The 57,018-nt window shown below is 70.7% G+C and carries 53 protein-coding genes, 2 tRNA genes and 1 pseudogene (1 of these 56 only partly in view); 34 read left to right on the plus strand and 22 right to left on the minus strand.

All coding sequences use genetic code 11. From position 1 onward, the window contains the following. Together AWQ68_RS43495 and AWQ68_RS09790 are read right to left on the minus strand one after the other, a co-directional pair. The coding region (locus AWQ68_RS43495) for a trypsin-like serine peptidase (protein ID WP_066938057.1) at positions 1-1,193 on the minus strand (1,193 nt) is incomplete at its 3' end. A gap of 350 nt (positions 1,194-1,543) precedes the next feature. Further along, positions 1,544-2,068 (minus strand): MarR family winged helix-turn-helix transcriptional regulator, encoded by a 525-nt coding sequence (locus AWQ68_RS09790; protein ID WP_066938059.1) that lies wholly within the window; start codon positions 2,066-2,068, stop codon positions 1,544-1,546. Positions 2,069-2,147: 79 nt separating this feature from the next. Between AWQ68_RS09790 and AWQ68_RS09795 the strand changes: the two genes are divergently transcribed. Continuing rightward, positions 2,148-2,918: a trans-aconitate 2-methyltransferase gene (locus AWQ68_RS09795; RefSeq protein WP_218006826.1), complete on the plus strand. Its 771-nt coding sequence runs from the start codon at positions 2,148-2,150 to the stop codon at positions 2,916-2,918. Positions 2,919-3,023: 105 nt separating this feature from the next. Here the strand turns inward: AWQ68_RS09795 and AWQ68_RS09800 are convergent, their stop codons facing one another. Next, entirely contained in the window at positions 3,024-4,061 is a 1,038-nt protein-coding gene (locus tag AWQ68_RS09800) for a TetR/AcrR family transcriptional regulator (RefSeq protein ID WP_084463858.1), read from the minus strand. Positions 4,062-4,215: 154 nt separating this feature from the next. Continuing rightward, complete coding sequence (locus AWQ68_RS09805; protein ID WP_066938065.1) at positions 4,216-5,154, minus strand: acyl-CoA desaturase; 939 nt, start codon at positions 5,152-5,154, stop codon at positions 4,216-4,218. 313 nt (positions 5,155-5,467) lie between these two features. Between AWQ68_RS09805 and AWQ68_RS09810 the strand changes: the two genes are divergently transcribed. The 6 genes from AWQ68_RS09810 to pth all read left to right on the plus strand — a co-directional run bounded on the left by AWQ68_RS09810 (position 5,468) and on the right by pth (position 11,025). Next, entirely contained in the window at positions 5,468-6,355 is an 888-nt protein-coding gene (locus tag AWQ68_RS09810; RefSeq protein ID WP_066938067.1) for a hypothetical protein, read from the plus strand. A gap of 42 nt (positions 6,356-6,397) precedes the next feature. After that, positions 6,398-6,470 (plus strand) — tRNA-Gln (locus AWQ68_RS09815). Positions 6,471-6,969: 499 nt separating this feature from the next. Then, positions 6,970-8,418, plus strand: coding sequence for a bifunctional UDP-N-acetylglucosamine diphosphorylase/glucosamine-1-phosphate N-acetyltransferase GlmU (gene glmU, locus AWQ68_RS09820; RefSeq protein WP_066938070.1), 1,449 nt, complete (start codon positions 6,970-6,972; stop codon positions 8,416-8,418). 197 nt (positions 8,419-8,615) lie between these two features. After that, positions 8,616-9,593: a ribose-phosphate diphosphokinase gene (locus AWQ68_RS09825; protein WP_066938681.1), complete on the plus strand. Its 978-nt coding sequence runs from the start codon at positions 8,616-8,618 to the stop codon at positions 9,591-9,593. Positions 9,594-9,740: 147 nt separating this feature from the next. Continuing rightward, a complete protein-coding gene (locus tag AWQ68_RS09830; protein WP_066938072.1) occupies positions 9,741-10,352 on the plus strand; it encodes a 50S ribosomal protein L25/general stress protein Ctc in 612 nt (203 codons plus the stop codon). Between the two features lie 70 nt (positions 10,353-10,422). Beyond that, positions 10,423-11,025, plus strand: a complete 603-nt coding sequence (pth, locus tag AWQ68_RS09835; protein WP_066938075.1) for an aminoacyl-tRNA hydrolase — start codon at positions 10,423-10,425, stop codon at positions 11,023-11,025. On the opposite strand, the gene AWQ68_RS09840 is transcribed toward pth, so the two are convergent. Beyond that, the gene (locus AWQ68_RS09840) at positions 11,009-11,623 is read right to left on the minus strand and encodes a 3'-5' exonuclease family protein (RefSeq protein ID WP_066938078.1); all 615 of its coding nucleotides are present in this window, start codon (positions 11,621-11,623) and stop codon (positions 11,009-11,011) included. The two genes, pth and AWQ68_RS09840, sit on opposite strands and share 17 nt — an antisense overlap. Before the next feature lie 64 nt (positions 11,624-11,687). On the opposite strand from AWQ68_RS09840, the gene AWQ68_RS09845 reads away from it, so the two are divergent. The 7 genes from AWQ68_RS09845 (at position 11,688) to AWQ68_RS09875 (ending at position 18,947) form a co-directional block, all read left to right on the plus strand. Beyond that, positions 11,688-13,193, plus strand: a complete 1,506-nt coding sequence (locus AWQ68_RS09845) for a sugar transferase (RefSeq protein ID WP_084463824.1) — start codon at positions 11,688-11,690, stop codon at positions 13,191-13,193. Beyond that, entirely contained in the window at positions 13,194-13,955 is a 762-nt protein-coding gene (locus AWQ68_RS09850; protein ID WP_066938080.1) for a 3'(2'),5'-bisphosphate nucleotidase CysQ, read from the plus strand. A 19-nt stretch (positions 13,956-13,974) separates the two neighbouring features. Further along, positions 13,975-14,889 (plus strand): sulfate adenylyltransferase subunit CysD, encoded by a 915-nt coding sequence (cysD, locus tag AWQ68_RS09855; RefSeq protein ID WP_066938083.1) that lies wholly within the window; start codon positions 13,975-13,977, stop codon positions 14,887-14,889. After that, complete coding sequence (cysN, locus tag AWQ68_RS09860) at positions 14,889-16,151, plus strand: sulfate adenylyltransferase subunit CysN (protein WP_066938085.1); 1,263 nt, start codon at positions 14,889-14,891, stop codon at positions 16,149-16,151. The genes cysD and cysN overlap by 1 nt, the downstream gene beginning before the upstream one ends. Before the next feature lie 80 nt (positions 16,152-16,231). Continuing rightward, the gene (locus tag AWQ68_RS09865) at positions 16,232-17,185 is read left to right on the plus strand and encodes a sulfotransferase family protein (protein ID WP_245655832.1); all 954 of its coding nucleotides are present in this window, start codon (positions 16,232-16,234) and stop codon (positions 17,183-17,185) included. Further along, on the plus strand, positions 17,182-18,099 hold the full coding sequence (locus AWQ68_RS09870) for a glycosyltransferase family 2 protein (RefSeq protein WP_066938088.1): 918 nt from the start codon (positions 17,182-17,184) through the stop codon (positions 18,097-18,099). The genes AWQ68_RS09865 and AWQ68_RS09870 overlap by 4 nt, the downstream gene beginning before the upstream one ends. Further along, the gene (locus AWQ68_RS09875) at positions 18,099-18,947 is read left to right on the plus strand and encodes a WecB/TagA/CpsF family glycosyltransferase (RefSeq protein ID WP_245655833.1); all 849 of its coding nucleotides are present in this window, start codon (positions 18,099-18,101) and stop codon (positions 18,945-18,947) included. The genes AWQ68_RS09870 and AWQ68_RS09875 overlap by 1 nt, the downstream gene beginning before the upstream one ends. Here AWQ68_RS09875 and AWQ68_RS09880 read toward each other — a convergent pair. From AWQ68_RS09880 to AWQ68_RS46105, 7 genes and pseudogenes are all read right to left on the minus strand, one after another. Beyond that, entirely contained in the window at positions 18,895-19,833 is a 939-nt protein-coding gene (locus AWQ68_RS09880; RefSeq protein ID WP_066938093.1) for a sulfotransferase, read from the minus strand. The two genes, AWQ68_RS09875 and AWQ68_RS09880, sit on opposite strands and share 53 nt — an antisense overlap. Beyond that, a complete protein-coding gene (locus tag AWQ68_RS09885) occupies positions 19,830-21,116 on the minus strand; it encodes a lipopolysaccharide biosynthesis protein (RefSeq protein ID WP_066938096.1) in 1,287 nt (428 codons plus the stop codon). Before AWQ68_RS09885 ends, AWQ68_RS09880 begins: the two co-directional genes overlap by 4 nt. Further along, positions 21,113-21,994, minus strand: coding sequence for a sulfotransferase domain-containing protein (locus tag AWQ68_RS09890; protein WP_066938098.1), 882 nt, complete (start codon positions 21,992-21,994; stop codon positions 21,113-21,115). Before AWQ68_RS09890 ends, AWQ68_RS09885 begins: the two co-directional genes overlap by 4 nt. Then, positions 21,991-22,938, minus strand: a complete 948-nt coding sequence (locus tag AWQ68_RS09895; protein WP_066938101.1) for a hypothetical protein — start codon at positions 22,936-22,938, stop codon at positions 21,991-21,993. The genes AWQ68_RS09890 and AWQ68_RS09895 overlap by 4 nt, the downstream gene beginning before the upstream one ends. Beyond that, positions 22,931-24,229 (minus strand): O-antigen ligase family protein, encoded by a 1,299-nt coding sequence (locus AWQ68_RS09900; protein WP_066938104.1) that lies wholly within the window; start codon positions 24,227-24,229, stop codon positions 22,931-22,933. Before AWQ68_RS09900 ends, AWQ68_RS09895 begins: the two co-directional genes overlap by 8 nt. Beyond that, a complete protein-coding gene (locus AWQ68_RS09905; protein ID WP_066938106.1) occupies positions 24,226-25,122 on the minus strand; it encodes a hypothetical protein in 897 nt (298 codons plus the stop codon). The genes AWQ68_RS09900 and AWQ68_RS09905 overlap by 4 nt, the downstream gene beginning before the upstream one ends. Positions 25,123-25,200: 78 nt before the next feature. Beyond that, a pseudogene (locus AWQ68_RS46105) lies at positions 25,201-25,443 on the minus strand (Wzz/FepE/Etk N-terminal domain-containing protein); the annotation flags it as partial. A 188-nt stretch (positions 25,444-25,631) separates the two neighbouring features. Between AWQ68_RS46105 and AWQ68_RS09910 the strand changes: the two are divergent. Continuing rightward, positions 25,632-26,672: a glycoside hydrolase family 26 protein gene (locus tag AWQ68_RS09910; protein WP_066938109.1), complete on the plus strand. Its 1,041-nt coding sequence runs from the start codon at positions 25,632-25,634 to the stop codon at positions 26,670-26,672. On the opposite strand, the gene AWQ68_RS09915 is transcribed toward AWQ68_RS09910, so the two are convergent. From AWQ68_RS09915 to AWQ68_RS09925, 3 genes are all read right to left on the minus strand, one after another. Then, entirely contained in the window at positions 26,644-27,546 is a 903-nt protein-coding gene (locus AWQ68_RS09915; protein WP_066938111.1) for a sulfite exporter TauE/SafE family protein, read from the minus strand. The genes AWQ68_RS09910 and AWQ68_RS09915 overlap by 29 nt on opposite strands. Before the next feature lie 36 nt (positions 27,547-27,582). After that, positions 27,583-28,809, minus strand: a complete 1,227-nt coding sequence (gene cysC / locus AWQ68_RS09920) for an adenylyl-sulfate kinase (RefSeq protein WP_066938114.1) — start codon at positions 28,807-28,809, stop codon at positions 27,583-27,585. A gap of 172 nt (positions 28,810-28,981) precedes the next feature. Beyond that, the gene (locus tag AWQ68_RS09925; protein ID WP_066938117.1) at positions 28,982-29,728 is read right to left on the minus strand and encodes a class I SAM-dependent methyltransferase; all 747 of its coding nucleotides are present in this window, start codon (positions 29,726-29,728) and stop codon (positions 28,982-28,984) included. Between the two features lie 155 nt (positions 29,729-29,883). Here AWQ68_RS09925 and mfd point away from each other — a divergent pair, with 155 nt between their 5' ends. The 12 genes from mfd to AWQ68_RS09985 all read left to right on the plus strand — a co-directional run bounded on the left by mfd (position 29,884) and on the right by AWQ68_RS09985 (position 42,610). Continuing rightward, positions 29,884-33,369: a transcription-repair coupling factor gene (mfd, locus tag AWQ68_RS09930; RefSeq protein ID WP_066938690.1), complete on the plus strand. Its 3,486-nt coding sequence runs from the start codon at positions 29,884-29,886 to the stop codon at positions 33,367-33,369. A 76-nt stretch (positions 33,370-33,445) separates the two neighbouring features. Further along, a complete protein-coding gene (locus AWQ68_RS09935; protein ID WP_066938120.1) occupies positions 33,446-34,060 on the plus strand; it encodes a hypothetical protein in 615 nt (204 codons plus the stop codon). Positions 34,061-34,076: 16 nt separating this feature from the next. Beyond that, on the plus strand, positions 34,077-35,066 hold the full coding sequence (locus AWQ68_RS09940; protein ID WP_066938124.1) for a nucleoside triphosphate pyrophosphohydrolase: 990 nt from the start codon (positions 34,077-34,079) through the stop codon (positions 35,064-35,066). Between the two features lie 55 nt (positions 35,067-35,121). After that, entirely contained in the window at positions 35,122-36,402 is a 1,281-nt protein-coding gene (gene eno, locus AWQ68_RS09945; RefSeq protein ID WP_066938126.1) for a phosphopyruvate hydratase, read from the plus strand. 123 nt (positions 36,403-36,525) lie between these two features. Beyond that, positions 36,526-36,924, plus strand: coding sequence for an FtsB family cell division protein (locus tag AWQ68_RS09950; protein ID WP_084463827.1), 399 nt, complete (start codon positions 36,526-36,528; stop codon positions 36,922-36,924). Between the two features lie 13 nt (positions 36,925-36,937). Beyond that, on the plus strand, positions 36,938-37,453 hold the full coding sequence (locus AWQ68_RS09955) for a DUF501 domain-containing protein (protein ID WP_084463828.1): 516 nt from the start codon (positions 36,938-36,940) through the stop codon (positions 37,451-37,453). After that, positions 37,450-38,421 carry a Ppx/GppA phosphatase family protein gene (locus AWQ68_RS09960; RefSeq protein ID WP_066938135.1) on the plus strand — a complete coding sequence of 324 codons (972 nt, stop codon included), beginning with the start codon at positions 37,450-37,452 and terminating at the stop codon, positions 38,419-38,421. Before AWQ68_RS09955 ends, AWQ68_RS09960 begins: the two co-directional genes overlap by 4 nt. A 215-nt stretch (positions 38,422-38,636) precedes the next feature. Beyond that, positions 38,637-38,966: a PadR family transcriptional regulator gene (locus AWQ68_RS09965; RefSeq protein WP_066938138.1), complete on the plus strand. Its 330-nt coding sequence runs from the start codon at positions 38,637-38,639 to the stop codon at positions 38,964-38,966. Next, positions 38,963-40,039 (plus strand): HAAS signaling domain-containing protein, encoded by a 1,077-nt coding sequence (locus AWQ68_RS09970; RefSeq protein WP_157545088.1) that lies wholly within the window; start codon positions 38,963-38,965, stop codon positions 40,037-40,039. Before AWQ68_RS09965 ends, AWQ68_RS09970 begins: the two co-directional genes overlap by 4 nt. Before the next feature lie 49 nt (positions 40,040-40,088). After that, positions 40,089-40,883, plus strand: coding sequence for a uracil-DNA glycosylase (locus AWQ68_RS09975; protein ID WP_066938143.1), 795 nt, complete (start codon positions 40,089-40,091; stop codon positions 40,881-40,883). A 151-nt stretch (positions 40,884-41,034) separates the two neighbouring features. Then, complete coding sequence (locus AWQ68_RS09980) at positions 41,035-42,405, plus strand: NAD(P)/FAD-dependent oxidoreductase (RefSeq protein ID WP_066938146.1); 1,371 nt, start codon at positions 41,035-41,037, stop codon at positions 42,403-42,405. A 132-nt stretch (positions 42,406-42,537) separates the two neighbouring features. After that, positions 42,538-42,610 (plus strand) — tRNA-Leu (locus AWQ68_RS09985). Between the two features lie 63 nt (positions 42,611-42,673). On the opposite strand, the gene AWQ68_RS09990 is transcribed toward AWQ68_RS09985, so the two are convergent. Both AWQ68_RS09990 and AWQ68_RS09995 read right to left on the minus strand, forming a co-directional pair. Then, on the minus strand, positions 42,674-43,294 hold the full coding sequence (locus tag AWQ68_RS09990) for a pentapeptide repeat-containing protein (RefSeq protein ID WP_066938149.1): 621 nt from the start codon (positions 43,292-43,294) through the stop codon (positions 42,674-42,676). Between the two features lie 97 nt (positions 43,295-43,391). Then, positions 43,392-43,865: a GreA/GreB family elongation factor gene (locus AWQ68_RS09995; protein WP_066938151.1), complete on the minus strand. Its 474-nt coding sequence runs from the start codon at positions 43,863-43,865 to the stop codon at positions 43,392-43,394. A 147-nt stretch (positions 43,866-44,012) separates the two neighbouring features. On the opposite strand from AWQ68_RS09995, the gene AWQ68_RS10000 reads away from it, so the two are divergent. From AWQ68_RS10000 to AWQ68_RS10020, 5 genes are all read left to right on the plus strand, one after another. Then, on the plus strand, positions 44,013-45,548 hold the full coding sequence (locus AWQ68_RS10000; protein ID WP_066938154.1) for a PucR family transcriptional regulator: 1,536 nt from the start codon (positions 44,013-44,015) through the stop codon (positions 45,546-45,548). Positions 45,549-45,693: 145 nt separating this feature from the next. Further along, complete coding sequence (locus tag AWQ68_RS10005; protein WP_066938692.1) at positions 45,694-46,896, plus strand: NAD(P)/FAD-dependent oxidoreductase; 1,203 nt, start codon at positions 45,694-45,696, stop codon at positions 46,894-46,896. Positions 46,897-47,054: 158 nt separating this feature from the next. Further along, a complete protein-coding gene (locus AWQ68_RS10010; protein WP_066938157.1) occupies positions 47,055-47,843 on the plus strand; it encodes a Bax inhibitor-1/YccA family protein in 789 nt (262 codons plus the stop codon). Positions 47,844-47,951: 108 nt separating this feature from the next. Continuing rightward, positions 47,952-48,179 carry a DUF4287 domain-containing protein gene (locus tag AWQ68_RS10015; RefSeq protein WP_066938695.1) on the plus strand — a complete coding sequence of 76 codons (228 nt, stop codon included), beginning with the start codon at positions 47,952-47,954 and terminating at the stop codon, positions 48,177-48,179. A 49-nt stretch (positions 48,180-48,228) separates the two neighbouring features. Further along, positions 48,229-48,639 (plus strand): PPOX class F420-dependent oxidoreductase, encoded by a 411-nt coding sequence (locus AWQ68_RS10020; protein WP_066938159.1) that lies wholly within the window; start codon positions 48,229-48,231, stop codon positions 48,637-48,639. A 3-nt stretch (positions 48,640-48,642) separates the two neighbouring features. On the opposite strand, the gene AWQ68_RS10025 is transcribed toward AWQ68_RS10020, so the two are convergent. The 3 genes from AWQ68_RS10025 to AWQ68_RS10035 form a co-directional block, all read right to left on the minus strand. Beyond that, entirely contained in the window at positions 48,643-49,860 is a 1,218-nt protein-coding gene (locus tag AWQ68_RS10025) for an acetyl-CoA C-acetyltransferase (protein ID WP_066938161.1), read from the minus strand. Between the two features lie 93 nt (positions 49,861-49,953). After that, positions 49,954-51,315, minus strand: a complete 1,362-nt coding sequence (locus AWQ68_RS10030) for an outer membrane protein assembly factor BamB family protein (RefSeq protein WP_066938164.1) — start codon at positions 51,313-51,315, stop codon at positions 49,954-49,956. Between the two features lie 47 nt (positions 51,316-51,362). Further along, positions 51,363-52,340, minus strand: coding sequence for an SGNH/GDSL hydrolase family protein (locus tag AWQ68_RS10035; RefSeq protein WP_245655835.1), 978 nt, complete (start codon positions 52,338-52,340; stop codon positions 51,363-51,365). Between the two features lie 121 nt (positions 52,341-52,461). Between AWQ68_RS10035 and AWQ68_RS10040 the strand changes: the two genes are divergently transcribed. Both AWQ68_RS10040 and AWQ68_RS10045 read left to right on the plus strand, forming a co-directional pair. Further along, a complete protein-coding gene (locus AWQ68_RS10040; protein WP_066938166.1) occupies positions 52,462-53,832 on the plus strand; it encodes a cystathionine beta-synthase in 1,371 nt (456 codons plus the stop codon). 83 nt (positions 53,833-53,915) lie between these two features. Continuing rightward, positions 53,916-55,055, plus strand: coding sequence for a cystathionine gamma-synthase (locus AWQ68_RS10045; RefSeq protein WP_066938169.1), 1,140 nt, complete (start codon positions 53,916-53,918; stop codon positions 55,053-55,055). Positions 55,056-55,059: 4 nt separating this feature from the next. Here AWQ68_RS10045 and AWQ68_RS10050 read toward each other — a convergent pair whose 3' ends face one another. Both AWQ68_RS10050 and AWQ68_RS10055 read right to left on the minus strand, forming a co-directional pair. After that, on the minus strand, positions 55,060-55,494 hold the full coding sequence (locus AWQ68_RS10050) for a hypothetical protein (RefSeq protein ID WP_066938171.1): 435 nt from the start codon (positions 55,492-55,494) through the stop codon (positions 55,060-55,062). Between the two features lie 66 nt (positions 55,495-55,560). Further along, positions 55,561-57,018: the 3' portion of a vWA domain-containing protein gene (locus AWQ68_RS10055; RefSeq protein ID WP_066938174.1), read on the minus strand. It continues 510 nt past the right edge of the window; only the last 1,458 of its 1,968 coding nucleotides appear in the window; its start codon lies off the right edge, out of view — the gene reads right to left on this strand; its stop codon occupies positions 55,561-55,563.

The raw sequence follows: 57,018 nt of genomic DNA on the forward strand, positions 1-57,018 counted from the left end.
TTGTTGCCGTCCGGGTGGGTGCCGCTCGGGTAGCCGAACACGAAGACGTTCTTGCCGAGCTTCTGGTTGTAGGCCATGCCCTGCCCGCCGACGTTGTCGCCGAGGCGACCGACGTCCTTCAGGCCGATCTGGAAGGTCTTGCCGACGACCTGGTAGCCACCGGCGGCCTTGGTCCAGAAGGTCCGCTTGAAGTACTTGTACTCCGGCTTCTGCTGGTGGTGGCCGTGGCCGGGCTTGCCGTCGACCTTCGTCCGGAAGTACAGCGTCTTGCCGTCGCGGCTGACGTACGAGTCCTTGTCGAACTTGTACTCGTACTTGCTGACCTCGACGGGGTCGCTGGCACCGGTGCCCTCGGCCCACGGGCCGTTGCCGGTGAGGTCCTTGTCCTTGTTCAGGGCCTGGAAGTCGGCCACGGTGGCCGGCTTCTGCGTGTTGTCACCCGGGACCGGGACGACGCTCAGCTCGGACCAAGCGGTGCTCTTGTCGGCCTGGAGCTTCGCCTTCGCGGCCTCAGCCTCCGCCTGGGTGGCGAAGACCTCGGACTTGTACTCCTTGTCCGCCTTCGCGCTCTCGGGCAGGACGCCGTTGTACACGGTCACGAACGCGTAGTCGCGGTCGCCGTCCTCGTAGACGTCGAAGTCGTAGTGCGTGAAGGCCTGCTTGCCGACGTAGATGCCCCACGGGGTCTTGCCCTGGTAGTAACCGGGGATGAAGACCCACTTGTCCATGGTGGCGGCGTTCTTGCCGGTGTCGTACACGCAGTGGCCGGCGGTGGCGACCAGGTTGCGGTAGTTCGACTGCAGCGAGGTGGCCGAGCACCAGTGCGGCTGCTTGTCCGCGCCGATGAAGAACACCTTGCCGACGGTCTTGGGCAGGTTGACGTTCTTCGACTTGGCGGCGGCCTTCTTCTCGTCGCCGATGGCCGGCACGACGCCGGGCTTGCTGTCGGCAGCCGGCCCGCCCTTGGAGACGTGCTTGGCGACGATCTTCGTCTCAACGCCGTAGGGGGTGGCGTTGAGCAGGTTGGCCTTGGCCTGGCCGTACCAGAACGCGGCAACCTGCTTGGCGGCGAGGTTGGTGTTCGCGAGGGTGTCGCTGGAGACCGTGTTGGTCGCCTGGGCCGGAGCGGCCAGGCCGGCGGCCAGGAGGCCGGCGGTGGCGACGAGGCCACCGAAAGCGAGGGTGCGCTTCATGAGGGGTTGCTCCTTGGTCTGTCGTGGGACGTCAATTTGCGTCCCATCCGTCAGTAAAGGGATGACATGGACGTTACCAAGGGGCAGCTGGGATCAAAGCTGAAAAAATCTTGTGAATCCGTGGAACCGGATGGATCGTTCGGACCGTCAGAGATGTAGCCAGCGGTATATCCGCTGATCACCCCGGCGTGTCCGGATTTCGGCGCCCCTCGGCGGCGGCGCGCCCATCCACTGGTTGTGTGACCTAAATCACAGTTATGGCCCGATAATTCGCCATAATTCACCGCATGACGAATAGAGTGTTTTGTCCGCTTTGTCATGACGTGTGCGGATTTATTGCTGCGGCAGTTCTAGTGCGCTCCGCCGTCTGAGGCATCGAAAGGGGCGAGCAGGGTGTGGAGCAAGGTGGCGAGGGTGCGCTGCTCGCGCTCGCCCAGGCCGGCGAGCAGTTCGCGCTCGCGCCGCAACAGACCGGCGAAGGCCGCGTCCACCCGCTCGCGTCCCAGGGCGGTCAGCCGTACGAGGACGCCGCGCCGATCCTCCGGGTCGGGGTGTCGCGTGACCAGTCCGGAGGCGGCCAGCCGGTCGATGCGGTTCGTCATCGTCCCCGACGTGACCAGCGTCGCCCGCAGCAGCGCGCCCGGGCTCAGCTCGTACGGCTTGCCGGAGCGCCGTAGCGCGGTGAGTACGTCGAACTCCCAGGATTCGAGATCGTGCTCGGCGAACGCCGCCCGTCGTGCGCGATCGAGGTGGCGGCTGAGCCGTGACACCCGGCTGAGCACTTCGAGGGGAGAGACGTCCAGGTCTGGGCGCTCCTGTCGCCAAGCGGCGACGAGCCGGTCCACCTCGTCTTCGGTGGCCCTGGAATGCGACATGGCGTTGATTTTAGCTCTCTTGACATCGAGAAACCTAGGCGCAGAGTATCTCGATATCAAGATGAATCGGAGAATCTCCATGGGATCGGACATCTGGGACCCCGCGGTCTATCGCACGTACGCCGACGAGCGGGCCCGGCCCTTCTACGACCTGCTCGGCCGGGTGGCCGCGCGAAATCCGGCGCACGTGGTCGATCTCGGCTGCGGCTCCGGAGAGCTGACCGCCGAACTCGCCGGGCGTTGGCCCACCGCGACCGTGCACGGCGTCGACTCCTCCGCCGCGATGATCGACAAGGCTCCCAGCGGAGAGCGTCTCGGGTTCGAGGTCGCCGACGTGCGCGACTGGCGTCCGTCCCGCCCCGTCGATGTCATCGTGTCGAACGCGGTCCTCCAGTGGGTGCCCGAGCATCGCGAGCTGCTCGCCCGCTGGGTGACCCACCTGACCCCCGGCGGGTGGCTCGCCTTCCAGGTGCCCGGCAACTTCGACGCGCCCAGCCACGCACTGATCCGCGGGCTCTGCCGTACACCGGCCTGGCATGACGAACTGGGCGATCTCGTACGCGAGGCGCCGGTGGACGAACCGGTCGAATACCTGGAACTGCTCACAGGGCTCGGCTGCGCCGTGGACGCCTGGGAGACCACTTACATTCACGTGCTCCCCGGCGAGGACGCCGTACTCGGCTGGGTCAAGGGGACCGCGCTGCGTCCCATGCTCGACCGGCTCTCCCCGGACCGCCACTCGGCCTTCCTCGCCGAATGCGGACGGCTCCTCGCTGAGGCGTACCCGCGCCGCCCGTACGGCACGGCCTTCCCGTTCCGCCGGATTTTCGTCGTGGCCCGCAAGAACTAATAGGAACCGCGGACGCGATCGGCCGAGCGGGCGTGCGAAGCTCGCGGGACGCTCAGACGGCCGGTGAGAAGGGCCGCCGAGCGGTCCCCGGCCAAATCAGGGGACTCAGCTTCCGTCCGCCCGATCGGGACCGGCTGTCTTGCTCGCCTGGCGCGCCTGCCGCTCCAGCGCCTTCTGCTGCTCGCGCTGGGCCTTCTCCTGCTCCTTCTGTTCGCGTTCGCGGGCCTTCTCGCGTTCTTTCTGTTCGCGTTCGCGGGCCTTCTCGCGTTCTTTCTGTTCGCGTTCGCGGGCCTTCTGCTGCTCGCGCTGGAGCTTCTCCTGCTCCTTCTGTTCGCGTTCGCGGGCCTTCTCGCGTTCTTTCTGTTCGCGTTCGCGGGCCTTCTGCTGCTCGCGCTGGAGCTTCTCCTGCTCCTTCAGATCGCGCTCCCGCGCCTTGTCCTGCTCCTTGGAGTCCCGCTCGGCGGGCCGTGCCGGACGGGCGTCCGGGGGAGGGGAGAGCACCAGGCCGCGGGTGGCGGCCGTGAGCTGCGGATTGGGATCGAGACCGGTCAGGCCGTTCCAGGAGAGGTTGACCAGGTGCGCCGCGACCTCCTCGCGCCGCGGCTTGCGCACGTCCAGCCACCACTGCCCGGTCAGCGCCGTCATGCCGACCAGCATCTGCGCGTACATCGGCGCGAGCTTCGGGTCGTAGCCGCGCTCCTTGAACTCGTCGGCCAGCACGTCCTCGACCTGGCTGGCGATGTCACTGATCAGGCTCGCGAACGTGCCCGTTCCGGATGCGGCGTGCGAGTCGCGGACCAGGATGCGGAAGCCCTCGCTGCTCTCCTCGATGTATTGGAGGAGAGCGAGGGCGGCCCGCTCCAGCTTGACCAGCGCGTGCGAGGCCGACAGCGCCTGCGTGACCAGGGTCAGCAGCCGCTGCATCTCCCGGTCGATGACGACCGCGTAGATGCCCTCTTTGCCGCCGAAGTGTTCATAGACGACGGGCTTGGAAACCTTGGCGCTCGCCGCGATCTCCTCGACCGAGGTGCCGTCGAAGCCCTTCTCGGCGAAGAGCGCGCGGCCGATCTGGATCAACTGCTCGCGTCGCTCCGCGCCCGTCATACGTCGTCGAGATCGGGAGGAGTCGTTCACGCGTTCCATCATGGCCTGTTTGGGTTTATCGACGGATTCCGGCCTCGCCGTCGCCTTGCCGTTCGGCGGATCCGGGCGCATCCGTACGGCTGTCGCCGACGCCTGCGCGGAGGCGAGAGGCAGGGCGACAGCCGATGCGCGTGGAGAGGGGGTATCGGCGGGATCACCCAAGTCGTTTCGCCGCCAGCCGCTCCTCATTGGGCCAGCGCACGTCGGAGACCCATCCGGCCTTCTCGAACCAGCGGATCAGGCCCGCGCTGAGGTCGATCTGCCCCTTGAGCACGCCGTGCCTGGCGCAGGTGGGGTCGGAGTGGTGCAGGTTGTGCCACGACTCGCCGAACGACGGGATCGCCAGCCACCAGACATTGCGCGACTTGTCGCGGACCTCGAACGCCTCGTCGCCGAAGACGTGGCAGATCGAGTTGATCGACCAGGTGACGTGGTGGAGCAGGCCGATCCGGATAACGGTGCCCCAGAAGAACGCGGTGAGCGCTCCCTGCCAGGACCAGGTCACCAGTCCGCCGAGCAGCGCCGGAAGGAACAGCGAGGTGAGGGCGAGGGCCCCGAACGACCTGTGCAGCTTCATGATGTCCGGGTCCTTGATCAGGTCCGGCGCGTACTTCTCGCGGTTGGTGCGCTCGGACTCGAACAGCCAGCCCATGTGGGCGTAGAGCAGTCCCTTGGACATCGACTTGAAGCCGGGACCGAACCGCCACGGCGAGTGCGGGTCGCCCTCCTTGTCGGAGAACTTGTGGTGCTTGCGGTGGGTGGCGACCCAGTCGAGCACGGACATCTCGAGGGAGAGGCTGCCGGCGATCCCCAGGATGATCTTCATGGGCCGCGTGGCTTTGAACGACCCGTGGGTGAAGTAGCGGTGGAAGCCCACCGTGACTCCGAGGCCGGACACGATGTAGAAGATCGCGAAGATCACGACATCGCTCCAGCCCAGACCCCATCCCCAGGCGAACGGCACGGCGGCGATTACGGCGAGGATGGGAGCCCCGACCACCACCCCGAAGGTGATCAGTTCTGCTCTCGATTTCGGTTCCGGCTCGAACTCCGGCTTGGGCTGCCGTGCGGGACGCTCTGTGAGGACAGTCATGGGCTACCTCGCGAAGAAGTGGGGAAGATGTCCGGCTACGCCACCGTAACCTACGCCATCGTAAGTTAGGAATTTCCAGGCGGCGAATGTAGGGAAGGTGACTCAATCCGACCCCAACTCGTGGCGCATCCACGCCTTGTGGAAGTGCCATCAGATCTGCTAAAAGCGTGCGCCCGCGACCGTCGGGAGGCCAGGGTGCCGGGGCAACCTTTGTCGCAGGTTGGGCGCCCCCTGGCCGCGTTCCCGTGAGTGTACGGCTGTGCGATGAGTAATTGACTTGCGACGATAAGTAATCAGAACTAGCGTTCTATTCATGACGAGAACCCCTCGGCAACTCGCCCGGTTTGAGGCGCTCCGCGGCCAAGCCATCGCCCTCAGGGCGTCCGGCAAGTCCCGCGCCCAAATCAAGAACCTCCTCGGCATCGGCAGTGAAGGCACTCTCAACGAGTTGCTCCGGGATGTGATCCCGCCCGGCTCCCCGCTGCGGGCCAACGCCAAGGACGATCTGAGGGCGCGAGCTCGTGAACTTCGCCTGGCCGGTCGGTCCTACAACGAGATCGTGAGCGAGCTGGGCGTTTCCAAGTCCTCGGTGTCGCTCTGGGTGCGCGACCTGCCCGAGCCCCCGAGGCTCAGTCCGGAGCAGCGCCGGCAGCGGGCCGCGGAAGGCGCGCGACGCTACTGGGAGAGCGAGCGAGGCGAGCGCGAGGCCCGCAGGCGAGAGGTCCGGGACAACGCGGCCGCGATGGTGGGCCGGCTCTCCGAGAGGGACCTCCTCATCGCCGGTGCGGTGGCCTATTGGTGCGAAGGAGGGAAGAACAAGCCGGGTCGTCGTTATGACCGGGTCGTATTCATGAACAGCGACCCCGGCCTGATCCGTTTCTTCCTCCGGTTCCTGGAGGCGGCCGGGGTCGATCGCGCGGATGTGGCCTTCCACGTCTGTATCCACGAGACGGCGGATCTCGCCGAGGCGGAGAAGTTCTGGCTGGAGCAGACCGGCGGCACGGCGGATCGGTTCGGCAATCCCGTCATCAAGCGGCACAGGCCCGCGACCGTGCGGAGCAATGTCGGAGAGGACTACCACGGCTGTCTCCGGGTTGAGGTCCGTCGTGGCTCCTGGCTCTATAGAAAGATCGAGGGATGGGTCGAAGGGATCTTCCGTGCCGCATCAATCGAATCGGCAGAGCCTGCCCTCGATCGGTAAGCTAGGGCGAGGCTCCGAACCTTCACCCAGGGTTCGAGACCATCCCGGGTCGTCTAACCAGGCAGGACAACGTCTTTTGGTGTCGTATGTAGGGGTTCGAATCCTCTCCCGGGAGCAGTAAGCACAGGTTCGAAGCCTGGTCCGGTAAGTCCGGGCCAGGCTTCTGCTTTGTTCGGCCTCTCCGCGGGACTCTGGGCGGCGCTTTCGGCGGTCCAGGCGGCCCCTGGCCGACCGTGAGGGCGGTCTCGGTGTGGGGAACTGGGCGGCTCGTGCGCTGGGGCCCATCTGCGGAAACCGGGATCCCTGTTGCGATGATTTCGGCTGATCGAGCACGTCTTGTGGTTACTGTCCGGAGTGTCCGGCAACGTGAACATCGGGACCGCCGGCCCGATGCGGCCATCCGGGCGCTCCGCGCCACCCCGTGAGGGGCGTTCCGCGGTCACGCTCAGTGACCGTTGAGAGGGGTCGCGTTCCAGGTGGGGGCTGGATTCCGCCTTGGGGGCGGCAGGTAAGCTCACCTTGTCGAGTGGGTGACCGTGCGACGCCTCGGCGGTAGCCGTACGTGATCCTTTGGCCGACCTGTTGCAATCGCGGATCCGAGGGAGCCCCCGCAAGTGAGTGTGCCGCGCCCTGCCGCTGTCATCGTCCTCGCCGCGGGCGAGGGTACCCGGATGAAGTCGAGAACCCCCAAGGTCCTTCACGAGCTGTGCGGTCGCGCCCTGGTCGACCACATGCTCGGCGCGGCGCGAGGGCTGGGGCCCGAGCGCCTGATCGTCGTGATCGGCCACGCCCGCGAGCGGGTCGAGGCCCACCTGGCCGAGAACGCGCCGGACGTGCTGACAGTTGTCCAGTCGCAGCAGAACGGTACGGGCCACGCGGTGCGCACCGTCCTGGAGGCGGTGGGCACGATCAACGGCACGGTCCTCGTCACGTACGGCGACACGCCGCTGCTGCGTGAGGAGACCCTCCGCGAGTTGGTGGAGCGGCACGCCGAGGACGGCAACGCGGTCACCGTGCTTACGGCTGTGGTGCCCGATCCGACGGGGTACGGCCGGATCATCCGTGACTCCACCGGAGCGGTCCTGGAGATCATTGAGGAGAAGGACGCCACGCCTGAGCAGCGGGCGGTCGCCGAGATGAACTCGGGCGTCTACGCGTTCGACGGGCTGCTGCTCGCGGACGCGGTCAAGCGGGTGGGGGTGGCCAACGCCCAGGGCGAGGAGTACCTCACCGACGTGCTGTCGATCCTGCGCGAGGACGGCCACCGGGTGGGCGCGCACGTCGCGGCCGACTACGTCGAGGTCGAGGGCGTCAACGACCGGGTCCAGCTCGCCTTCGCCCGCCGGGTGCTCAACGACCGCATCCTCAGGGACCACATGCGCGCGGGCGTCACGATCATCGACCCGTCCAGCACGTGGATCGACGCCGGGGTGGTGATCGAGCCCGACGTGGTGATCCATCCGGGCACCCAGCTCCACGGCGCGACGACGGTAGGGGCCGGCGCGGCCATCGGTCCGGCGAGCACCCTGACGGACACCGTCGTGGGTGAGGACGCCGTGGTCCGCAACGCGGTCTGCGAGGGCGCGGAGATCGGCGCGCAGGCGTCGGTCGGCCCGTACGCGTACCTGCGCCCCGGCACGCGTCTCGGCCGCAAGGGGAAGATCGGGACGTACGTCGAGACCAAGAACGCGTCGATCGGCGAGGGCAGCAAGGTGCCGCACCTGACCTATGTCGGGGACGCCACGATCGGCGCCGGCTCCAACATCGGCGCCGCCTGCGTCTTCGTGAACTACGACGGCGTCGAGAAGCACCACACGGTGGTGGGCGACCACGCCCGCGTGGGCAGCGACAACATGCTGATCGCTCCGGTGCGGGTGGGCGACGGCGCCTACACGGCGGCCGGCTCCGTGATCACCAATGACGTCCCGCCCGGGGCCATGGCGGTGGCCCGGGGCAGGCAGCGCAACATCGAAGGGTGGGTCACGCGCCGCCGCGCGGGGACCTCCTCGGCCGAGGCCGCCCGGCTCGCGCTGGCGGCTCAGGAAGAGGCCGCCCAGGAATAGCCACACACGAAGCGGCGCGAGGGCCGTACGCAGCAGTCAGCAAGGAGAGTTCGAGGCGCGGGAGACCGCGTAACTTCCCGAGGGGAATCAGCCGCCGTGGGCGTGCACAGCGAGCGAGCAAGGGGGCACAGCGAGGTGCCGCGGGTACGGATGACGGATTGCCGGATGGCGGCCGCGTGTTCGGCGAGGAGAGCGTCGTGAGTGGAAAGAAGACCGCGGGCGAGCGGAACCTGATGTTCTTCTCGGGCCGGGCGTTCCCTGAGCTGGCCGAGGAGGTGGCGTCGAACCTGGGGGTGGAGATCACCCCGACGGCGCTGCGCGACTTCGCCAACGGCGAGATCTACGTTCGTTATCTGGAGTCGGTCCGTGGGTGCGACGCGTTCGTGATGCAGTGCCACACCGCTCCGATCAACAAGTGGATCATGGAGCAGCTCATCATGGTCGACGCCCTGAAGCGGGCCTCGGCCAAGCGCATCACCGTGATCATGCCGTTCTACGGGTACGCCCGGCAGGACAAGAAGGGCCGGGGCCGCGAGCCGATCACGGCGCGGCTGATGGCCGACCTGTTCAAGCAGGCGGGCGCCGACCGGCTGATGTCGATCGATCTGCACACTTCGCAGATCCAGGGCTTCTTCGACGGCCCGGTGGACCACCTGTTCGCGTCGCCGGTGCTGATCGACTATCTGCGGGACAAGCTCGACCCGGCGACCACGACGATCGTCTCGCCGGACACCGGCCGGGTGCGGCTGGCCGAGCGCTGGTCGGACGCCCTGGGCACCCAGGTGGCGTTCATCCACAAGCGCCGGGACCTGGATGTGGCGAACCAGGTCAAGGTGCACGAGGTTGTCGGCCGGGTCAAGGGGCGTACCTGCGTCCTGATCGACGACATGATCGACACCGGTGGCTCGATCTGCAAGGCCGCGGACGCGCTGTACGAGCACGGCGCGACGGACGTGATCGTCGCGGCGACGCACGCGGTGTTCTCCGACCCGGCGGTGGACCGGCTGAAGAACTCCCGGATCTCCGAGGTGGTCGTCACGAACACGCTGCCGCTGGCGGAGGACAAGCGGTTCGACAGCCTGACCGTGCTGTCGATCGCGCCGCTGATCGCCCGGGCCATCGAGCAGGTCTTCACCGACGGCTCGGTGACCAGCCTCTTCGAGGGCGAGAGCTGATCGCCTCCTGACGGGCCGGCCCCCGCCGATGGAGTGGTGGGGGCCGCGGGTCGGGTAGGCTGCTCAAGTTGCGCTCGTAACGCCTTCCGCTAGGGCGGGTGAGGGGGAGCGCGCCATCCGTAGACGATCACCCCTAGGAGATGTGCCGTGTCCGAGGTACGCATCGCCGCCGAGCTCCGCACCGAGTTCGGCAAGGGCGCCGCTCGTAAGATCCGCCGCGCCCACAAGGTTCCCGCCGTCCTGTACGGCCACGGCACGGAGCCGCGGCACCTGACCCTGCCGGGTCACGAGGTGCTGCTGGCCCTGCGCACCGCCAACGTGCTGATCCGCGTCCAGGGCGACGGCGTCGACGAGCTGGCGCTGCCCAAGGGTGTCCAGCGTGACCCGATCAAGGGCTTCGTCGAGCACGTCGACCTGCTGCTCGTCAAGCGCGGCGAGAAGGTCACCGTCGAGATCCCGGTCACCGTGACCGGTGAGGTCATCGGCAGCGCCCTCGTCGATCAGCAGCTCGTGACGGTCTCGGTCGAGGCCGAGGCGACCCACATCCCGTCCGGCGTCGAGGTCGACGTCGACGGCAAGGACGTCGGCTTCGCGGTGACCGCCGCCGACCTGCAGCTGCCGAACGGCGTCACCCTCGCGGGCGACCCGGAGGCGCTGGTGCTGCACGTCGTCGCGCCGCAGGCGGCCGAGCTGCCGGCCGAGGGCGAGGAGGCGGAGGCCGCCGAGGGCGAGGCTCCGGCCGAGGCTGCCGCCGAGTAAGGAACGTTTCGCGGGAGCGGGTCCTCCACAGGGTGTCCTGTGGGGGACCTCTCCATATGAGGAGACGGTGATGGAGGATCAGCGCTGGCTGGTCGTCGGCCTGGGCAACCCTGGGCCGGAGTACGCCGGGAACCGGCACAACGCGGGTTTCATGGTGCTGGACGAGCTGGCCGCGCGGGCAGGCGGCCGGTTCAAGGTGCACAGGTCGCGCGCGGAGATCGTCGAGGGGCGGCTGGCGGGGGCTCCCGCGGTGCTGGCGAAGCCGCTGTCGTTCATGAACCTGTCCGGCGGCCCGGTGAAGGCGCTCGCCGACTTCTACAAGGTGGCCCCGACGCACGTGGTCGTGGTCCACGACGAGCTGGACATCCCGTACGGCGCCCTGCGGGCGAAGCTCGGCGGCGGCGACAACGGGCACAACGGCCTGAAGTCGATCACGAAGTCGCTGGGGACGCGAGACTACCTCCGGATCAGGTTCGGCATCGGCCGGCCTCCGGGGCGGATGGATCCGGCGGCGTTCGTGCTGAAGGACTTCGCGACGGTGGAGCGCAAGGACCTGCCGTTCCTGGTGGATCGGGCGGCGGACATGGTGGAGTCGCTGGTCAGGGCGGGGCTGGAGGCCACGCAGAACGCGTTCCACGCGGCCGATCTGAACCCGGTCAAGCCTCCTCGGTGACGGGGCGCGCGGCGGCGGAGCGCTCGCCGCCGCGCCAGAGCATGAGGTTCTGGAAGAGCTCGGCCTGCTCCATGGCGTCGTCGAGGGCGTGGTGGGTGTGCCGGCGGGTGGATCGCACCTCGCGGGGCATCTGCCGTTTTGTGGACCAGGCGACGGGGACGCCGGCTTTGGTGGCGTAGAGCGTCTTTATGTCGATGCATCGGGAATGCCCGAACGGCGATTGCCCGGTGAAATTCATGAAATACCAGTAAATCCACATCCAGTCGTAGGAGAGCGGGAACGCGGCCAGGACGGGCAGCGTGTTTCCGCAGACCTCGGCGATCCAGGCGGTGGCGGCGCTCATCGCCTCGGCCGGGTGCCGTCCCTCCCGGATCAGCACGTCACGGTCGAGGCCGCTCACCGCGAGGGCGGCGGGGTCATAGTCGTCGCTGATGGGGCGCAGCTCGGCGTAGAACGTCGCCTCTTCCGGCGCGCACCTCTCGAACGTCCTCCCCTCCATCCGCCCGGCGACCGCCATGCCGAAACTCACCATTGAATACGGGCCGGGAATGGGACCGTCGGCTTCGATATCGACGGATATATACGTTTCGGCTTTCACGGATTCTCCTCAAGCGTGGCCATACGGCCGATAGCATTCCGTCACTCTAGATGTGCGTTCGGTGATGGATCGATCACGGTGGGGGCGAGGCGTGCAGGAGGGCGAGCTGGCGGCGGCCGTGGGCGCGCCGGGGAACGCACCGGGGAACGCGCCGGGGAGATCGTCGGCCTCTCCCGTCCCGCGGCCGCCGCGATGGGCCTCGCGGTACCGGTTCCACGCCGCCCTCCTCGACGTCGGCTGCGCCCTCCTCGCCGGGACCGCCGCGATGGCAGCCCGGTTCGGCGAGGTTACTCCGTACGTCGCCCCCTATGTCGTGATGAGCGCGCTGCTGCCGTTGTTGTGGGTGTGCTCGGTCGGCATCAACCGGGCGTACGAGCCGCGCCTGATCGGGGTGGGGTCGGAGGAGTTCCGCCGCATCGCCCAGTCGGGCTTCACGCTGATCGCCGCCGTCGCGATCGCCGCGTACGTGACGAAGACCGACGTGGCCCGCGGCTACGTGGTGCTCGCCCTGCCCGCGCTGACCGGGCTCACCCTCTGCGCCCGGTACGTGCTGCGGCGCAGGCTGCATCGCCGCTGGGCGAGGGGTGGCTGCATGCGCAGGGTCGTGGCCGTCGGCCACCGGGCCGCGATCACCGACCTGACCCGGCGGTTCCGGCGTGAGCGCTACCACGGGATGGAGATCGTCGCGGCCTGCGTGCCGTACGACGCGTTCGGCGAGGTGGAGGGCGTGCCGGTGCTCGGCGACTTCACCGACGTCCCGCTGGTGGTGGAGCAGGCGGAGGCGGACACGGTGGCGGTGCTGGCCTGCCCCGAGCTGGACGGTACGGCGCTGCGGCGGCTGGCGTGGCGGCTGGAGCGCAGCCGGACCGACCTCGTGGTCGCGCCCGCGCTGATGGAGGTGGCGGGCCCGCGCACCACGATCCGCCCGGTTGCCGGGCTGCCGTTGCTTCACGTGGAACATCCGGAACTGGCCGGGATCCGGCAACTCATCAAGAACGTCTTCGACCGGGTGGTGGCGGGGACGGCGCTCGTCGTCCTGTCCCCGCTGCTGGTCACCCTCGCGGTCGCGGTACGCGTGACGAGCCCGGGGCCGGCGCTGTTCCGCCAGACGCGGGTCGGCAAGGACGGCGTCGAGTTCACCATCCTGAAGTTCCGCACGATGTGGCAGGACGCGGAGGCACGCAAGGTCGATCTGATCAGCGACGCGGGCGGGGTGCTGTTCAAGATCCGTCAGGATCCGCGGGTCACGCCGATGGGGAGCTGGCTGCGCCGCCGCTCCCTTGACGAACTGCCCCAATTGATCAACGTTGTGAAGGGACACATGTCGCTCGTGGGGCCGCGTCCGCCGCTTCCGGAGGAGGTCGCGCGGTACCGTGACGACGTCCGCAGGCGGCTCGTCGTCCGCCCGGGCATGACGGGCCTGTGGCAGGTGAACGGGCGATCGGACCTGTCGTGGGAGGAATCGGTGCGGCTTGACCTGCGTTATGTCGAGAGCTGGTCTCTCATGCTGGATCTGCAGATCCTGTGGAAGACGTGGTCGGCCGTGATACGCGGGGCGGGAGCTTACTGAATGGCGATGCGGGACGACCACGGTCTGGCCGGCGAGCTGGCGTCGGAGGCGGGAGAGCTGCTGCTGCGGCTGCGCGCCGAGCGAGGCTTCGCCGATCCGAAGGCGCTGAAGGACGCGGGAGACCGCGGGGCACATGACCATCTGATGGAGGCGCTGCGGCGGCTGCGGCCGGGCGACGCCGTCCTGTCGGAGGAGGCCACGCGCGAGGAGCGGCTGGACCCCCGGAGGCTCTCGGCCGAGCGGGTGTGGATCGTCGATCCCCTGGACGGCACCCGCGAGTTCGCCGAGGAGGGCCGCTCCGACTGGGCCGTCCATGTGGCGCTGTGGGAGCGCGGCGCGCTGACGGCGGGTGCGGTGGCGCTGCCGGCACAGGGCCGGACGCTCACCACCGCCGAGCCGCCCACGCTGCCGGACCGGCGGGGGCGCTTCCGCATCGCGGTCAGCCGCACCCGGCCCCCGGAGTTCGTGGAGAAGCTGGCGCACGAACTGGGCGCCGAGCTGGTGCCGATCGGCTCGGCCGGAGCCAAGATCGCGGCGGTGCTGACGGGCGAGGTCGAGGCGTACGTCCACGCGGGCGGCCAGTACGAATGGGACTCGGCCGCGCCGGTCGCGGTCGCGCTGGCGGCGGGGGCGCACGCCAGCCGGATCGACGGCTCGCCGCTCGTGTACAACCAAGCCGACCCCTCATTGCCGGATATCCTGGTCTCCCTACCGGATGTGGCGCCAACTTTGCTCGCCGGCATCCGTGACCTGCACCGCTAGCCCGTCGAAGGAATCCCCTATGCTTCAGCGCGACTACACGACGTCGCAGCTCGACGTCCTGGAGGCCGAGGCGATCCACATCATGCGTGAGGTCGCGGCGGAGTTCGAGCGCCCCTGTCTGCTCTTCTCCGGTGGCAAAGACTCCATCGTGATGCTCCGCGTCGCCGAGAAGGCGTTCTGGCCGGCGCCGATCCCGTTCCCTCTGATGCACGTGGACACCGGGCACAACTTCCCGGAGGTCATCGAGTTCCGCGACCGGCGCGCCGCCGAGCTGAGCGCCCGGCTCGTGGTGGCCAGCGTGCAGGCGTCGATCGACGCCGGGCGGGTGGCCGAGGAGACCGGCCGGCGCGCCTCGCGCAACCGGCTGCAGACCACCACCCTGCTGGACGCCATCGAGGAACACGAGTTCGACGCCGTGTTCGGCGGCGCCCGGCGTGACGAGGAGAAGGCCCGCGCGAAGGAGCGGGTCTTCTCCTTCCGTGACGACTTCGGCCAGTGGGACCCGAAGAACCAGCGCCCCGAGCTGTGGAACCTGTACAACTCGAAGATCCGCAAGGGGGAGCACATCCGCGTGTTCCCGCTGTCGAACTGGACCGAGCTGGACATCTGGGACTACATCCGGCGCGAGGGGATCGAGATCCCGTCCATCTACTTCGCGCACACCCGCAGCGTGTTCGAGCGGGACGGCATGCTGCTCCCGGACGCCGAGGTGGTGCGGCGCGGCGAGGACGAGCCGCTGTTCGAGGCCACCGTCCGGTACCGCACGGTCGGCGACATGACCTGCACCGGCGCCGTGGCGTCGACCGCCGTGACGGTCGAGCAGATCATCGAGGAGATCGCGGTGACGCGGCTCACCGAGCGCGGCGCGACGCGCGCCGACGACCGGGCATCGGAGGCCGCGATGGAGGACCGCAAGAAGGAAGGCTACTTCTAATGGACATCCTTCGTTTCGCCACCGCGGGTTCGGTCGATGACGGCAAGTCGACGCTGATCGGGCGGCTGCTGTTCGACTCCAAGGCGATCTTCGAGGACCAGTTGGAGGCGGTCGAGCGGACCTCGCGCGATCGCGGCACGGAGTACACGGACCTGTCGCTGCTCACCGACGGCCTGCGCGCCGAGCGGGAGCAGGGCATCACGATCGACGTCGCGTACCGCTACTTCGCGACGCCGAAGCGGAAGTTCATCATCGCCGACACCCCCGGGCACATCCAGTACACCCGGAACATGGTGACCGGCGCCTCCACCGCCGACCTGGCGATCATCCTGATCGACGCGCGCAAGGGCGTACTTGAGCAGTCGCGGCGGCACGCGTTCCTGACGACGCTGCTGCGGGTGCCGCACCTGGTCCTCGCGGTGAACAAGATGGACCTGGTCGACTACGCCGAGGAGCGGTTCGAGGAGATCCGTGAGGAGTTCACCTCCTTCGCGTCCAAGCTGAACGCGGCGGACCTCACGTTCATCCCGATCTCGGCGCTGCACGGCGACAACGTGGTCTCCCGGTCGGAGAACATGCCGTGGTACCAGGGGTCCTCGCTGCTGCACCACCTGGAGAACGTGCACATCGCCTCCGACCGGAACCTGGTGGACGTGCGCTTCCCCGTGCAGTACGTCATCCGGCCGCACAACGCGACCAGCCAGGACTTGCACGACTACCGCGGCTACGCCGGCCAGGTGGCCGGCGGCGTGCTGAAGCCGGGCGACGAGGTCACCCACCTGCCTTCGGGGCTGTCCACCCGGATCTCGGCGATCGACACGTTCGACGGGCCGGTGGAGGAGGCGTTCCCGCCCATGTCGGTCACCCTCCGGCTGGAGGACGACATCGACATTTCGCGCGGCGACATGATCTGCCGACCGCACAACCAGCCGGCCGCCGCCCAGGAGATCGAGGCGATGGTGTGCTGGATGGCCGACACCACCAAGCTGCAGTCCCGGTCCAAGCTGATCATCAAGCACACGACGCGTACGGCGCGGGCCCTGGTGCGCGACCTGCAGTACCGGCTCGACGTCAACACCCTGCACCGGGACGAGTCAGCGACGGCGCTCGGCCTCAACGAGATCGGCCGGGTGTCGCTGCGCGTCACCCAGCCGCTGTTCGTGGACGACTACGCGCGTAACCGGCTCACCGGCGGCTTCATCCTCATCGACGAGGCCACGAACGGCACGGTGGGCGCGGGCATGATCGTCGACGCCCGGTAGATCCTTCGCCGTTCCGTGAACGGATAATTACCCAAAGCGCTAGGGTCATCACGTTCCGTATCCACGTGGTGGAGGGGTCCGTGACGGACGCGCAGCCGGTGATCTTCGTGGGAGGGCTCGGCCGCAGCGGCACCACATTGCTGGAGCGGCTGCTGGGCGAGCTCCCCGGCGCCGTGCCGCTCGGGGAGGTCGTCCATCTCTGGGCGCGCGGCGTCCACGCCGACGAGCCGTGCGGGTGCGGCGAGCCCTTCTCCCGCTGTCCCTTCTGGGGCAAGGTGGGCGATCTGGCGTTCGGGCACTGGCGTGCGGATGAGGCCGACCGCGTGCTCCGGCTGCGGGCCCGGGTGGATCGCACCCGCCGCGTTCCGTTGCTCGCTCTCGGCGGCTTGCCGGCCTCCGGGAGCGGCCGTCGGGCGGCCGAGCTGCGCGCGTACGTGTCGGCCTACACCGCGCTCTATGCCGCGGCCGCCGAGGTGGCCGACGGCCGCTGGGTGATCGACTCCAGCAAGCACGCCTCCCTGGCGTACTGCCTGGCCGCGGCGGGGGAGACACGGCCCCGGCTGCGGGTCGTCCACGTAGTACGCGATCCGCGCGCGGTGGCGGCGTCGTGGCACAGCGACGTGACACGGCCGGAGGACGGCCGCCCGATGGCCCGGTGGGCGCCGGGGCGCACGGCCGTCCACTGGCTCGCGCAGAACCTCGCCTTCGAGCTGCTGCGCCGCCGGGGTGTGCCGGTCGTCCGGATCCGGTACGAGGACCTGCTGCGGCGCCCGGCCGAGACGCTGCGCGAGCTGACCGCGGCGTTGGGGGTGTCGTCCGGCGCGCTGCCGTTCCTCGGGGACGGCGGGGCGCTGCTCGGCGTCGCGCACACCGTGTCCGGTAACCCGATGCGGTTCGCGGTGGGGCGGGTGCGGTTCAGCGAGCGCAGGGTCACGCTGCCGCTCGGCCGGCGGTTGCTGGTCACCGCGCTCACCTGGCCGCTCCTGCTGCGCTACGGCTATCGCCTGGCGCCGCGGGCGGAGGCCGGGGCGTGAAGCCGTCCGTCGGCGTCGTGATCCCGACGCGCGGCGAGCGGCCCGAGCTGCTCGCGGCCGCGGTGGCGGGCGTGCTCGACCAGGAGTACGGCCGGCGGATCCGGGTGGTCGTGGTGGTCGACGGCGGCGGCGACGCGCTGGGCCCGGCGGAGCAGATCACCGACGTGGTGGCGGCGACCCGGGGGAGCGTCCGGGTGGTCGCGAACCGGCGCGCCCGCGGGCTGCCCGGCGCCCGCAACACCGGGATCGACGAGCTGGACACCGACCTGGTGGCGTTCTGCGACGACGACGACCGGTGGCTGCCCGGCAAGCTCGCGGCCCAGGTGGCGGCGCTGGAGGGCGAGCCGGAGGCCGACTTCGCCAGCTGCGCGATCGAGGTCGCGTACGGCTCCCGCCTGGTTCCCCGGCAGGCGGGCGCCGAGCGGGTCACCCGGGCCGATCTGACCAGGTCGCGGATGGTGATGGTGCACTCCTCGACGTTCCTCTTCCGCGCGTCGGCGGGTTATCGGGCCGACGAGAGCGCCCCCGGCGGGCAGAACGAGGACTGGGATCTCGCGTTGCGGGCGGCGGCCCGGCATCCGATCGTGCACGTCGACCGGCCGCTGGTCCGGGTGCGCTGGGGCGGGTCCGGATATGTCGCCAGATGGGCGGATCGGATCGCCGGGCTGGAGTGGATGCTCGCCCGGCACGCCGACCTGGAGACGGATCCGCGCGGCGCGGCCCGCATCTACGGCCAGATGGCGTTCCACCACGCCGCGCTCGGCCGTCGCAGGGACGCCGGCCGGTGGGCCTGGAAGGCGTTCTCGGCGCATCGCCGCGAGCCGCGCGCCGCCGTGGCGCTCGCGGTGGCCACCGGTCTCGTGCCCGCACGGGCCGTGCTCGGCCTGCTGCACACGTGCGGCCGGGGCATCTGATGCGCACGAGGCCGGCCCAGCCGGGCCGGGTCATGTCGCCGTCCCGGCAGCGTATACGCGTCGCCGCCGTGGAGCTGGATCCGCTCGCCGAGCACGAGGTCGTGGCGCGGGTGTTCGCGGAGCTGCGCCGCGGCAGGGGCGGCCACGTGCTCACTCCCAACGTGGACATCTGCCGGCTGGCCGCTCGCGACCCGGAGCTGCGCGGCCTGGTCGGGCGGGCGGACCTCGCCGTCGCGGACGGCATGCCGCTGGTGTGGGCGTCCCGGCTGCTCGGCACGCCGATTCCGGAGCGGGTGACCGGCGCCGACCTGATCTGGGCGCTGTCCGAGGCGGCGGCCCGGCAGGGCGTCCCCGTCTACCTGCTGGGCGGCCCTCCCGGCGCGGCCGAGGCGGCGGCGGAGGCGCTGCGGGCGCGCTTCCCGCGCCTCGTCGTCGCCGGGACCCAGGCCCCGCCGTACGGGTTCGAGTCGGCCCCGGGAGGTGTGGCCGCGATCAGGCACGCCCTGCGCGCGGCGGCGCCCGGACTGGTCTTCGTCGGGCTCGGCTTCCCCAAGCAGGACCGGCTGATCGAGGTGCTGCGCGCCGATCTGCCCGGCGCGTGGTTCGTCGGCTGCGGGTCCGCCATCGCCTTCGCGGCCGGGACCGTACGGCGTGCGCCGGAGTGGATGCGCGGCGCGGGCCTGGAGTGGTTGTTCCGGCTGCTGTCCGAGCCGGCCCGGCTGGCGCGCCGGTACCTCGTGCACGACGCGCCGTTCGCCCTGCGGCTGCTCGCCGGGTGCGCGCTCCGGCGCGTGGTCAGACGGGCGCGGAGGTCAGCTCCCGGATCCGGGACACCTCGTCGGGCGTGAGCCGCTCGCGGTAGCTCGACAGGGCCGCCCGCGAGTCCATGGGGCGGAACGCCGTCCGGGACAGGCCGTTCCAGGCGAAGCCGGACGCGGGGGTGTCTGCGGGAGCCGTACAGGCGGCGCCGACGCGGCGGGCCGCGCGTGGCGTCCAGGGGAGGCCGCACCAGGCGTAGAGGTCGCGGAAGCCCTCCAGCGGCGCGGAGGCGAGCGCCTCGTAACCGACGACCCGGATGCCGGGGTCGGCGGCGGCGAGGTCGGCCGTGACGCGGCGGGCCACCCGCCACAGGGCCGCCGCCTTGGCGATGCGGTCCTGCGAGCCGACGAGCGGGCGCAGCTCCTCGACGCAGGGATGGTCGCGGACGAGCAGCGGCTGTTCGAGCAGCTCGTGGAAGTAGACCGTCCAGCCGAGCCGCTGCCAGCTCCCGACGAACGCCACCGGATCCCGGACCATGATGACGACCCGGCAGCCGAGCCGCCGGGAGAACCAGGCGGCGGAGAACAGCGCGAACGGATCGTCCAGGAGGGCGCGCCGCCGTAGGAGCCGGCCGAGCCGGAAGGCCGTGCCGTACTTGGCCATGCGGGCGAGATCGCGGGGGCGGCGGTTGCGCCGGAGCTCGGCGAGGTGGCCGTAGCGCAGCGCGACGGTGCGCGAGAACGCCGCCAGCCAGGGCTCCTCGTCGTCCGGACAGATGTACTGGAAACGATGCGTCACGGAGGCGTTCAGCACGCCGGGGCAGCGTCCGGGCGGGTGCTCGGGGTTGAGCGGCTCGTTGACGTAGACGAGGCGGCCGCTCGCCGCGAGCATCTTCCCGGCCCAGCTCGTGCCGCTGCGCGGCAGCCCGGTCACCAGCAGCGGCGGGCCGTCCCCGTTCGGGCGCCCGGTGCTCACGCGGCCATCCTCAGACTGAAGGCGGCGACGCTGTGCCGCCCGAAGGGGCGCAGCCCGTAGCGGAGCGAGATCTGGGCGAGCGGCAGCAGATTCTTCAGCAGAACGCCGCCGGACCAGCCCAGGACGGCTCCCAGGGCGCCGTGCCCGGGAACGAGGAGGACGTCGAGGACGACGGTCGCGGCGACCGCGCAGGCGGTGTTGACCAGGCTCGCCGTGGTGTGCCCGGAGGCGATCAGCATCACGTCGACCATGCCGCACGCGCTGGCGATCATCATGGTGGCGGAGAGAACGAGCGCCACGGAGGTTCCCCGGGCGTACGACGCGCCGAAGATCCGCAGCAGCCACGGCGCGAGGGCCGCGTAGCCGAGCCAGACCGGCCAGGTGACCATGACCAACCACATCGTCGCCGTCTGGTAGAGCTGCCTGGCCTGGGCCAGGTCCCCCTGGGCGAGGGCCCGGACCAGTCCGGGCTGTACGGCCTGGGCGAGCCCCTGCCCGGCGAGCTGGCCGACCACCTTGAACCGGGTGGCCGCCGTGTAGACGGCGGCGGGCGCGGGGCCGGCGAGCGCGGCGACGATCACGACGTCGAGCCGCTGGAACACCGCCTGGAGCGCGGCCGCGGCGGAGCGGGGCGCGGTGTACCGCCAGAAGTGGTCCCACCGGACGGTGGAGGTGCGGCCCCTGAGCCAGCGGGCGGCGACCGCGCCGACCGGAAGGGCGGGCAGCGCCCACGCGGCGGTCAGCACGGGGATGGGCGCCCCGGCGAGCAGCGCGCCGGACAGCAGCGCGACCTGGCCGAGCGGCTGGGCGACCCCGGACAGGAACAGGGTGGGCCGCATGGAGCCGAGCCCGCGCGTGGCCGCGATCAGGACGTCGGCGACGGCGAACGCGGGCAGCGCCGCCGCGAGCACCGGCCACACGCCCGCCGGGACGCCGGTGAGCGGGGCGAGCGCGCCGCCGAAGACGGCGACGGCCGCGGCGGCGAGGAGCGAGAGCGTCGCGACGGGGGCGAGCGCGACCAGCAGCACCGGCCGGCCACCCGGCACCGGTTCGCGGGACGTCCTGGCCAGGACGTAGACGAGCCCGTTGCCGGTGTCCAGGCGGATGATCCCGGCCAGCATCAGACACAGCGCCGTGGCGGCGAAGAACGCCCCGGCGTGCGCGGGTGGGAGGCACCGGGTCACCACCAGGACGACCAGGAACTGGGCCGCCGCGCCCGTGGCGGCGCACAGCAGCCCGGCCGCGCTCTTGCGGGCGAGGGGCAGGTCCCGCCGCCGGGTCACCGGAGATCCGCCTCCCGGACGCCCGAGCGCCAGGACGGCTCGGCGCCGAGCCAGGGCGTGAGCAGGGCGTCCCAGGGGGCGAAGTGCTCGGACAGGCGGCGCCGTACGGACTCGGGCATGTCGGCGGCGCGCGGCCGGGCGTTGTGCCGTTCGAAGACGGGGTCGCCGATCTGGGGCAGGTCGAGGAAGTCGATGACGCGGTCGTAGACAGGGCGGGGGTCGTGGAAGAACCGCCCGCTGTCCACGACGAGCACCTGGTCGCGTCCGACGAGCAGTTCGAGGCGGGCGAGCTGGTCGGCGTACCGGCCGCGCGCGACGTAGGCGTGGTGCCGGTGGCTGTGGCTGGCCGAGTTGGGCGAGACGCGCAGGCGGTGGGCCTCACCGGCGAGGCGCTCCTCTTCCAGCTCCAGGGCGCGCTCGAAGGACGGCTCGGTCTCGAAGCCCCTGGCCAGTTCATGGGCGTAGGCGGAGTAGGCGCGCTCCACCGGGTCCCTGACCAGCACGATCAGCTTGGCCCCCGGCAGGTCCCAGGCGATCCGCGCGGGGGCGAGCGGGTGGAACAGGTAGTACGGCGAGGACTCGAACGCCTGGGCCTGGTGGCCGTGCCGGCGCCCCAGCCGACGGGCGGCCGCCTTGCGGGGAAAGTGCGCCTGGTACCAGCTCAGGCCCTTCTCGTACGCCATGTCGAAGTAGTGGACGCCCTTGTGCAGCACGGGCTTGAGGATCAGCGGATGCCGGGAGAGCGCGCGGTACAGCGAGGTCGTGCCGCACCGCTGCGCGCCGATGATCAGGAACGAGGGCAGCATCCTGCCTCCCACGGTGAGCCTGCCCGTGGTCAAGGAGACGGCGTGCGCCGAGCGCTTGAGGGTGGACTTCACAGCAGGGGCTCCAGATGGTCGACGAGTGGGTTGAGCCAGGTCGAGGCCGGGCCGAGCGGTTCGTGGCCGTCTCGATCGTGCCGGTCGGCGAGGGTGATCAGGTAGTGCGCCGCGGTACGCCGGGCCTCCGCCGCCGAGAGCCCGAACGGCGCGAGGAGGGGGACGGCCCGAGCCAGGCAGGCGCGGGTGGCGCTCACCGGCCCCATACGCCGCAGGACACGGTGCAGGAAGTGGTGGAGCGCGTCGAAGCCGAGGGGAACGCCGGTGCCGAACCGTTCCCAGTCCCAGACGAGGAGCCGCCCGTCGGCGGCCGGGGAGACGTTCCAGGGGGCGAAGTCGCCGTGCCATGCGTGGCCGCCCGAGGGGACCGGTGGGGCGTCGTCCCCGAGTGAGGCGATCTCGGAGACGGCCGCGTCGAGCAGGGCGGGCGGCGCCGCGGCCGACGTGACCGGCAGCGGCGAGAGGACCAGCACGTCCATGCCGTGCCAGACGCCGTGGTGCAGCACGACCGGCACCGCGATGGTCTTCAACGGACGGTCGGCGAGCATGCGCAGGGTGGCGCTCTCGTGCCGGATCAGCGCGCGGGCCCGCTCGGAGTCGCCGACCTTGACGAAGCCGAGCGGCTCGCGTCCGGTCCCGTCCGTGGCGGCGTGGGCGGAGAGGATCGGCTTGCGGTTGGCCCGGCGGGCGGGCCGTACCCGCAGCACGGCGCGGATCGGGTGGCCGAACACCTCGCCGAGGTACGTCTCGATCGTGTCGGGGCCGTCGGGCACCGGAACCCGCCCGCCGCGGCCGAGGACGGCGTGCCAGCGCGTACGCGGGACGAGCCGCCGGGGGACCAGCCGGTGCGGCAGGACCGTCCGCTCGGTCGTGGTCGCGGACGGCGGGTAGAGCAGGCCGATGACCTCGTGGAGGTAGCGCAGCCGGGCCTCGGCGTCACCCATGCGCCCACCTCGCGTTCCGTGGCGCCTGCCGCTGGGCCGCGTTGCGCCAGAGCAGCGCGAACGAGATCAGGTAGAGGCTCAGCGCGCTGACCAGGCCGTCGTAGACGAACATGTAGAAGAGCACGAGGATCATGACGAGCGTGCCGGCCTGCCCGATCGGGGACCTGTCGCTCCAGTAGCGCCGGATGGCGCCGAGGAAGAACGCGACGTACAGCGCCGCGCCTGTCAGACCCTGCGTGATGAGCGTGAGCCAGAGCTGGCCGTCGCTGCCGAGCGGAGGGTGGCCGCAGGTCGGGCACCACGCGGTCTTGCCCGTGGTGATCGTGGAGTAGTTGCCGTACGCGTTGCGGGTGTTGCCGTAGCCGATCACAGGGGAGGTGGCGGCGGCGCGGACGGTGGACGCCACGGTGAAGGCTCGGATGTCGTTGCTGTGTGGGTTGGCCAGCCGCTGCCCCACGATCGCGGCGAGCGGGGACAGCAGCAGCGCTCCGCCGGCCAGGGCGACGGCCACGCCGACGACGAGGGGCCGCCAGCGGAAGGCGAGGTAGGCGGCCGACAGCGCGAGCCCGATCCACAGGCCGCGGTTCAGCGAGTAGACGATGGGGATCGCGGCCAGGGGCAGCAGCACGGCGACGGCCACCCGCCGCCCCCGCCCGCCGTACGTCCACCAGCCGACCACGAACCAGACGAGCAGCACCGAGATGTTGCTGCCCCAGGCGTTGGCCCACTCGAACGGCGCCTCGGGCCGGGGGGAGGCGTGCCCCAGCACGTGCTGCACCTGGCCGGCGGTCGGATGGATCAGGTTCTTGACGAAGGAGTTCCCGCCGATCCAGTCGGGCAGCAGCAGCTCGACGGGGGCGGTGAACTGGAAGCCGGGGGCGAACACCCCGAGCAGTCCACCGGCCACGGTGGTGATGAAGAGCACGCCGAGCAGCCGGACCAGGGTGAGCTGGGGCAGCTCGTCGAGGGTGAGGTTGCCCAGATAGAGCACCGTGACGGCGAGCGCGACGTAGACGGCCAGGCGCATCAGGTAGCCGAGGATCCGGCCGGTGGACAGGTCGCCGTACGTGCCGGGCGGGTTCTCGGCCAGGGTGACCGCGCTGATCGCGTATCCGGCCAGCAGGAGGAACCACAGGCCCATGCCCTTCGGCACCTTGATCGGGCGTCTGCGCCACAGCACCACGGCCATCGGCACCGCGAGCACGACGATCGACAGCCCGCCCAGGCCGAGAGCCCACCAGATCGGATAGCCGGCGAGCAGGGCGGCGATCGGCCACACCGCCGGTCTCATGCGTTCTGCTTCATGGAGCGCGACGTCATGGGCAGGGTGGGCGGCACGGTGACCGCCCCGAGCACGGTCGTGCCCTGCCGGACCAGCCGTCGTACGGCCTGGGTGACCTCGGTCGAGGTCGTCCGGCGCAGGCCGAGGAGCAGTATGGCCGCGTCGGGCCGGTCGGCGGGGTCGGTGACCACGGCGACCGGCGCCAGGTGGGAGAGCGCGGCGCCGAGGCGTTCGGCGACCGGCGCCCCGCCGACCGTGCCGAGTTCGGCGACCAGCAGGCGGTGGTAGCCCTCGCCGAGGGAGGAGACCACGTCGGCCGCCAGCGAGCGGAAGGCCCCGGGGTCGGCACGCAGCGGGATGTCGGCGAGCAGCGGGAGCGTGGTGAGGCGCTCGACGTCGGCGGCGGTGCGCAGCCGGGTGTCGAGGCGGTCGCGAGCGAACGCGGCGCCCGTCCCGGCGAGCAGACCGAGGAAGAGGCCGCTGCCGAGGTACAGCGGGACGCTCGGGGCGCTGGGGGACGACGGGGGGCGGGCCTGGCTGATCACCGATCCCGGGATGATCGCGATGGTCTTGAGCGCGTCGTACTTGAGGCTGAGGCTGTAGACCTGCTTGCCGAGCACGGACTGCTGGTGCTCGGCGACCACGCGTGCGGCGGAGCCGCGGGCGAGCGTGGCGACGCTCTCCGCGGCCTTGCCGAGGTCGTCGTCCACCTGGTGCAACTGGGTGGACAGCGCCTTCATCTGGGCGGCCAGGCTGCGCGCGGCCGACAGCGTGCGGTTCTGGAGGTACGCCTCGGCGAACGCCTGGGCGCCCGCGGAGGCCGAGACGCGGTCGCCGGCGGTGAACCAGATGGAGAGGATGGCGGAATTGGGCGGCACGTCCACGACGACCTGCTCCCGCAATTCCTCCGAATCCGTCTTTTTCAAAATTTCAGCGGCTTTGGCGGCGACTGTCGCAGAGTGGGCGATTTGCGCCTCTGTATCAAGGTTGAGCGGTTCGCGCAGCCGCGAGGTCACCTGATTGACCTGATCCTGAACGCCGGTCGGGAGGACCTGTACCTGGGCGACCGCCGTGTATTTCTTGGGCGTCACGACCAGCAGTCCGACGGCGCCCGCGACGCCTGTGAGCAGGCATGATGCGACGAGGAGCCGACGGCGGCGGAGAACCGAACCGTAGTCGGCGAGATCCCTGGTGTGCGGCGGCGGAAAAGAAGATCTCACCATGCCCACGAACTATAGGCGTGGTTGTGCTTTTCCCCATCGGATATTGAAAGATTTTCTTCCGCCGAATCGCGACGTAATAGCGAGCATTAATGCGAAATGTCCGATGGTGCGATATCACAAGTTCCCCTCGATCTTCCCTCCAGTAATGGCAAGGTGGCCCCCAAGGCCGTTCCAGTGAAGGGGGAAAGGTGCGGCGAACAGCGCTGATCGGACTTGCGGTACTGCTGGCGGGATGCTCGCCCGCGCCGAGCGTTCCCACGGCGGGCGCGCGGCCTAGCCCCGACAACCGGCTCGGCACCCGCGGGGCGATGTCCTGCACGGTCACCGCGAAGCTCATCCCGACCTGTGGCGCGTGGTGGGGCATCGCGCCCGACATCTTCACCGGGCGGCGCGTGGACGAGGCCACCCTGCGCGCCGAGCGGCGGATGGGGCGCCGCGTCGACATCGTGCACGTCTACCACCGGGACGGGGAGCTGTTCCCCACGCCGGTCGAGCGGGAGCTCGCCCAGGGGCGGCGATTGCTCCTGATCAACTGGAAGCCGTCCATGACCGCGAGCTGGGCCGAGGTCGCGAGCGGCGCGGTCGACCACCGCATCGACGTCCTCGCGGCGTACATCAAACGGACCTTCCCCGGCCGGTTCTTCCTCACCATCCACCATGAACCGGAGGACGACGTGCGGCTGGACGGCGGCTACTCCGCCGAGGACTACGTGGCGATGTACCGCCACGTCGTCACCCGGCTGCGCAGCAGGGGAGTGACCAACGCGGTCACCGTGATGACGTACATGGGCGCGCCCAACTGGGCCACCAAGCCGTGGTTCGACAAGCTCTATCCGGGCGACGACGTGGTGGACTGGATCGGGCTCGACCCGTACGCCGACGGGCGGGTCCACGACTTCGCCAGCCTGGTCAACAAGACCCGGCCCGACCATGCCCAGTGGCCGGGGTTCTACCGCTGGATCCAGTCACGCTTCCCCGGCAAGCCGATCATGCTCTCCGAGTGGGGGGCCTTCGAGCGGCCGACCATGCCGCAGTTCAAGCCGCAGTTCTTCTCCTCGGTCGCGCGGCAGATCAGCGACTTCCCGCAGATCAAGGCGCTGGTCTACTTCGACTCGCCGTCCGCGCCGCGCGGCGACACGCGCTTCGACTCCACCTCCGCGGCCGACCGGGCCTTCTCCAGCCTGGCCGGCGGCCCCTACTTCAGCGGGACGCAGGTTCCCACGCGCTGACCGGCCGGTCCCGTACGGCTCGCGCCTTGGCCGCCCGCCACCCGAACGCGGCCGCGACGCCGAAGCAGGCCACGACGACCAGCAGGGGCACGTTGCCCACGCCGAGGAGCTTGAGCGAAGAGGCGAGCAGCACCACGGCCAGCGCCAGCCTGATCACCTGGTCCGGCGCCCACGCCGAGATCCGGGATCCGAGGTAGACACCGGGGATCGACCCGAGCAGGAGCGATGCGGTGAGATCGAGCTTGAAGTCGCCGAAGAGAATGTGGCCGGCGGCCGCGGAGGCGACCAGGGGGACCGCCTGGACGAGATCCGTCCCGACGAGCTGGTTGGCGCGCAGCGCCGGATAGACCATCACCAGCGCGACGACGATGAGCGAGCCGGACCCGACCGAGGTCACCCCCACGATCAGGCCGCCGACCATACCGATCAGTACAGTCGGTATTGGGCGCACGACGACATCGTGCGCGGAGAGCGCGCCCACCCCCTGGCGCAGGCTCAGGAACGACTTCGCCAGCAGGCCGGTGAGCGCGAGCAGCAGCGCCACGCCCAGCGCGTACTTGACGGACTGCTGCATCTGCTCGCCCTCGCCGAACAGCCGGGCGGCGAACACCCCGACGAACGCCATGGGAACCGAGCCCAGGCAGAGCCAGCCCACCATGCGCAGGTTCACGGTGCCGTTGCGCAGGTGGACCAGGCCGCCCACGGGCTTCATGACCGCCGAGGCGACGAGGTCGCTGGAGACCGCCGCGAGCGGCGGCACGTTGAAGAAGAGCATCATCATCGGCGTCATCAGGGCGCCGCCGCCCATGCCGGTCAGGCCGACGATGATCGCCACCAGGAACGAGCCCGCCGCCAGCGCCGGATCGATCTCCATGCGTCCCTCACCGCTCCCGGTTCCTGTTGTGGACGATCACCGCACCCAGCCTCCGGAGGTCAGCAGGTTCAGCACGGCGGACACCGCGCGCTCCACCGACATGCCGGTGGTGTCCAGGGTGAGATCGGCGTCGTCCGGCTCCTCGTACGGGTCGGAGACGCCGGTGAACTCGGGGATCAGCCCGGCCCGGGCCTTGGCGTACAGGCCCTTGCGGTCGCGGCGCTCGCACTCCTCCAGCGGCGTGGAGACGTGGACGAGCAGGAAGTCGGCGCCCACCTCCTCGACCATCGCGCGCACCTCGTCCCGGGTGGCCGCGTACGGCGCGATGGGGGCGCAGACGGCGATGCCGCCGTGCCGGGCCGCCTCGGCGGCGACGAAGCCGATCCGCCGGATGTTGTGGTCGCGGTCCTCACGCGAGAACGTCAGCCCGGCGGACAGGAGCCGGCGGACGACGTCGCCGTCCAGATAGGTGACGGTGCGGCCGCCCCGCTCCAGCAGGGCGTCGCGCAGCCCCCGGGCGATCGTCGACTTGCCGGAACCGGACAGGCCGGTGAAGAACACCACGAGGCCGCGGCGGTGCGGCGGCCCCGGGATGACGACCGGCGCGGGGCCCGCGTAGTGCTCGGTCGCGCCGTAGTTCCGCGCCACGTGCTCGCGCAGCTCCAGGTCGATCTCGGCGTCCTCGCGCGGCGCGAGCGGCACCGCGACCACGGTCGAGCCGGGCAGCGCCGCGGACGCCTTGAGCGCCGCGCGGACCACGGCCGGGCCGCCCTCGCCGAACACGAGGGGGAGCAGCAGCACGGCGGCGTCCAGCTCCTGGGCGCTGGCGGCGATGTCGTCGATCGTGGTGGCGTCGAGCGGGCCCCGCATGGTCACCGCGAGGATCTCGCCGTCCGGCAGCTCCTTGCGCACGTCCTCGGGCGTACGGCGGAGCCGGGCGAACGGTCCGTACGCGGGGGCGTCGAGCGCCTCGACCGGGCCCGCGGCGTGGTGACCGTGCCGCTCGCGCACCGTCATGACGGCGACGGCCGCGCCCTCGGGATCCCGGAGCGTGACCCGCTCGCCCACCGGGATGTCGTCGGGCAGGGCGATGGTGATCGGGTCGGGCCACGGGGTGCCGTCGGCGAGGCGTCCGCGCGCGATCACCTCGGCCACGTCGGCGGCCGGGAGGAAGCCGTCGAGCGGCGCGTACGCCCCCGAGAGCAGCAGTTCCAGGTCGGCGAGCTCACGAGCGTCGGGGATCCACTCCGTCATAGCTTCCATTTCCGATCGAATTAGTCGGATACCTACCTTAACCCCTGACATGGGCATGGCGCAGCCCTTGCCGGGATGTTCTGGAAGCTGACATTAATCCGTGGACGCGGCCGAGGACCCGGTCTCGGCCGCGCGTGAGGCCGGCTCCGGCCCCTTCGCCGCAGTGCGGAGGCGGGACCGGTCAGATCAGGCGGGCGAAGTGGTTCTGCGGCTTCCGCACGACCAGGATGACCTCGTCATGGCCGGCCGGCAGGCGACCGCCGGAGAACCGGTCCACCATCCGGCAGACCGTCTCGATCAGGCCCGCGTGCGGGCCTGATCGCGCCGCCCCGCTCGTCCTCGCGTAGTCCTCTGTGATCATCAGGCCCCGCATCAGGCAGTACGCTTGGATCCCCTCGCGCGAGCTGACCGGCTCGTACACGGCGGGCAGCGGGCCGATGGTCTCGGTGGGGACGAAGCGCTTCCACAGCATCTGGCGCAGCCACCCCGGCGTCATCCGGTCGCAGAAGCCGTACGCGGAGCTGCGGTCCCGCAGCCGGATCAGCATCATGCCGCCGGGACGCAGCCCCGCGACCATGCGGTCCAGCACGATCTCGGTGTTGTGGATGCGTTCGAGCAGGAAGTCCACGAAGATCACGTCGTAGGAGCGCGCGGCGATCGGCACCTGCCGCAGGTCGCCCAGCGTCCAGGAGTCCAGGTCCTTGCGCGCGCTGGCGTGGGCCCGCAGCGACGGGAGCTCCTCGTCGATCCCGGTGACGCGCGAGCCGAACCTCTCCATGTCGCCGTCACTGAAGATCGATGTGCTGGCGCGGCCGCAGCCCGCGACGAGGATGTCGAGCCGGCGACCGAGCTGCTCGGTCCACTGCTCGCGGATCTTCTTGCTGAAAATGTCGTCGTGGTCGGCCGATGGCGGACGAACGTCGGTCATGTCACCGATAGTAATCAACCCTGTTCGGAGGGTCGTGGATCCGGGGTGTGGCCCGCGGTTTGTCCGGGCGCGTCGGTGGGCGGGCGTAGCCTTGAGCACGTGCCCCCCGGTTCGCACCGACCGGGGGTTCGACCTGTGCCATCGTGGGGCTCTTCATGTCACTCTCCGGCTTGCTCGACCTGGTCGCCGCGGAACCGTCCCTCGCGGCGGCGCTCGACCAGTCCGACCACGGCGCCGATCTGATCGCGCCCGCCGCGCTGCGGCCGTTCGCCGTCGCGGCGCTCGCGCGCGCCCGGCCGGTGCTCGCCGTGACGGCCACCGGGCGCGAGGCCGAGGACCTGGCCGCCGCGCTGACGAGCCTGCTCGACGAGACCTCGGTGGCCGTGTTCCCCGCCTGGGAGACCCTGCCGCACGAGCGGCTCTCGCCGCGCAGCGACACCGTCGGCCAGCGCCTCGCCGTACTGCGCCGTCTGGCCCACCCGGTGCCGGGCGACCCGACGGCGGGGCCGTTGCGCGTCGTCGTGGCACCGGTGCGGTCCCTGCTGCAGCCGATCGTGTCCGGCCTCGGCGACCTCGCGCCGGTACGGCTGCGCCCCGGCGACGAGGCCGAGCTGGACGACATCGTGGCCCAGCTCGTGGAGAACGGCTACCACCGGGTGGACATGGTCGAGAAGCGCGGCGAGGTGGCCGTGCGCGGCGGTCTGCTCGACGTCTTCCCGCCCACGGAGGAGCACCCGCTCCGCCTTGAGTTCTGGGGCGACACGATCGAGGAGATCCGCTGGTTCCGGGTGGCCGACCAGCGTTCGCTGGAGGCGGCGCAGGACGGCCTGTTCGCCCCGCCGTGCCGCGAGCTGCTCCTCACCCCCGACGTACGCGCCCGCGCCCGCGAGCTGGCCGACGAGCATCCGGCGCTGAAGGACGTCCTCGACCAGCTCGCCGAGGGGACGCCGGTCGAGGGCATGGAGGCGCTCGCCCCGGTGCTCGCCGGCGGCATGGACCTCCTGATCGACCACATGCCGGTCAGGTCGGCGGTGTTCGTCGGCGACCCCGAGCGCATCCGGGGCCGGGCCGTCGAGCTGGTCCACACGAGCCAGGAGTTCCTGGAGGCGTCCTGGGTCACCGCCGCGGCGGGCGGCGAGGCGCCGATCGACCTCGCGGCCGCGGCGTTCCGCACGCTGGAGGAGATCCACGAGCACGCCCGGGAGCTGGGCCAGCCGTGGTGGAGCATCGCCCCCTTCGGCGAGGGCATGGTGGTCGGCGCGCAGGACGTCGAGGCGTACCGCGGCGACACCCAGCGCGCGCTGGCCGACATCAAGGGCTGGCTGGGCGGCGGCAAGGCCGTGGTGCTCCTCAGCGAGGGTCACGGCCCGGCCGAGCGCATGGTCGAGCTGCTCAAGGGCGTGGACGTCCCGGCCCGCCTGGTGCCCTCCCTGGACGCCCCGCCCGTCCGCGACCTCGCCCAGGTCACGACCGGGCGCGTGGAGCACGGCTTCGTGACCGACGAGGTGGCCGTGCTGACCCACCTCGACCTGGTCGGCCAGAAGGCGTCGACCAAGGACATGCGGCGGCTGCCGTCGCGTCGCCGCAACATGGTGGACCCGCTCCAGCTCAAGGTCGGCGACCACGTTGTGCACGAGCAGCACGGCGTGGGCCGCTACGTCGAGATGGTCCAGCGGACCGTCCAGGGCGCCACCCGCGAATACCTCGTGATCGAGTACGCCAAGGGCGACCGGCTCTACGTCCCGACCGACCAGCTCGACGAGGTCACGCGGTACGTCGGCGGCGAGGCGCCCACGCTCAACCGCATGGGCGGCGCCGACTGGGCCAAGGCCAAGACCAAGGCCAGGAAGGCCGTCAAGGAGATCGCGGGCGAGCTGATCCGTCTCTACTCCGCCCGCATGGCCTCGCCCGGTTACGCCTTCGCCCCCGACAGCCCGTGGCAGCGCGAGATGGAGGACGCCTTCCCGTACGCGGAGACCGGCGACCAGCTCGAGGCGATCGACGAGGTCAAGCGCGACATGGAGCGCGCGGTCCCGATGGACCGGCTGATCTGCGGCGACGTCGGCTACGGCAAGACCGAGATCGCGGTGCGCGCGGCGTTCAAGGCGGTGCAGGACGGCAAGCAGGTGGCGGTGCTGGTCCCGACGACGCTGCTCGTCCAGCAGCATCTGTCCACCTTCGGCGAGCGTTTCGCCAGCTTCCCCGTGAGTGTGCGGCCGGTCTCCCGGTTCCAGACCGACGCGGAGGTCAAGGAGACCCTCGAAGGACTCAAGGTCGGCGGGGTCGACGTCGTGATCGGCACCCACCGGCTGCTCTCGCCCGAGGTCAGGTTCAAGGACCTCGGCCTGATCATCGTGGACGAGGAGCAGCGGTTCGGCGTCGAGCACAAGGAGGCCATGAAGCACATGCGGACGCAGGTCGACGTGCTCGCCATGTCCGCGACGCCGATCCCGCGGACGCTGGAGATGGGCCTCACCGGCATCCGCGAGATGTCCACGATCCTCACCCCGCCGGAGGAGCGGCACCCGATCCTGACCTTCGTCGGGCCGTACGACGAGAAGCAGATCGCGGCGGCGATCCGGCGCGAGCTGATGCGCGACGGACAGACGTTCTTCGTCCACAACCGGGTGCGCAGCATCGACAAGGTGGCCGCGCGGCTGCACGAGCTGGTCCCCGAGGCGCGCATCGCGGTCGCCCACGGCCAGATGAACGAGCAGCAGCTCGAAAAGATCATGGTGGACTTCTGGGAGCGGAGCTTCGACGTCCTCGTCTCCACCACGATCGTCGAGTCCGGGCTGGACGTGCCCAACGCCAACACGCTGATCGTGGACCGGGCCGACAACTACGGCCTGTCGCAGCTCCACCAGCTCCGCGGGCGCGTCGGCCGGGGCCGCGAGCGCGGGTACGCGTACTTCCTCTACCCGCCGGAGTCGCCGCTGACCGAGACCGCCCACGAGCGGCTGGCCACGATCGCCCAGCACACCGAGATGGGCGCCGGCATGTACGTCGCGATGAAGGACCTGGAGATCCGCGGCGCGGGCAACATCCTCGGCGCCGAGCAGTCGGGCTTCATCGCGGGCGTCGGCTTCGACCTGTACGTGCGGATGATGGCCGAGGCCGTGCAGGAGCAGCGGGCCAAGCTCTCCGGCCAGGCCGAGGTGGAGGAGCGCCCCGACGTCAAGGTCGAGCTGCCGATCAACGCGCACGTGCCGCACGCGTACGTGACGTCCGAGCGGCTGCGCCTGGAGGCGTACAAGCGGATCGCCGCGATCGGCTCGGAGGACGACATCGCCGCCGTGCGCGACGAGCTCACCGACCGGTACGGCCGGCCGCCGCAGGAGGTCGACAACCTGCTGGAGGTGGCGCGCTTCCGGATCCGGGCGCGCAAGGCCGGGCTCACCGACGTCACCCTGCAGGGCCAGCAGATCAGGTTCGCCCCGGTGGTGCTGAAGGACTCCCAGCAGGTACGGCTCCAGCGCCTCTATCCGAAGTCGATCGTCAAGCAGGCGACGGAGACGCTGCTGGTGCCGGTGCCCAAGACCAAGCCCATCGGCGGGCAGCCGCTCCGCGACCTCGACCTGCTCAAATGGTGCGGTGACCTGGTCGAGGCCATGTTCCTCGAGCCCCTACGGGTACAGTGACCCGCGGATCTGTGAGAATCTGCACAATTCCCTGGCCCGCTCGCCGGGAGGATCCCAACCTCGGGAGGATCGGAACGTGAAGTCGTATCGTGCGCGGATCGCCGTCGCCGCGGGTCTGGCGGTCGCAGGTCTCGCCCTGAGCGCCTGCAGCGGGCCCGTTCAGGCCGGCGCCGCGGCCATCGTCGGCAAGGAGCGCATCTCCTCCAGCGATCTGGACGCGAAGGTCCGCGAGCTCCGGGCGGACCTCGCCGCCCACAAGCTGTCGGAGGAGCAGCTCAACCTCGGGACGATGTCGGTCCCGCAAGTGATCCTCTACTACACGGCCAACGCGCGGCAGTACGCCGAGCTGGCCCGGCGCAAGAACGTCTCCGTCTCCGAGAGCGAGATCGACGGCTACATCACCGCTCGCGGCGGCCAGGACAAGGTGGACGAGATGCTGCTGGCCGGTGGCGTCCCGCGCTCCATGGGTCGCGACACCATCCGGGCGGTGCTCACCCAGCAGAAGCTGATGTCGCAGCTCGGCGCCGGCAACGACCAGCAGAGCGTGCAGGCCGCGCTGGTCAAGGTCACCGAGGAGGCCGACGCGGCCGTCCCGGTCACCTTCAGCCCGCGGTACGGCAAGTGGGACCTCCAGCAGGGATTCGTCGCCGACGATCGCCTCGGCGCCGTCGAGGCCGCCCCCGCCCAGTAGGCCGGCGCTCCACGCCATGTCACTGATCATCCTGACGACGTCGCCCCGGGTCGCCCCGGGGCTGCTGAGCGTGCAGGCGTGGGCGGCGCTCGGCCGGCACCCGGTGCGCACCGCCACCGCCGACCACCCCTACCTGCCCTACCTCGCCGAGGCGGGCATCCCGGTCGAGACGGTGACCCCCGACCCCGCCGCCCTCGCCCGTGACGCCCGTACGGACACGATCGTCTGGCTGGCCGCGCAGGACGGCGAGGAGGACTTCATGCGGGCCCTCGGGCAGGCGGCGCTCGCCCTCGACGACCCGCCGGTGATCGAGGTGCTCCCCGGTTCGTACGACCTGCCGGGGGCGCGGCTGCTCGACCTCGTCCGGGTGATGGACCGGCTGCGCCGCGAGTGCCCGTGGGATCGCGAGCAGACGCACGAGTCGTTGGTGCCGTACCTCGTCGAGGAGTCGTACGAGGTCCTGGAGACGATCGAGGAGGGCGACCGGGCGGCGCTGCGCGAGGAACTGGGCGACCTGCTGCTCCAGGTGATGTTCCACTCCCGCGTCGCCCAGGAGCGGCTGCCGGGCGACGACGGCTTCGACATCGACGACGTCGCGGCCGGCATCGTCGAGAAGCTCGTCCGCCGCCACCCGCACGTCTTCGCGGACACGCGCGTGTCCGGCGCGGAGGACGTGAGCGGCAACTGGGAGGTCATCAAGGCCGCCGAACGCGCGGCGAAGGGGGAGCGGGAGTCGGCGGTGGCCGGCGTGCCGATGGGGCAGCCCGCGCTCTCGCTCGCCGCGCAGCTGCTGCGCCGCGCCGAGCGGGCCGGAGTCCCGGCCGAGTTGGCCGAGGAGCTGCCGTCCGAGCTGGGCGCGCGGCTGTTCGATCTCGTCCGGCTCGCCGCGGAGCGCGGCCTGGACCCGGAGGCGGAGCTGCGCGCGGCGGCCAGGGCGTACCGGTCCAGGGTGGAGGAGTGGGAGGTCGCCCGGCAGGACGAGCGGGGCGGTCGCCGTACCGAGTAGTAAGGGCCGATAGGCTCGTGAGGCAAACTGCCCGCGACTTTGCTAGGAGCGATCCGTGGCTGCCATCGAGGCCGTTACCGCCCGCGAGATCCTCGACTCCCGTGGCAACCCCACGGTCGAGGTCGAAGTCCTGCTCGACGATCACAGCACCGGCCGTGCCGCGGTCCCGAGCGGCGCTTCGACGGGCCAGTTCGAGGCCGTCGAACTGCGCGACGGCGACAAGAGGCGCTACCTCGGCAAGGGCGTCGAGAAGGCCGTCCTCGGCGTGACCGACGAGATCGCCGACGAGATCATCGGCTTCGACGCCGAGGAGCAGCGGCTGATCGACCAGACGATGATCGACCTGGACGGCACGCCCAACAAGGCCCGCCTCGGCGCCAACGCCATCCTCGGCGTCTCGCTGGCCGTCGCGAAGGCCGCGGCCGACAGCGCCGACCTGCCGCTCTTCCGCTACGTCGGCGGCCCCAACGCGCACGTCCTGCCCGTGCCGATGATGAACATCCTGAACGGCGGCGCGCACGCCGACACGAACGTGGACATCCAGGAGTTCATGATCGCGCCGATCGGCGCCGAGACGTTCTCCGACGCCGTGCGCATGGGCACCGAGACGTACCACGCGCTCAAGAGCGTGCTGAAGGAGAAGGGGTACGCCACCGGCCTGGGCGACGAGGGCGGCTTCGCGCCGAACCTTCCGTCCAACCGCGACGCGCTCGACCTGATCCTCGTGGCGATCGAGAAGGCCGGGTACACCCCGGGCCAGGACATCGCCCTCGCGCTCGACGTGGCCGCGTCGGAGTTCCACTCCGAGGGCGTCTACACCATCGACGGCAAGGGCCTGTCGGCCGCCGAGCTGATCGCCTTCTACGAGGACCTGGTCCGCTCGTACCCGCTGGTCTCGATCGAGGACCCGCTGAACGAGGAGGACTGGGAGGGCTGGCGGGCCATCACCGCCGCCCTCGGCACCAAGGTCCAGCTCGTCGGCGACGACCTGTTCGTCACCAACCCCGAGCGGCTCGCGCGCGGCATCCGCGAGAGCGCGGCGAACGCTCTGCTGGTCAAGGTCAACCAGATCGGCACCTTGTCCGAGACGCTGGACGCGGTCGACCTGGCCCATCGCAGCGGCTACCGCTGCATGATGAGCCACCGCTCCGGCGAGACCGAGGACACCACGATCGCCGACCTGGCCGTGGCGACGAACTGCGGCCAGATCAAGACCGGTGCCCCGGCCCGCTCCGACCGCGTCGCCAAGTACAACCAGCTCCTGCGCATCGAGGAGCTGCTCGACGACGCCGCCCGTTACGCGGGCCGGGCCGCGTTCCCCCGGTTCCAGGGCTAAGGTCGTTTCTGGACGAACGCCGCCGGCCGTACGCGTCTTCGGCGCGGGGCGGGCGGCGTTCGGCGCAAGGAGCCCGGATCGGGACGGTGCCCCGCCGCCGGGGCGTTCGGGAGGTGGCCGGAGTTGGCGAAGCGACCGCAGTTGACGGGACGCGCGGCGATCCTCGCGGTCGTCGTGTGCGCGATCGCGATGAGCCTCGCCTACCCCTTCCGGGAGTACATCGCGCAGCGCCGGCAGATCGCCGAGCTGGAACAGGAGCAGGCGCGGGCGCTGCAGCACCTGCGCAATCTGGAGGACCAGCGCCGCAAGCTGGAGGATCCGGAGTACATCAAGCAGCTTGCCAAGAAGCGGCTGCACTACTGCGAGCCCGACGCCAAGTGCTACGTCCTGCTCGACGGTAAGAAGGGCACGGTGCCGGTGAAGGCCGAGCGCAAGCAGGCCGGCGACGCTCCGTGGTACGAGACGATCTGGAAGTCCGTCCAGGCGGCGGACGCCGCCGACGGCCAGCGGGCCGCTTCCTGAAGGAGTGTCGAGGGTGGTTGATCCGGCCGATCTGGCGGCCGTCGAGGCGCAGCTCGGGCGCCCGCCGCGCGGTGTGCGCGCGGTGGCGCACCGGTGTCCCTGTGGCCTGCCCGACGTGGTGGAGTCCGCGCCCCGGCTGCCCGACGGCTCGCCGTTCCCGACGCTGTTCTACCTGACCTGCCCCAAGGCGGCGTCCGCGATCGGCACGCTGGAGTCCTCGGGGCTGATGCGCCGCATGCAGGCCAGGCTGGCCGAGGACCCGGATCTGGCCGCCGCCTACCGGGCCGCGCACGAGGACTACGTCGCGCGCCGGGACAAGGCGGCCGAGGAGGAGGGCCTGGAGCCGCTCCCGCGTGAGATGCAGAGCGCCGGGGGGATGCCGGAGCGGGTCAAGTGCCTGCACGCCCTCGTCGGCCACGAGCTGGCCGTCCCGGGGATCAACCCGTTCGGACGGGAGGCGCTCAACGCGCTCCCCGACTGGTGGGCGGACGGGCCCTGCGTGAGCCCGTGTGTCGAGGAGGGGCCATGACCCGGGTCGCCGCGATCGACTGCGGCACGAACTCGGTGCGCCTGCTCATCGCCGACCTGCCCACCGGACCCTCGGGCGGCGCCGCGCACGGCGAGCCGGTCGACGTCGAGCGCCGGATGGAGATCGTACGGCTGGGCCAGGGGGTGGACCGCACCGGGAAGCTCGCGCCCGAAGCCCTGGAGCGTACCTTCGCCGCGATGCGCGGCTACGCGAAGCTGATCGTGGAGCACGGCGGGGGCGCGGCCGGCGCCCGTCCCGCCGAGGTGATGCCGGTCCGGGTCGTGGCCACCAGCGCCACGCGGGACGCGTCCAACCGCGAGGAGTTCGCGGCGGGGGTGCGTGAGATCTTCGGGGTCGAGCCCGAGGTGGTGACCGGCGCCGAGGAGGCCCGCCTGTCGTTCACCGGCGCCACGCGCGGCCTGGCCGCGCTGGGGCCCGAGGCGCCCTATCTCGTCGTGGACATCGGCGGCGGCTCGACCGAGTTCGTCGTCGGGACGGACGCGGTGGACGGCGCCCTCTCGGTCGACATCGGCTGCGTCCGGCTGACCGAGCGGCACATCCGGCAGGACCCGCCGGGCGAGCCGGCCGTACAGGCCATGATCGGCGACATCGAGGCGGCGATGGACCGGGTCGAGGAGGCGGTTCCGGTCCGCGAGGCGCGCAGCCTGGTCGGCCTGGCCGGATCGGTCACCACGGTCGCGGGCATCGCCCTCGACCTGCCGGAGTACGACCCGGCGGCGATCCACCACTCGCGGATCCCGGCGGAGCGGGTCCACGAGGTGAGCGCCCGGCTGCTCGCCTCCACACACGAGGAGCGCGCCGCGATCCCGGTGATGCACCCGGGCCGGGTCGATGTCATCGGCGCGGGCGCGCTCATCCTGGACCGCATCGTGCGCAGGTACGGCTTCTCCGAGGTCGTGGTGAGCGAGCACGACATCCTGGACGGCATCGCCTGGTCGCTCGTCTGACCCGTTTCCTTCCAGGCGTTTCCTCCCCCGCGCTTCCTCTCGCGTTTCCTTTCGCGCTTTCCTGAACGGCCGCGCCCGACCGCTCTTCGCCCCGGCCGGGCACGCGGTCGGTCGGCACCGTCTCACTGTGGCGCTCCTTTCGACTGCCCCCGCCGTTCCGGGGAGCGGGGCAACGCTGTTGCAACTATTCCGCATTGCACAGTACTGTGCGGTGCGTGGACAGTAGCCAGCTCCTCAAGGGCGTCCTCGATCTGGCCGTGCTGGCGGTGCTCGACGGCCGCGACAGCTACGGGTACGACGTCGTACGCCGCCTGCGCGAGGCCGGTCTCGACGACGTCGGCGACGCGTCGGTGTACGGCACGCTCCGCCGGCTGTTCAAGGCCGGGGCCCTCACCTCCTACGTGGTGGCCTCCGACGAGGGGCCGCACCGCAAGTACTACGGCCTGAACGACGTGGGCCGAACGCTTCTCTCCGACTCGGCGAGGACCTGGACGTCCTTCGCCGCCACCATGGACGGCCTGCTCAAGGAGGTAGGTGCCGGATGACCCCCCGGATGGATCCGCACGAGTACGCCCGCGCCGTACGCGCGGAACTCGCCGACCTGCCCGCGAAGGACAGGGACGAGCTGCTTGAGGACCTTGACGACCATCTGGCCGAGGTTGCGGCCGAGTCGGACACGCCGCTGGAAGAGCGCCTCGGTTCTCCGAAGGCGTACGCGGCCGAGTTGCGGGCCGCCTACGGGGGCCGTCCCGCCCGGACGCGAAGGTCGCTCACCGGCCGGGCCGCCGCGGTGCTGGGCGCGGCGCACGGCCGGTTGCTGAGGCTCACGCCGTACCGGCAGCTCGTGACGTTCCTGCCCGAGCTGCGTCCGGCGTGGTGGGCGATGCGCGGGTACGCGCTGGCCCTGGTCGTGCTGTCGGCCGTCGGGTCGGGCGGGGTGGTCCCCGGCGACCCGGTGGCCTGGGTGTTCACGCTCCTGGTGATCTGGGCCTCGGTGTGGCTCGGCCGGCGCACCGTCGCGGGGGTCGGGTCGGGCTGGCGGCGCACGCCCCTGATCCTGGCCAACGCGGCGGCGGCGTGGGCGGTGCTCGTCGGTGTCGCCGCGGCCGACCACACGGGGGTGTACGAGACCACGGTCCGGTACGACGCGGGCGGACCTCCGCCGGTCGAGGTCAGGAACGTGGCGACGTTCGACGGCGGCGGGATCTACAACATCCTGCCGTACGCCGCGGACGGCACCGCGCTGACCGACGTCCGGCTCTACGACCAGGACGGCAGGCCGATCAACGTCGATCCGGAGCTGTACGGCAAGCGGATCGTCCGGCCCTGCGCGGGGGAGCCGCCGATGACCAACTCCTATCCGCTGCCGCTGCGGGACGTCACCGAGACCGCCTTCGACGAGAACGGCCTCCCGGTTCCGGTGCCCTGCGAGTCCGCCATGCCGGCGCCGTCCGCGTCGCCCGAGGGAGCCGCCGAGCCGTCCGCCAATTCCACGGGCTCCACCGAGCCGTCGGGTGGCTCGTCCTCCGAGCCGTCGGCGGACCCGTCTCCTGAGCCGTCCGGCAAGCCCGCGAAGAAGGCCGCCGAGCCGTCGGCGCGTCCGTCGGACCGGCGCTGACCGGGGAGAACGGCGCGAGCATGGGCGCGGAGCTGGCACGATCGATGGCATGAGCTTCGTACCGCCTGGATCGGGTTGGCCGGGCGACCTGGCCCGGCCCGACACACCGGTCGCCCATGACGCCGCCGACGTCGTACGGCTCGCGGGCGAGAGCCGTACGGTCACGGAGCTGACGGCGCGGGAGTCGGTGTGCCGGGCCTGCCCGTCACTGGTGAAGTGGCGGGAGGAGGTCGCGGACGTCAAGCGGAAGTCCTTCGCCGACCAGACCTACTGGGGGCGGCCGGTCACCGGCTGGGGCGACGACCACCCCCGCATCCTCATCGTCGGGCTGGCCCCGGCCGCCCACGGGGGCAACCGTACGGGCCGGATCTTCACCGGGGACCGCAGCGGCGACTGGCTGTTCGCGTCGCTGTACCGGACGGGGCTGGCCACGCAGGAGACCAGCACGCACGCGGGGGACGGGCAGCGGCTGATCGGAGCGCGGGTGATGGCGGCGGTCCGCTGCGCGCCCCCGGCGAACAAGCCGACCCCGCAGGAACGCGACACCTGCTCGCCGTGGCTGGCCAGGGAGTTGTCGCTGGTCGCGGAGTCCACCCGGGTGATCGTCGCGCTCGGCGGGTTCGCCTGGCAGGCGATGTGGCCGGCGCTGCGCGCCGCGGGGTACACCCTGCCCCGCAGCCGCCCCCCGTTCGGGCACGGGCGGGAGGCCGCGGTGTCGTACGGCGAGCGCACGGTGCACCTGCTGTGCTGCTACCACCCGAGCCAGCAGAACACCTTTACCGGCCGAGTCACGGCCGAGATGCTCGACGCGGTGTTCTCGCGGGCGGCATCCCTGGGCTTGTGAACGCTTTCACGAGTGTGAACTCGGTCACGCTTGAAAGTTCCGCCGTTTTTGCGGGGAGAAGATAGTCCCGATCTACTCAAAATCGGAAAAAATGGACAAGTTCCCCCGGGGTGGATTGGTATCGGCTGAACGACGTGACGTAGCCTTGTGAATGCTTTCACAAGCGATCTACACACGAAGGGCACCCGTGGTGAACCGCAAGTCAAAGCACATCCTCATCGTCGGCGGTGGATACGTAGGCCTTTACACCGGCCTGCGGCTTCAGCGGACGCTCCGTCGTGAGCTGCGCGAGGGGACCGTGCGGATCACGCTCATCGACCCCCGGTCGTACATGACCTACCAGCCGTTCCTTCCGGAGGCGGCGGCCGGGAACATCTCCCCCCGTCACGTCGTCGCGCCGCTGCGCCGGGTCCTGCCCAAGATCCGCATCCTCAACGGAATGGTCTCCAAGATCCACCACGAGGCCAGGACCGTGACGTTCGAGCCCGCCGCGGGCCAGTCCCGGGAGATCGAGTACGACGTCATCGTCATGGCGGCCGGCTCCATCTCGCGGACGCTGCCCATCCCCGGTCTCGAGGACGCCGCGATCGGCTTCAAGACCGTCGGTGAGGCGATCGCGCTGCGCAACCGCGTGATCGCGCTGCTCGACCGGGCCGAGACCAGCGACGACGAGGACGTGCGCCGCCGCGCGCTCACCTTCGTCGTGGTCGGCGGCGGCTTCGCCGGCATCGAGGCCCTCGCCGAGCTCGAGGACATGACCGAGGACGCGATCAAGTACTACCCGAGCATCGAGAAGAAGGACCTGAGGTGGGTCCTCATCGAGGCGTCGGACCGGATCCTGCCCGAGGTCGGACCGGAGATGGGTAAGTGGACCGCCGAGCAGCTCCGCGAGCGCGGCATCGAGCTCAAGCTGGAGACATTCCTCCAGTCGTGCGAGGGCGGCCTGGTCAAGACCTCGGACGGTGACGAGTTCGAGTCGGCCACGATCGTGTGGACCGCCGGTGTCAAGCCGAGCCCGGTCGTCAACTCCTGCGACCTGCCCCTCGACGAGCGCGGCCGGATCAAGACCACCACCCGGCTGACGATCGCTGCCACCAAGGACGCGTTCGCCGCCGGCGACGTGGCGGGCGTGCCCGACATGACCAACGCCGGGCAGTACTGCGCCCCGAACGCCCAGCACGCCGTACGGCAGTCGAAGGTCCTCGGCGAGAACATCGCCGCGTACGTGCGGGGCGGGCAGCTCAAGGACTACCGGCACAGGTACGCCGGGTCGGTCGCCGGCCTCGGCCTCTACCGCGGCGTGGCCAACGTCTACGGCATCAAGCTGCGCGGGTTCCCCGCGTGGTTCATGCACCGGACCTACCACCTGTCCCGGGTGCCCACGGTGAACCGGAAGGTCCGCGTGGTGGCCGACTGGACCCTGTCCCTCTTCTTCCGCAGGGAGACGGTGTCGCTCGGCGAGATCGAGCACCCGCGCGACGACTTCAGGGCCGCCGCCGCCACGATGCCGAAGAAGAAGTAAAACCGCTCACCCGTACGGCGTGCGCCCCCACCTGGGGACGTGCGCCGTTCGGCTTTCCATGTCCGGAAGAAGGGGAAGCGGCGTAAGGTCCAACCAGTTACAGATGAGCGATCCGTGACGTATGATCGCGGCGCCCCCGTAGCCCAATGGCAGAGGCAAGCCCCTTAAAAGGGCTCCGGTGTGGGTTCGAGTCCCACCGGGGGCACTTCTGCCTCCCCGGGCGACAGCCCTGCCGGCCGTGCCCCCACGACCTGCGGGAACGAGGGGATCACTCGGCGCGGACGTCGAGACCGAGGGCGGTGGCGAGGACGACGGCCTGCTGGAAGTCGATCACGGCGCCCTTGAGGTCGACGGAGAGCGGGTCCACGGAGGACAGATCGCTGCCGCGCAGGTCGCATCGGGACAGCGTGGCCGCGCGGAGCCAGGCGCCGGAGAGGTCCACCTTGCGGAGGGTCGCCCCTTCCAGCCGGGCGCCGGCGAGATCGGCCTCGCGCATCCGCAGGTCGGTGAAGGTGGCGCCGCGCAGGTCGGCGCCGGGGAGCCCGGCGAAGGACCAGTCCCCGCCCTCGGCCTTGAGCAGGTCGAAGGTGCAGCCGTCGAACGTGCTGCCCACCATCTTGCAGCCGGTGAAGGTGGTGTCGAAGAACGAGCACCGGACGAACGTGCAGTTGGTGAAGGCGGCGTCGGTGTGCGAGGACGCGTTGAACTTGACGCCGCGGAAGGTGCACTCGGAGAAGACGGCGCCGTGACTGAACGCCTCGGTCATGTCGACGTCGACGAAGAGGACCTGGCTGTGCTCGTGACCCGACAGATCCTCGCTGTCCCAGTCCGCGCCGTGAACGGTGGTGAAGGTCGGCGCGGCCGGTCGGCCGTACCTGCGCTCGGCCACGGGAGGTCTCCTGACGTCGGGTTCGGTGGCGGGCATGATTCTGCCCCCGGGGTACGACAAAAATCGCGGGCGGCCCGGGGGCGTCGACACGGTCGTGTCAGCTGGTCGTGTGGTGCCCGAAGGGGACGGCCTTGACCAACGTCACCTTCATCGTCCGGCCGTTGGGCAGCTCGTACGTTCGCTGCTCGCCCTCCCTGGCGCCCGTCAGCGCGATGCCCAGAGGGGAGTTGGGCGAGTAGACCGGGATGTCGCCACCCACGGACTCGTCCCTGAGCCCCATGAGGAAGGTCTCGGTCTCCTCCTCGCCCTCATAGCGGACGGTCAGCACCATGCCCGGCTCGGCGACCCCGTCGTCCGGCGGGTCCTCGCCGACCACCGCGTTCTTCAGGAGGTCCTCGAGCTGGTGGATGCGCGCCTGTCGCCGCTCCCGCTCCATGATCTCTTCATTGCTGTCCGGATCGTGCGGAGTGGCGTCGCCGTCGCCCGTGCGGTGCGCGAGCAGGTCGGCCAGTTCCTCTCGCAACCGGTCGTACGCATTCTGGGTGAGCCATGTCCGCTGTGTGCTGGTCATGTCGCGCCTCCTTGTCCACATAACACAAAGACACAGCCCCGGTACGGACTGTGCCCAGTGCAATTATATCTACCTGTCAAACAAATTAAAGGTCTGGGTTACCGTTGGAGGGAATGTCGGCATCCGGTGACTCTGCGAGCGTGAGCGATGGTGGTCCTGGGACAGCTCCTGGACATCCTCGGCACTCTCGGCGTCTGCGAGTGCCGGGGTCCGGTCGACCGGGCGGCCATGCTGCGCGGCCTGGCCCTGTACGACCCGTCCGACCCGCGGATGGCGGCGGGCGACCAGGTCATGCTCGGCGTCGGCATCGACAGCCCCGAGCGGGCCGTCCGCGTGCTGGCCGACACCGACGCCGCCGTCCTGGTGCTGCGCGCCGCCTTCTCCCTGGACGAGGGGGTCGCCCGCGCGGCTCGCGACGCCGGGATCCCGGTGGTCCGCGTCGATCCCGGCGTCTCCTGGGGACAGCTCGTCGCGGTGATCCACACGCTGGTGTTCGGCGAGCGCGCCGCGGCCAAGGCGGCCGCGCCGGGAGGCCTGTTCGACCTGGCCGACACCATCGCCGGAGCGGTCGGCGGCCCGGTGACCATCGAGGACGTCCAGGCCCGCGTGCTCGCCTACTCCCACCGGCAGCAGGACGTGGACCAGGCGCGGCTGCGCACCATCCTCGGCCGCCGCGTGCCGGACGAGACCCTGGAGGCGCTGCGCAGCCAGGGCGTGTTCGCCCACCTGGACGAGTCGGACGAGCCGCTGTTCGTGCCCGAGCTCAGCTCCGAGCTGACCGCGCGCGTGGTCGTGGCCGTGCGCGCGGGCCGCGAGCTGCTCGGCTCGGTCTGGGTCGAGGTCGACGGTCCTCTCTCCCCTGGGCAGAACGCGGCGTTGGTCGCCGGGGCGCGGGTGGCCGCGACCCACCTGCTGACCACCCGCGCGAGCGCCGACCTGGAGCGCCGGGTGGAGGGCGACCTGGTGCAGAGCCTGATAGAGGGCGGCGCCGACGCGCCGGCCGCGCTGCTGCGGCTCGGGCTGCCCGCGACGGACCTGCGGGTCGTCGCGCTGCGTGCCGACGGAGGCGCGGACGCGGTGCTGCTCGCCGCCCGCCACGCGACCATCGGCTTCACCTGGTCGCGCCCCGGCCGCAGCGCCCTGGTCGGCGACGTGCTGTACACCGTGCTCTCCGGCGGCAAGGACGCGGACGCGGCGTGTGCCTGGGTGCGCGCGCTCGCGAGCGAGCTTCCCGCGGACGCCAGGGTGCGGGCGGGGGTCGGCGGCCCCGCCGACGTCTCCCAGCTCCCGGCCAGCCGCAGCGAGGCCGACGAGAGCCTCGCCGTCCACATGTCGGATCCGGACGCCGAACTGCCCGTCACGTACGACGCCGTCTGGGACCGGATTTTGCTGCGCCGCCTGGCCGGCGCCGCCGCGGCGGGACGGATGCCCACCACGGGCCCGGTCGTGGACCTGGCCCGCCACGACGCCGAGCACGGCACCGAGTACGTCCCGACCCTGCGCGCCCTGCTCCGCGCCCAGGGGGATCTGCGGGAGGCGTCGGCGCGGCTGGCTGTCCATCCCAACACGGTCCGGTACCGGCTGCGGAAGATGTCCGAGACCACCCGGCTGGACCTCGACGACCCGCGCAAGCGCCTGGCGATGATGATCGCACTTGAAGTCGGCGCGGTCATGTCCGGATAGGACAACCGCAGGCTGATCCATTGTCCGAATTTGGCAGCTCTTATCTCCTCAACGGCATACATCCTCAATATGTCGTCTCAAGAAAGGGAGAGCTGTCGTGACGGAGGAAAAGTCACCGCGCAGCGTCGTGGTGGTCGGGGCCGGCATGGTCGGCCTGTCGGTGGCGTGGTTCCTCCAGGAGCGAGGAGTCGAGGTCACGGTGGTCGACCGGGCCGGAGTGGCCGCCGGTGCGTCCTGGGGTAACGCCGGCTGGCTGTCGCCCGGCCTCGCCATCCCGCTGCCCGAGCCGAGCGTTCTCCGGTACGGCATGCGCTCGCTGCTCGACCGCGATGCGCCGTTGTACATTCCGACCAAGCCGGACCCGCGGCTGTGGGCCTTCCTCACCAAGTTCGCCACCCACTGCACCATGCGGCAGTGGGAGCGCGGCATGCAGTCCTACCGCCCGATCAACGCCCTGTGCCTGGACGCCTTCGACGTCCTGACCAAGAACGGCGTCGAGGCCCCCACGATCGAGGCGCCGATCATGGCCGCCTTCGAGAAGGCCGGCCAGGCGGACGACCTGCGCCGCGAGCTGGAACTGATCCTGCGTTCCGGCCAGGAGATCAGCTTCACGGAGATCCCCGGAGACAAGGTCGCCGCGGAGGTCCCGCAGATCTCGTCCAACGTCGAGCTGGCGATCCGGCTGGACGGCCAGCGCTACATCGACCCCGGCGCCTTCACCCAGTCGCTCGCGGACGCCGTGGTCGCCCGCGGCGGCCGGATCCGTACCGGCTTCACGGCGCGGAACCTGCGCCACGGCGCGCGCGGTGTCACCGTCGAGGCGTACGCGGGAGACCCGGAGCACGCGGACGCGGTCGTGATCGCGACCGGAGCGTGGCTGAACGACCTCGCCCGGCCGCTGGGCGTGCGCACCCCCGTCCAAGCCGGCCGTGGGTACTCGTTCACCGTGCCGACCGAGCAGACCGTTCCGTGCCCGATCTACTTCCCCGCCACCCGCGTCGCCTGCACGCCGTACCAGGGCCAGCTCCGGGTGGCCGGGACCATGGAGTTCCGCTCGCCCGACCACCCGCTGGACACCGGCCGGGTCGCCTCGATCATCAAGGCCAGCCGGCCGCTGCTCACGGGAGTCGACTGGTCGAAGCGGACCGACACCTGGGTCGGCCCCCGTCCCGTCACCCCGGACGGACTGCCGCTCATCGGCGGCACTCGGGTGCCCAGCGTCTACATCGCCGGGGGCCACGGCATGTGGGGCGTCACCCTCGGCCCGGTGACCGGTCAGCTGCTCGCCGAGCAGATCGTCCTCGGCAAGCAGCCCGCCGAGCTGCGCGCCTTCAGCCCGACCCGCTGACGCGGGAGGGCCCACCCCCACCGGAGTTCCTTTTCGGGTAACTCCGGTGGGGAACTCCACCCGTCCGACGATCGTTGGAAACGCCAGTGGACTGGCGTGGCGCCGCGCCGGCTTGGGATGCTGGCGTCGCACGCTGATCGGAGAGTCGGAGGCCAGAGGTGGAGAGCAGGAACCCCATATTCAGCCAGCGGGGCGCCCCAGGAGGTCAGCCGGCCTGGGCCGGTCCGACGCCGAGCGTCCAGCAGCTCAACGAGATGTACGCCACACCCTCGTACGCGCCGCCGGCTGAGCGGACGATGACGATCGACGACGTCGTCGTGCGCGGTTTCATGACCCTCGGCACGCTCGTCCTCTCGGCGGCCGTCGCGTGGTACCTGAACCTCGGCTGGTCCCTCGCGGCCCCCGCGATGATCGTCGGCCTGATCCTCGGGCTGATCGTCTCGTTCCGGCAGAGCACCAACCCGGCGCTCATCCTCGGGTACGCCCTCTGCTACGGCATCGCCATCGGCGTGCTCAGCCACATGTACGAGAGCGTCTTCCACGGCATCGTCCTGCAGGCCGTGCTCGGCACGATGCTGGCCTTCGGCGGCACGCTCGCCGTCTACACGCTGAAGATCTTCCGTCCCACGCCGAAGTTCACCAAGTTCGTCGTCGGCGCCGCTCTGGCCGCCGTCGGGCTCATGCTGGTGAACTGGATCGCCGGCTTCTTCGTGAGCGGCGGCCTCGGCCTGCGGGCCGACAACCCGATCGGCTGGATCTTCAGCATCGCGATGATCCTGCTCGGCTGCTTCTTCCTGCTCCTGGACTTCGACGAGATCGAGAGCGGGGTGCGCGCGGGCGCGCCGGCGAGGTATTCCTGGCTGATGGCCTTCGGCCTGACGCTGAGCCTGGTGTGGCTCTACCTGGAGATCCTCAGGTTCATCAGCTACTTCACGGACAACGATTAATCCTTATGATCAAGCTTTCATAACGAAACGATGTCCGTCAGGGTCTTGTCAAGCAGGAACCGGTGAGGCAGTGTCGAGCCCAAAGGAGCCTTATCCGTGGAGGTGCTCATGACGTTGAACCACTCACCGGAGACCCAGACCAAGCTCATCGCCCGCGTCCCGACCATTACCGGACGCGACCTCCCCGAGTGGTTCCAAACAATCGACAACGGGCCGGCTTTCCTGAGATGCGACGAGCGGGCCAACTGGCTCGCCGACGAGCACGGGCTCACGCACGGCTACGCGGTCGCCATCGTGCTGGAGCACGAGCGGCGTCGTAGGGGTCGGCAGTTCTGATCTCTCGGATGCGCCCGCGCCGTTCCGGCGCGGGCGCATCATTGTGTCCATGGATGTGGACAAGGCACGCGAGTTCCTCAAGAACAACCACCGCGCGGTAATGCTCACCTGGCACGCCGACGGGCGGCCGCAGATGTCGCCCGTCACCGTCGGCCTCGATCGCGACGGGTACGCCGTCGTGAGCAGCCGCGAGACGGCCGTCAAGACGCGTAACCTGCGCCGGAACCCGCAGGTGTTCCTCACCGTCACCACCGACGCCTTCTACGGCGAATGGGTGCAGATCGAAGGCACCGCGGAGATCATCTCGCTCCCTGATGCGATGGAGCGGCTGGTGGACTACTACCGCGACATCAGCGGCGAGCATCCCGACTGGGACGACTACCGTGCCGCGATGGAGCGGGACCGGCGGGTGATCATCCGTATCGCGATCGACCGCGCCGGTCCCGACTTCCAGGGCTGACGCTCAGCTCAGCCGCTCGACGATCATGGCCATGCCCTGGCCGCCGCCGACGCACATGGTCTCCAGCCCGATCGTCTTGTCGTGAAAGCGCAGGCCGTTGAGCAGCGTGGAGGTGATGCGGGCGCCGGTCATGCCGAAGGGGTGGCCGACGGCGATCGCGCCGCCGTTCACGTTGAGCCGGTCGATGTCGATGCCGAGCTCGCGATAGGACGGGATGACCTGGGCGGCGAATGCCTCGTTGATCTCGACGAGGTCGACGTCGCCGATGGACATGCCGGCCCGGGCGAGCGACTGCCGGGACGCCTCGATCGGACCGAGGCCCATGATCTCGGGCGAGAGGCCGGTCACGCCGGTGGAGACGATCCGCGCGAGCGGCGTGATCCCGAGGGCCGCCGCCTTGGTGTCGCTCATGATGACGACCGCGGCGGCGCCGTCGTTCAGCGGGCAGCAGTTGCCCGCGGTGACGGTGCCGTCGGGGCGGAAGACCGGCTTGAGCTGCGACACCGCCTCGTACGTGGTGCCGGGGCGCGGCCCGTCGTCCTTGCTCACCACGGTGCCGTCGGGCAGCGTGACCGGGGTGATGTCCGTCTCCCAGAAGCCGTTCGCGATCGCCTTCTCGGCCAGGTTCTGCGAGCGGACGCCGAACTCGTCCTGCTCCTGCCGCGAGACGCCCTTGAGCCGGGCCACGTTCTCGGCGGTCTGGCCCATCGCGATGTAGATGTCCGGCAGCGCGCCGTCCTCGCGGGGGTCGTGCCAGTCCTGGCCGCCCTCGGACAGCCGTGCCGTACGGGCGGCCGCCCCCGCGAAGAGGGGGTTCTGCGTGTCGGGCAGGCTGTCGGAGCTGCCCTTGGCGAACCGGGAGACGCACTCCACACCGGCGGAGACGAAGACGTCGCCCTCGCCGGCCCGGATCGCGTGCATCGCCATCCGGGTGGTCTGCAGGGACGAGGAGCAGTAGCGGGTGACCGTGGTGCCCGGAACCCCGTCCAGCCCGAGCAGCGTCGCGACGACGCGGGCCATGTTGAAGCCCTGCTCGCCGCCCGGCAGGCCGCAGCCGAGCATCAGGTCGTCGATGTCGTTCGGGTCGAGCTGGGGGACCTTGGCCAGCGCGGCGCGGACCATCTGGACGGTGAGGTCATCCGGGCGGATGTCCTTCAGCGATCCCTTGAAAGCGCGTCCGATCGGCGAGCGGGCCGTCGCGACGATGACTGCCTCGGGCATGGGGCTCTCCTGACCTAGTCCTTTTCTGCGGAGGTTACCCCGGGGTAGGGCGGCTGCCATCCCCCGGGGGCCGCAAAACAGAACTTTCTACGGTCAGCCGTACATGCCGGGAGATGTCGTGGCTCCATCCTTGATCGCGTGGAGCCCGCCCTTCTCGTCGCGCCAGATCCGCCAGCCGCCCTGGCTGCCGGTGAACCACGCGGGCGGGGTGTCGACGGAGTCCATCCGCTTCCCGGTGGCCAGGTCGAACTCGCACAGCGCCGCGATCGAGTAGAAGCCGGGGGAGATGCCGGTGAGCTTCAGCGGCTGTGGGTCGGTCACACAGAACGACCACCCCTTGCTGCCCTTCACGTCCGACGGCTCGCCGTTGATCAGGTTGAAGGCGGTGCCGGGGGCGCTGTGCTTGAGGAAGCCCAGCGTGTCCATCTTCGGCGGGAAGGCGAGCCACCAGCCCGTTCCGGGCACCTGCGCCGCGGTGATCTGGCCGACCACCCGCCCGGACTCGCCGTCCAGCCTGGCGAAGCCGCCGTACTGGCCCTGCTGGTCGACGGGGCGGACGACGGGCGAGAGCGCCGGGTTGCCGCTGGGGTAGACCCGCACCACCGACGGCCGCATCCACTCCAGGACGCCGTCCGAGAGCCGGAGCGAGAACAGCCCGAACGGCGAGGTCTTCTTGGTGCGCGCGTCGGTGTACGGGGCGACGTAGCCGACCAGGTTGGCCCCGGTGGAGCCGAAGGACCAGCCGCCGGACATGTTGACGCCCTCGCCGAGCGCCTGCTCGATCGGCAGCTGCCACAGCGACTTGCCGGTCTTCAGGTCGTGCGCCTCCAGCACGGGGTGGGACGCGAGGCGCAGCAGCACGACGCGGTTCGGGTCCGACCACTCCACCTCGGCGATGCCGGGGAGCCGCCAGATCGTCTTGCCGGTCAGGGGGTCCAGCACGACGAGCCGGGCCGTGCTGAGCGCCGTGTGCTCCGACAGGCAGATGTACGGCCCGCACTGCTGGGGCCCGAACGTCGAGTGGACGGGCCTGGTCCACTTCTGCCGGCCGGTGAGGGCGTCCCTGGTGACCAGGGTGGCGTTCCACTGGCCCTGCTTGACGGGGTCGATCGCGGCGATGACGGCCTGGCTGCTCCCGGCATCGACGATCGCGGGGGGCTGGACGCCCATGCCGGGCAGCCGGCCGGTCATCGTCGCCGGGGCCGACCAGAGCTTCCTGCCCGTCTCCTCGTCGAGTGCGACGGTCTCCAGGGTGCCGTCCGGCTTCATCGAGGTGGTCGCCGCCACGCCCGCGCCTGCGGTGATGCGGCTCACGGCGTTGACCTCGGAGTTCTGCCAAGTGGGGTACTTCTTCGCGGCGGCGGCGTCGCTTTGGGAGCAGCCGGCCAGAGCCCCGCTGGTCAGCAGGGCGGCGGAGGCGAGTGTGAGGGTGACTTTCGCGTGGGGCCGGGTCATATCACTCCTACTGGGGGTGACGGCCGGGTCGCGAAAGGTGACCGGCTTCAGGCGCTCTCGGACATCGGCCCGGGACGCCGGCGGAGCAGTGCCGCCCACCGTCCCTGGGGGCCGACCGCCCGGCCGGCGACCCGGGTCGCGCTGACCTCGGTGCCGGGTTCTTCCACGGCCATTGCCGCCAAAAGGTATTGCGAACCTTCGACGCGCTGAGGCTCGGGCTCGGGCCACAAACCCAACGCGGCGCATACAGACGGTAGCACTGTGTACGCGGCCTGTAGGTAACCTCTGGCAGATGGGTGGTAGCGATCAGGGCCGAACATCTCGGCAGGGTTCGTGTCGAACTCGGGGCCGAGCAGGTCGGCGAAGGCGACCGTCCGGCCGCCCGCCTCCACCACCGCCACGGTCTGCGCCGCGGCGAGCTGCCGGGACCACCGGCGGGTGACCCAGCGCAGGGGCTGCGGGATGGGCCGGATCGAGCCCAGGTCCGGACACGTCCCCACGACCACCTCCGCCCCGGCCTCGCGCAGCCGGCGCACCGCCTTCTGCAGGTGCCGTACGGCGTGGGCGGGGAGGGTGGCGGTGGTGACGTCGTTGGCGCCGACGAAGATGACCGCGATGTCGGGGTGGGCGGCGAGCGCGCGGTCCACCTGGGGGCCGAGGTCGGCGGAGGCCGCGCCCGACTGGCCGACGACGGTGAGGTGCACCGGACGTTCGGCGACGGCGGCCAGGCCGTTGGCGAGGTTGACCGCCGGGGTTTTGTCGGGGTGTGTCAGGCCGAGTCCGACGGAGGTCGAGTCGCCCAGCATGACCATGGTGATCGGGTCGCCCTCGAAGTCGCCGTACACGCCGTCGGAGGCGGGGCCGTCCATGCCATGGGGGTTGCCGACGATCCGGCGGGCGATCAACGCCTCCGCCATGAGCAGGCCGTACGTCGCGACTCCCAGTGCCGTCAGGCCCCCGCCGCCCATCGCGGCCGCGGTGGCGATCCGGCGTGCGGCGCGCGCCGCTCCCGGCGTCCAAATCACCTGCTCTCCCGTTTGTGACGGTACCTTTTGGTAGAGAAACTAGCCCAGTTCCGGCCACCCCCTCGGGATGACGGCTTCAGGCAGGCTGACAAAGCTTCGGTAAACCAAGGCGGTCTTCGCGGTGCACGTACACGATTCCCTGATCGAGCTCATAGGTGACACTCCGCTCGTTCGGCTGCGGAAGGTCACGGCGGGGCTGCCCGCCCAGGTGCTCGCCAAAGTCGAGTACTTCAACCCTGGCGGGTCGGTGAAGGACCGGATCGCGCTGCGGATGGTCGAGGCCGCGGAGCGGAGCGGCGCGCTGAAGCCCGGCGGCACGATCGTCGAGCCGACCTCCGGCAACACCGGCGTCGGCCTGGCCATCGTGGCGCAGGAGAAGGGCTACAAGTGCCTGTTCGTCTGCCCGGACAAGGTCGCCCAGGACAAGATCGCGGTGCTCCGTGCGTACGGCGCCGAGGTCGTGGTCTGCCCGACGGCCGTCTCGCCCGATCACCCCGACTCCTACTACTCGGTGTCGGACCGGCTGGCGCGTGAGACGCCGAACGCGTGGAAGCCCGACCAGTACTCCAACCCGGAGAACCCGACCAGCCACTACCTGTCGACCGGTCCGGAGATCTGGGAGCAGACCGAGGGGCGGATCACCCACTTCGTCGCCGGCGTGGGCACGGGCGGCACGATCAGCGGCACCGGTCGCTACCTCAAGGAGGTCTCGGGCGGCCGGGTCAAGGTCATCGGGGCCGACCCCGAGGGCTCGGTCTACTCCGGCGGCACCGGCCGGCCGTACCTGGTGGAGGGCGTGGGCGAGGACATCTGGCCCGCCACCTACGACACGACCATCTGCGACCAGGTGATCGCGGTCTCGGACCGCGACTCGTTCGCGATGACCCGCCGCCTCGCCCGCGAGGAGGCGCTGCTGGTCGGCGGCTCCTGCGGCATGGCCGTGGTGGCCGCGCTGCGGGTCGCCCGGAACGCCGGGCCGGACGACGTCGTGGTCGTGCTGCTGCCCGACAGCGGCCGCGGCTACCTCTCCAAGATCTTCAACGACGAGTGGATGGCCGACTACGGCTTCCTCACGACGTCCACCGACGAGGGCCTGGTCGGCGACGTGCTGAGCCGCAAGAGCGCGGGGCTGCCCGAGTTCGTCCACGTCCACCCGCACGAGTCGGTCGGCATGGCCATCTCGATCATGCGCGAGTACAGCGTCTCGCAGCTTCCCGTCATGAAGGAGGAGCCGCCGGTCATGGCGGCCGAGGTCGTCGGCTCGATCGTCGAGCGGGACCTGTTGGAGGGCCTCTACCGCGGGAAGGTCTCCTCCGACGATCCGCTGGGCGACCACATGTCCGCGCCGCTCCCGATGATCGGCTTCGGAGAGCCGGTCTCGCGGGCGGTCGAGGCGCTGGAGAAGGCGGACGCGGCCGTGGTCCTCGACGACGGCAAGCCGGTCGGCCTGCTCACCCGTCAGGACCTGCTCGCGTTCCTCGCGGCGAACTGACGCGTCCGGCCGGGACGACGAGATCGAGCCGGGCGGCGAATGGGACGTCGGGCTGTGAACTACTTGGGAAGGTTGCGTTCGCGATGAACGAAGGTTTCGAGACGCTGGCCATTCACGCCGGCCAGGAGGCCGACCCGCACACCGGGGCCGTCGTGCCGCCGATCTACGCGGTCTCCACGTACAAGCAGGACGGCGTGGGCGGGCTGCGCGCGGGCTACGAGTACAGCCGGTCGGCCAACCCGACCAGGACCGCGCTGGAGGAGTGCCTGGCCGCCGTCGAGGGAGGCGCCCGCGGGCTGGCGTTCGCCTCCGGGCTCGCCGCCGAGGACACCCTGCTGCGGACCGTGTGCGCCCCCGGCGACCACGTCCTGATCCCGGACGACGCCTACGGCGGCACGTTCCGGCTGTTCGCCAAGGTCCTGGAGCGGTGGGGCGTGTCGTACGAGCCGGTGTCGATCGGCGACGTGGACGCCGTCCGCGCGGCGGTGCGCCCCGAGACCAAGGTGATCTGGGTGGAGACGCCCACCAACCCGCTGCTCGGCATCGCCGACATCGCCGCGCTGGCGTCGATCGCCCACGAGGCGGGAGCGCTGCTCGCCGTGGACAACACGTTCGCCTCGCCGTACCTGCAGCAGCCGATCGAGCTCGGCGCGGACGTGGTGGTCCATTCGACCACCAAGTACGTCGGGGGCCACTCGGACGTGGTCGGAGGCGGCCTGGTGGCGGCGTCGGCCGAGCTGGGCGAGCAGCTCGCCTACCACCAGAACGCCATGGGCGCGGTGGCCGGGCCGTTCGACGCCTGGCTGACGCTGCGCGGGCTCAAGACGCTCGCCGTACGGATGGAGCGGCACTGCGACAACGCCGAGCGGGTGGTCGAGCTGCTGGCGTCCCACCCGAAGGTGACGCAGGTGCTCTACCCGGGGCTGCCCGAGCACCCGGGCCACGAGGTCGCGGCCAAGCAGATGCGGCGCTTCGGCGGGATGGTGTCGTTCCGGGTGGCGGGTGGCGAGCAGGCCGCGGTCGAGGTGTGCGACCGGACCAAGCTGTTCACGCTCGGCGAGTCCCTCGGCGGCGTCGAGTCGCTGATCGAGCACCCGGGGCGGATGACGCACGCGTCGGCCGCCGGGTCGCCGCTGGAGGTGCCCGCCGACCTGGTCCGCCTGTCGGTCGGCATCGAGACGGCCGACGACCTGCTCGCCGACCTGTCCGAGGCGCTCGGCTGACCGGTCAGGGCGTCGGGTTGAAGAAGACCATCAGGAACAGGATCACCAGCCAGATCACCGCGGCGATGCCGCCCATGGCGGCGATCCTGCCGATCTGAACCTTGGCGTCGTCCGGGCTCTCGCTCGTCAGAGCCCGGATGGCGGCGCCTTCGTCGCGTTCGATGAAGACCATGAGCGCGAGGGCCACCACGAAGAGCGTCATCGAGGCCGAGAGGTACGGCGCGCCGAGCTTGTCGCCGCCGAGGACCAGGCCGGTGGCGAAGACGCCCAGGGTCAGCACCCCGAAGATCCGGGTCGCCCGCTGCAGGTAGCGCAGGACCGCGACGTCACGCGTACGGATGTAGCGCGGGACGGAGCTGGTCACCGCGGTCAGCGGGCCGATGGCGAAGATCGCGAAGCCGATGTGGAGCCACAGCACCACCTTGCCGAGAAGCGACATGGGGCGAGGCTATCCCGTCTGGTCATCGGTTCGGGCGCAGGGCCGCCGCCGGGACGTCGGCTGTCGCTATCGGGCCCGGCGGCTGCGCAGGAAGTCGCTGACGACGTACTCGCCGAGGCGGTCGGCGCTGGGGGAGAAGACTCGGCCACCGTTGCGCCGGGCGACCTCGTCGACGAAGTCGCGCAGCCGCTCGTCGGCGGCCAGCATGAACACGTTGATGGTCGCCCGCCGCCGGGTCATCTTGTCGACCTCGGCGAGGGTGAGTTCGAGGGTCTCCGGGGACGGCGGCCAGTCGAAGCGGGGGACGCCGTTGCGCATCAGGTGGGCCGTGGGCTCGCCGTCGGTGACGACCAGCACGACCGGCTCGAAGTCCGGGTGCCGGTCCAGGTGGCGGCCGGCGATCAGCAGCGCGTGGTGCAAGTTCGTGCCCTGGACCATGTCCCATTCCAGCCCGGCCAGCTCGTCGGCCCGCAGCACCCGCGCGTAGTTCGAGAAGCCGATGATCTGCACGGCGTCCTGCGGGAACTTCGAGGTCACCAGCGCCTGCAGCGCCAGCGCCGTCTGCTTGGCCGCCGCCCAGGTGCCCCGCAGGGCCATCGAGTACGACAGGTCCACCAGCAGGCAGACCGCCGCCGCCGATCGGCGCTCGGTCTCCACGATCTCGAAGTCGTCCGCGGAGAGGGAGATCGGGGCGCCGCCGCCGCGCCGTACGGCGTTGACGATCGTGCGGACCACGTCGATGGGCTGCTCGTCGCCGAACCGCCAGGGGCGGGTGGAGCCGGTCAGTTCGCCGGCGGCGCCGGCGTCCCGCTGGTCGTGGTCGCCGCGGCGGCTGGACTCCAGCGAGGAGAAGGCGCGGCGGAGCGCGGTCTCGCCGAGGCGGCGTACGGCCTTGGGCGTGAGTTCGAGCTTGCCGCGGTGGCGGCGGAGGTATCCCTGGGACTCCAGCTCGCGCTCGATCTGGCGGAGGGCCTCCAGGTCGTCGACCGCGGACCGGCCGAGAGCACGGCGGACCGCCTCCTCGTCGATGTCGTCCAGCCGGGCCCCCGGGTAGTCCTGCCGGAGGGCGGACTCCAGCTCGCCGAGGTCGGCCAGCTCCTGCAGGGCCGTCACCGCGTCGCCCATGCCCATCGGGTCCTCACCGGAGAACCGTTCGGGGGTGTCCCAGGCGAGATCGGGGCGGCGGGCGTAGAGGCTCTCGCCGAGCCGGTGCATCTGCTCCGACAGCCCGGCCTGCTCCAGGGTCTGCTCGATCAGCCCGGCCAGCTCGGCCCGCTGCTCGGGGGTGAGCGACGCCAGCAGCCGTTGCGCCGCCGCGGCCCGGCGGGCGAGTTGGTCGACGAGCTCCTCAAGGTTGCGCGGGTTCTCTGGGAACATGTCCCGGTATTTCCGCATAAATTCCGCGAAGTCGTCGGGGGTGTGCTCTCCGCGGGCGTCCCGTTCGAGCATGTCGTTGAGGTCGGCCAGCATGTGGCGGACCCGCTCCATGGCGGCCGGGTCGGGGTTCGCCAGGGCGTCGCGCAT

This window comes from Microtetraspora fusca (assembly GCF_001570365.1).
GTDB classification, from domain to species: Bacteria; Actinomycetota; Actinomycetes; order Streptosporangiales; family Streptosporangiaceae; genus Microtetraspora; species Microtetraspora fusca.

Coding starts and splice junctions, on each gene's coding strand:
- AWQ68_RS09800 (WP_084463858.1), bottom strand. CDS start 4,061: ATGGAACGCGTGAACGACTCCTCCCGATCTCGACGACGTATGACGGGC.
- AWQ68_RS09975 (WP_066938143.1), top strand. CDS start 40,089: ATGAGCTTCGTACCGCCTGGATCGGGTTGGCCGGGCGACCTGGCCCGG.
- AWQ68_RS10025 (WP_066938161.1), bottom strand. CDS start 49,860: ATGCCCGAGGCAGTCATCGTCGCGACGGCCCGCTCGCCGATCGGACGC.
- AWQ68_RS09940 (WP_066938124.1), top strand. CDS start 34,077: ATGTCACTGATCATCCTGACGACGTCGCCCCGGGTCGCCCCGGGGCTG.
- mfd (WP_066938690.1), top strand. CDS start 29,884: ATGTCACTCTCCGGCTTGCTCGACCTGGTCGCCGCGGAACCGTCCCTC.
- AWQ68_RS10020 (WP_066938159.1), top strand. CDS start 48,229: ATGGATGTGGACAAGGCACGCGAGTTCCTCAAGAACAACCACCGCGCG.
- AWQ68_RS10045 (WP_066938169.1), top strand. CDS start 53,916: ATGAACGAAGGTTTCGAGACGCTGGCCATTCACGCCGGCCAGGAGGCC.
- AWQ68_RS09960 (WP_066938135.1), top strand. CDS start 37,450: ATGACCCGGGTCGCCGCGATCGACTGCGGCACGAACTCGGTGCGCCTG.
- AWQ68_RS09805 (WP_066938065.1), bottom strand. CDS start 5,154: ATGACTGTCCTCACAGAGCGTCCCGCACGGCAGCCCAAGCCGGAGTTC.
- AWQ68_RS09845 (WP_084463824.1), top strand. CDS start 11,688: ATGGATCGATCACGGTGGGGGCGAGGCGTGCAGGAGGGCGAGCTGGCG.
- cysD (WP_066938083.1), top strand. CDS start 13,975: ATGCTTCAGCGCGACTACACGACGTCGCAGCTCGACGTCCTGGAGGCC.
- AWQ68_RS10005 (WP_066938692.1), top strand. CDS start 45,694: ATGGTCGGCCTGTCGGTGGCGTGGTTCCTCCAGGAGCGAGGAGTCGAG.
- pth (WP_066938075.1), top strand. CDS start 10,423: ATGGAGGATCAGCGCTGGCTGGTCGTCGGCCTGGGCAACCCTGGGCCG.
- AWQ68_RS10050 (WP_066938171.1), bottom strand. CDS start 55,494: ATGTCGCTTCTCGGCAAGGTGGTGCTGTGGCTCCACATCGGCTTCGCG.
- AWQ68_RS10015 (WP_066938695.1), top strand. CDS start 47,952: ATGACGTTGAACCACTCACCGGAGACCCAGACCAAGCTCATCGCCCGC.
- AWQ68_RS09790 (WP_066938059.1), bottom strand. CDS start 2,068: ATGTCGCATTCCAGGGCCACCGAAGACGAGGTGGACCGGCTCGTCGCC.
- AWQ68_RS09900 (WP_066938104.1), bottom strand. CDS start 24,229: ATGAGACCGGCGGTGTGGCCGATCGCCGCCCTGCTCGCCGGCTATCCG.
- AWQ68_RS09810 (WP_066938067.1), top strand. CDS start 5,468: ATGACGAGAACCCCTCGGCAACTCGCCCGGTTTGAGGCGCTCCGCGGC.
- AWQ68_RS09850 (WP_066938080.1), top strand. CDS start 13,194: ATGGCGATGCGGGACGACCACGGTCTGGCCGGCGAGCTGGCGTCGGAG.
- AWQ68_RS09925 (WP_066938117.1), bottom strand. CDS start 29,728: ATGACCGACGTTCGTCCGCCATCGGCCGACCACGACGACATTTTCAGC.
- cysN (WP_066938085.1), top strand. CDS start 14,889: ATGGACATCCTTCGTTTCGCCACCGCGGGTTCGGTCGATGACGGCAAG.
- AWQ68_RS09980 (WP_066938146.1), top strand. CDS start 41,035: ATGCTTTCACAAGCGATCTACACACGAAGGGCACCCGTGGTGAACCGC.
- AWQ68_RS09875 (WP_245655833.1), top strand. CDS start 18,099: ATGCGCACGAGGCCGGCCCAGCCGGGCCGGGTCATGTCGCCGTCCCGG.
- AWQ68_RS09795 (WP_218006826.1), top strand. CDS start 2,148: ATGGGATCGGACATCTGGGACCCCGCGGTCTATCGCACGTACGCCGAC.
- cysC (WP_066938114.1), bottom strand. CDS start 28,809: ATGGAAGCTATGACGGAGTGGATCCCCGACGCTCGTGAGCTCGCCGAC.
- AWQ68_RS10030 (WP_066938164.1), bottom strand. CDS start 51,315: ATGACCCGGCCCCACGCGAAAGTCACCCTCACACTCGCCTCCGCCGCC.
- AWQ68_RS09915 (WP_066938111.1), bottom strand. CDS start 27,546: ATGGAGATCGATCCGGCGCTGGCGGCGGGCTCGTTCCTGGTGGCGATC.
- AWQ68_RS09995 (WP_066938151.1), bottom strand. CDS start 43,865: ATGACCAGCACACAGCGGACATGGCTCACCCAGAATGCGTACGACCGG.
- AWQ68_RS09970 (WP_157545088.1), top strand. CDS start 38,963: ATGACCCCCCGGATGGATCCGCACGAGTACGCCCGCGCCGTACGCGCG.
- AWQ68_RS10000 (WP_066938154.1), top strand. CDS start 44,013: ATGGTGGTCCTGGGACAGCTCCTGGACATCCTCGGCACTCTCGGCGTC.
- AWQ68_RS09895 (WP_066938101.1), bottom strand. CDS start 22,938: ATGGGTGACGCCGAGGCCCGGCTGCGCTACCTCCACGAGGTCATCGGC.